The organism is Gaoshiqia sp. US2 (assembly GCF_059705485.1).
In genome coordinates, this window is the sequence record NZ_AP048550.1 from 2825469 (window position 1) to 2883139 (window position 57671).

General features: G+C 45.3%; 39 protein-coding genes (2 of these 39 cut by a window edge). 16 read left to right on the top strand and 23 right to left on the bottom strand.

Annotated features, from left to right (window positions below; translation table 11 throughout):
• From AC6H3C_RS11285 to AC6H3C_RS11340, 12 genes are all read right to left on the bottom strand, one after another.
• Positions 1 to 652, bottom strand: the 5' portion of a protein-coding gene (locus AC6H3C_RS11285) for a PhzF family phenazine biosynthesis protein (protein ID WP_497520884.1). 131 nt of this gene lie to the left of the window's left edge; 652 of the gene's 783 nt are visible here — the first part of the coding sequence; it begins with the start codon at positions 650 to 652; its stop codon lies off the left edge, out of view.
• A 3-nt stretch (positions 653 to 655) separates the two neighbouring features.
• Complete coding sequence (locus AC6H3C_RS11290) at positions 656 to 3076, bottom strand: TonB-dependent receptor (protein ID WP_497520885.1); 2421 nt, start codon at positions 3074 to 3076, stop codon at positions 656 to 658.
• A 112-nt stretch (positions 3077 to 3188) separates the two neighbouring features.
• A complete protein-coding gene (locus tag AC6H3C_RS11295; protein ID WP_497520886.1) occupies positions 3189 to 5486 on the bottom strand; it encodes a family 43 glycosylhydrolase in 2298 nt (765 codons plus the stop codon).
• 81 nt (positions 5487 to 5567) lie between these two features.
• Positions 5568 to 6830 (bottom strand): pectinesterase, encoded by a 1263-nt coding sequence (locus AC6H3C_RS11300; protein ID WP_497520887.1) that lies wholly within the window; start codon positions 6828 to 6830, stop codon positions 5568 to 5570.
• 55 nt (positions 6831 to 6885) lie between these two features.
• Positions 6886 to 7836 carry a hypothetical protein gene (locus tag AC6H3C_RS11305; protein ID WP_497520888.1) on the bottom strand — a complete coding sequence of 317 codons (951 nt, stop codon included), beginning with the start codon at positions 7834 to 7836 and terminating at the stop codon, positions 6886 to 6888.
• 230 nt (positions 7837 to 8066) lie between these two features.
• Positions 8067 to 9464 (bottom strand): IS1380 family transposase, encoded by a 1398-nt coding sequence (locus AC6H3C_RS11310; protein WP_497515887.1) that lies wholly within the window; start codon positions 9462 to 9464, stop codon positions 8067 to 8069.
• Between the two features lie 75 nt (positions 9465 to 9539).
• Positions 9540 to 10229 carry a pectate lyase gene (locus AC6H3C_RS11315; protein ID WP_497520889.1) on the bottom strand — a complete coding sequence of 230 codons (690 nt, stop codon included), beginning with the start codon at positions 10227 to 10229 and terminating at the stop codon, positions 9540 to 9542.
• A gap of 46 nt (positions 10230 to 10275) precedes the next feature.
• Positions 10276 to 10914 (bottom strand): LamG domain-containing protein, encoded by a 639-nt coding sequence (locus AC6H3C_RS11320; protein WP_497520891.1) that lies wholly within the window; start codon positions 10912 to 10914, stop codon positions 10276 to 10278.
• A 175-nt stretch (positions 10915 to 11089) separates the two neighbouring features.
• Positions 11090 to 13153 (bottom strand): RagB/SusD family nutrient uptake outer membrane protein, encoded by a 2064-nt coding sequence (locus AC6H3C_RS11325; protein WP_497520893.1) that lies wholly within the window; start codon positions 13151 to 13153, stop codon positions 11090 to 11092.
• 36 nt (positions 13154 to 13189) lie between these two features.
• Positions 13190 to 16771: a SusC/RagA family TonB-linked outer membrane protein gene (locus AC6H3C_RS11330; RefSeq protein ID WP_497520895.1), complete on the bottom strand. Its 3582-nt coding sequence runs from the start codon at positions 16769 to 16771 to the stop codon at positions 13190 to 13192.
• Positions 16772 to 16911: 140 nt separating this feature from the next.
• Positions 16912 to 18105 carry a FecR family protein gene (locus AC6H3C_RS11335; RefSeq protein ID WP_497520896.1) on the bottom strand — a complete coding sequence of 398 codons (1194 nt, stop codon included), beginning with the start codon at positions 18103 to 18105 and terminating at the stop codon, positions 16912 to 16914.
• Between the two features lie 10 nt (positions 18106 to 18115).
• Positions 18116 to 18772 (bottom strand): RNA polymerase sigma factor, encoded by a 657-nt coding sequence (locus AC6H3C_RS11340; RefSeq protein ID WP_497520898.1) that lies wholly within the window; start codon positions 18770 to 18772, stop codon positions 18116 to 18118.
• Between the two features lie 140 nt (positions 18773 to 18912).
• Here AC6H3C_RS11340 and AC6H3C_RS11345 point away from each other — a divergent pair, with 140 nt between their 5' ends.
• Positions 18913 to 19332, top strand: coding sequence for a hypothetical protein (locus tag AC6H3C_RS11345; protein ID WP_497520900.1), 420 nt, complete (start codon positions 18913 to 18915; stop codon positions 19330 to 19332).
• On the opposite strand, the gene AC6H3C_RS11350 is transcribed toward AC6H3C_RS11345, so the two are convergent.
• Both AC6H3C_RS11350 and AC6H3C_RS11355 read right to left on the bottom strand, forming a co-directional pair.
• A complete protein-coding gene (locus AC6H3C_RS11350; RefSeq protein WP_497520901.1) occupies positions 19329 to 19988 on the bottom strand; it encodes a YkgJ family cysteine cluster protein in 660 nt (219 codons plus the stop codon). The two genes, AC6H3C_RS11345 and AC6H3C_RS11350, sit on opposite strands and share 4 nt — an antisense overlap.
• 129 nt (positions 19989 to 20117) lie before the next feature.
• On the bottom strand, positions 20118 to 21119 hold the full coding sequence (locus tag AC6H3C_RS11355; RefSeq protein ID WP_497520903.1) for a hypothetical protein: 1002 nt from the start codon (positions 21117 to 21119) through the stop codon (positions 20118 to 20120).
• A gap of 599 nt (positions 21120 to 21718) precedes the next feature.
• Between AC6H3C_RS11355 and AC6H3C_RS11360 the strand changes: the two genes are divergently transcribed.
• Positions 21719 to 22663, top strand: a complete 945-nt coding sequence (locus AC6H3C_RS11360; RefSeq protein WP_497520904.1) for a glycosyltransferase family 2 protein — start codon at positions 21719 to 21721, stop codon at positions 22661 to 22663.
• On the opposite strand, the gene AC6H3C_RS11365 is transcribed toward AC6H3C_RS11360, so the two are convergent.
• Positions 22664 to 26911, bottom strand: a complete 4248-nt coding sequence (locus AC6H3C_RS11365) for an AsmA family protein (RefSeq protein WP_497520906.1) — start codon at positions 26909 to 26911, stop codon at positions 22664 to 22666. It abuts the gene before it with no gap.
• 99 nt (positions 26912 to 27010) lie between these two features.
• Between AC6H3C_RS11365 and AC6H3C_RS11370 the strand changes: the two genes are divergently transcribed.
• On the top strand, positions 27011 to 27244 hold the full coding sequence (locus tag AC6H3C_RS11370) for a ThuA domain-containing protein (RefSeq protein WP_497520908.1): 234 nt from the start codon (positions 27011 to 27013) through the stop codon (positions 27242 to 27244).
• A gap of 186 nt (positions 27245 to 27430) precedes the next feature.
• Positions 27431 to 27901, top strand: a complete 471-nt coding sequence (locus AC6H3C_RS11375; protein ID WP_497520910.1) for a c-type cytochrome — start codon at positions 27431 to 27433, stop codon at positions 27899 to 27901.
• 70 nt (positions 27902 to 27971) lie between these two features.
• On the opposite strand, the gene AC6H3C_RS11380 is transcribed toward AC6H3C_RS11375, so the two are convergent.
• Complete coding sequence (locus AC6H3C_RS11380) at positions 27972 to 28670, bottom strand: SIMPL domain-containing protein (RefSeq protein WP_497520912.1); 699 nt, start codon at positions 28668 to 28670, stop codon at positions 27972 to 27974.
• Between the two features lie 127 nt (positions 28671 to 28797).
• On the opposite strand from AC6H3C_RS11380, the gene AC6H3C_RS11385 reads away from it, so the two are divergent.
• Positions 28798 to 31635, top strand: coding sequence for a PD-(D/E)XK nuclease family protein (locus AC6H3C_RS11385; protein ID WP_497520913.1), 2838 nt, complete (start codon positions 28798 to 28800; stop codon positions 31633 to 31635).
• On the opposite strand, the gene trmD is transcribed toward AC6H3C_RS11385, so the two are convergent.
• Positions 31632 to 32315, bottom strand: a complete 684-nt coding sequence (trmD, locus tag AC6H3C_RS11390; RefSeq protein WP_497520914.1) for a tRNA (guanosine(37)-N1)-methyltransferase TrmD — start codon at positions 32313 to 32315, stop codon at positions 31632 to 31634. The genes AC6H3C_RS11385 and trmD overlap by 4 nt on opposite strands.
• A 245-nt stretch (positions 32316 to 32560) precedes the next feature.
• Here trmD and AC6H3C_RS11395 point away from each other — a divergent pair, with 245 nt between their 5' ends.
• From AC6H3C_RS11395 to AC6H3C_RS11415, 5 genes are all read left to right on the top strand, one after another.
• On the top strand, positions 32561 to 32998 hold the full coding sequence (locus AC6H3C_RS11395) for an Hsp20/alpha crystallin family protein (RefSeq protein ID WP_497520916.1): 438 nt from the start codon (positions 32561 to 32563) through the stop codon (positions 32996 to 32998).
• A gap of 186 nt (positions 32999 to 33184) precedes the next feature.
• Complete coding sequence (locus AC6H3C_RS11400) at positions 33185 to 35557, top strand: DUF349 domain-containing protein (protein WP_497520917.1); 2373 nt, start codon at positions 33185 to 33187, stop codon at positions 35555 to 35557.
• A 187-nt stretch (positions 35558 to 35744) separates the two neighbouring features.
• On the top strand, positions 35745 to 37346 hold the full coding sequence (gene pyrG / locus AC6H3C_RS11405; RefSeq protein WP_497520918.1) for a CTP synthase: 1602 nt from the start codon (positions 35745 to 35747) through the stop codon (positions 37344 to 37346).
• A gap of 25 nt (positions 37347 to 37371) precedes the next feature.
• The gene (gene yidC, locus AC6H3C_RS11410; protein ID WP_497520920.1) at positions 37372 to 39291 is read left to right on the top strand and encodes a membrane protein insertase YidC; all 1920 of its coding nucleotides are present in this window, start codon (positions 37372 to 37374) and stop codon (positions 39289 to 39291) included.
• A 151-nt stretch (positions 39292 to 39442) separates the two neighbouring features.
• Complete coding sequence (locus AC6H3C_RS11415) at positions 39443 to 41083, top strand: DUF8614 domain-containing protein (protein WP_497520921.1); 1641 nt, start codon at positions 39443 to 39445, stop codon at positions 41081 to 41083.
• A 126-nt stretch (positions 41084 to 41209) separates the two neighbouring features.
• Here the strand turns inward: AC6H3C_RS11415 and AC6H3C_RS11420 are convergent, their stop codons facing one another.
• The 3 genes from AC6H3C_RS11420 to AC6H3C_RS11430 all read right to left on the bottom strand — a co-directional run bounded on the left by AC6H3C_RS11420 (position 41210) and on the right by AC6H3C_RS11430 (position 43440).
• Entirely contained in the window at positions 41210 to 41944 is a 735-nt protein-coding gene (locus AC6H3C_RS11420) for a peroxiredoxin (RefSeq protein ID WP_497520922.1), read from the bottom strand.
• 309 nt (positions 41945 to 42253) lie between these two features.
• Positions 42254 to 42802 carry a hypothetical protein gene (locus AC6H3C_RS11425; protein ID WP_497520923.1) on the bottom strand — a complete coding sequence of 183 codons (549 nt, stop codon included), beginning with the start codon at positions 42800 to 42802 and terminating at the stop codon, positions 42254 to 42256.
• A gap of 56 nt (positions 42803 to 42858) precedes the next feature.
• Positions 42859 to 43440, bottom strand: coding sequence for a hypothetical protein (locus AC6H3C_RS11430; RefSeq protein WP_497520924.1), 582 nt, complete (start codon positions 43438 to 43440; stop codon positions 42859 to 42861).
• 268 nt (positions 43441 to 43708) lie between these two features.
• On the opposite strand from AC6H3C_RS11430, the gene purB reads away from it, so the two are divergent.
• From purB to AC6H3C_RS11445, 3 genes are all read left to right on the top strand, one after another.
• Positions 43709 to 45055 (top strand): adenylosuccinate lyase, encoded by a 1347-nt coding sequence (gene purB / locus AC6H3C_RS11435; RefSeq protein WP_497520926.1) that lies wholly within the window; start codon positions 43709 to 43711, stop codon positions 45053 to 45055.
• 73 nt (positions 45056 to 45128) lie between these two features.
• The gene (locus AC6H3C_RS11440) at positions 45129 to 46952 is read left to right on the top strand and encodes an ABC transporter ATP-binding protein (protein WP_497520928.1); all 1824 of its coding nucleotides are present in this window, start codon (positions 45129 to 45131) and stop codon (positions 46950 to 46952) included.
• Between the two features lie 74 nt (positions 46953 to 47026).
• Positions 47027 to 47851 carry an alpha/beta hydrolase gene (locus AC6H3C_RS11445; protein ID WP_497520929.1) on the top strand — a complete coding sequence of 275 codons (825 nt, stop codon included), beginning with the start codon at positions 47027 to 47029 and terminating at the stop codon, positions 47849 to 47851.
• A gap of 5 nt (positions 47852 to 47856) precedes the next feature.
• Here AC6H3C_RS11445 and AC6H3C_RS11450 read toward each other — a convergent pair whose 3' ends face one another.
• From AC6H3C_RS11450 to AC6H3C_RS11460, 3 genes are all read right to left on the bottom strand, one after another.
• The gene (locus AC6H3C_RS11450; RefSeq protein WP_497520931.1) at positions 47857 to 49149 is read right to left on the bottom strand and encodes a glycosyltransferase; all 1293 of its coding nucleotides are present in this window, start codon (positions 49147 to 49149) and stop codon (positions 47857 to 47859) included.
• A 250-nt stretch (positions 49150 to 49399) separates the two neighbouring features.
• Entirely contained in the window at positions 49400 to 49621 is a 222-nt protein-coding gene (locus AC6H3C_RS11455) for a hypothetical protein (protein WP_497520932.1), read from the bottom strand.
• 257 nt (positions 49622 to 49878) lie between these two features.
• Positions 49879 to 50610: a (Fe-S)-binding protein gene (locus AC6H3C_RS11460; protein ID WP_497520934.1), complete on the bottom strand. Its 732-nt coding sequence runs from the start codon at positions 50608 to 50610 to the stop codon at positions 49879 to 49881.
• A 620-nt stretch (positions 50611 to 51230) separates the two neighbouring features.
• Between AC6H3C_RS11460 and AC6H3C_RS11465 the strand changes: the two genes are divergently transcribed.
• The 3 genes in view from AC6H3C_RS11465 to AC6H3C_RS11475 are tightly spaced (at most 44 nt apart) and all read left to right on the top strand, a layout consistent with a single transcriptional unit that may run on beyond the window.
• Complete coding sequence (locus AC6H3C_RS11465) at positions 51231 to 52607, top strand: DUF4992 family lipoprotein (RefSeq protein WP_497520936.1); 1377 nt, start codon at positions 51231 to 51233, stop codon at positions 52605 to 52607.
• Between the two features lie 44 nt (positions 52608 to 52651).
• Complete coding sequence (locus AC6H3C_RS11470; RefSeq protein WP_497520937.1) at positions 52652 to 56032, top strand: SusC/RagA family TonB-linked outer membrane protein; 3381 nt, start codon at positions 52652 to 52654, stop codon at positions 56030 to 56032.
• A gap of 11 nt (positions 56033 to 56043) precedes the next feature.
• Positions 56044 to 57671, top strand: the 5' portion of a protein-coding gene (locus tag AC6H3C_RS11475) for a RagB/SusD family nutrient uptake outer membrane protein (RefSeq protein ID WP_497520939.1). Its footprint extends 508 nt past the window's final position; only the first 1628 of its 2136 coding nucleotides appear in the window; its start codon is at positions 56044 to 56046; its stop codon lies off the right edge, out of view.

The following is a 57671-nucleotide window of genomic DNA, read 5'->3' on the forward strand; positions in this document are numbered from 1 at the left end:
TTCGTTTTGCCCAGTAGGGAGTGAGCGTGGTGTGAGCCGATCCGGTTACGGGATCTTCGTTCACGCCAACCTTGGGGGCAAAAAAGCGGCTTACAAAGTCAACTTCATCGCCCGGCGCCGTAACAATGATCCCCCGTATATCAGCCTTGGCCAAAATGGCGAAGTCGGGATTCATCTCCCTGATTTCTTTCTCTGACGAATAAACAAAAAGATAGTCGCTTCTTCCTTTAAAACAGGCTTCGGGTAATTTTTTCAACGCTTTGATGATCAGGTTGGGAACATCAACCGGCGACAGCTTGTCGGCCGGGAAATTAAGCTGCAGTAAATCGCCTGTTTTTTTTACATGCAGTAATCCGCTCTTACTTCCAAAAGCAATTTCATCGTATGGATATGCCGCTTCTTCGAAAATGACATGGGCAGTTGCCAGGGTGGCGTGCCCGCACAGCTTTACCTCGGCCTTGGGGGTGAACCAGCGGATTTCGAAACCCGATTGCGTTGGAACAAAAAAGGCGGTTTCGGGCAAATTATTTTCCATCGCAATGGCCTGCATCAATTGGTCGTCCAGCCAATTTTCCAAGGGTACCACGGCAGCCGGATTTCCTTTAAATAGTTTCTCGGCAAAGGCGTCAACCTGAAATAGGGGCAGTTTCATTGTTTAAAATTTAACAGTTAGTTTGAGGTTTATTTTCCGGTCAGTAAGATAGTTGGGGACTGCAAACATGTCGCCGTAATTACTGCTCACCCAAAAATAAGAAACCGTATTGTTAATTCCCAACAGATTTAGTATTTCAAGGGTCAGCCACATATCGTTTACTGAGCTCAGGATATTTTTGTTTCGGAATTGACTTTCCGGACCAATCAACACTTTGGAGAGCCCCAGGTCGATACGGCGGTAAGGCGGCATGCGAAAAACGTCCTGATAACGTTGCGAGTTGGGAGGTCCGGTTGGCAGACGCGATCCGTAAAAGGCGGCCAGGTGCAGGCTGTATGACGGGTTTCCGGGAAGGTAATCCTGAAAAAACAGACTGATGTTCAGAAACTGGTCGGTTGGCCGCGGAATCAGGCCGTGCCCGTCGCCCCGAATATCTTCACGGGTTTGCAGCAGTGAAATACCGGCCCACGATTCGATACCGCTGACAAATTCGCCGTTTACTTTCAGGTCGAGGCCGGCAGCGTAACCTGTTGCCTGTTGGTCGGCGAGGTAACGGATTTGCACATTCTCAACCTGATAGGGGACTAAATGAGAAAAGTATTTGTAATACAGCTCCGAACTTAGCTTGAAAGGCCGGTCCCAGGCCCTGAAGATGTAATCGGCACCCAGTACAATTTGTTGTGAATTCTGCGCTTTCGTATCGGGGTAAACGTTCCCGTTACGGTCTTTCAACTCTTTGAAAAAAGCAGGCTGCCGGTAGCTTCCGCCCGACAGGCGAAAAACAAACCGCGACTCCCATTCGGGAAAGTAACTGATGGAAAACCGCGGACTTACCAGCCATTCATCCGAATAATCCCAATAACCGGCGCGGACTCCGGCTGTCAGGTATAACTCGCCGGCAGTTAGCGGAACCTGGTAAGTATCCTGAAGGTAAGCGGAGGCCCGGATGGAATTCATGTGATTGTTGGTGTGCACGGTCCGGTAAAGCTGAATGTCGCTGCCGGAGTAGGGCAGCGAATAGCCTGCCGAGTCGCGCATTTCCCATTCGTGTATTTTGTCGGTAATTTTTTCCGATCGAAAATCGATTCCCCAGTTAAGCAGATGTTTATCCGAATTGAAGGCGCCTTTATGGGCCACGCTGACCACGCGGGCGTTGAGTTTGTTGCGGGCGTGGTTTAAAAAGCTGCCGATGCCGATGTTTAATACGCTGTCGCCGAACTGCCCCGAGGCCAAATCGCGCTCCAGTTCGTTCAGGTAATATTTGCCTAAAATATCGTAACTGACTTCTTCTTCGGTTTCAAAAACCGAGGAGATTAGTTTCAGGCTTAACTGGCTGTTTGGATGAAAGTTGGCCGAAAGCGCCCCCAGTTGGGTCATAAACTTGTCTTTTTCCTGACCGGAAAAATAAATTTTTGTTTGCAGCGGCTGGCTCCAGGTGCCGAAGGTTGTTTCGCGGGTTTTGGGTACAAAATGATAGTCGTTCCGGGCCAGGTTACCGAGAAACGACAGATCGAAACTGCTTGAAATGCGGTAGCTGACATAAGCCTGAATATCGGTAAAACGGGGGTCGTATTCTCCTGACTCGTCCAGGCTGTTTAGCAGGTACGAATTGGTTTTGTAACGAAGCCCGCCGATATAGCTTAACCTGTTGTTTTTGCTGTTGTCTTCAACATGAACCGAACCGCCCAGCATACTGGCCGATACGGAACCTCCGAACCCGGTGGGGCGGCGGTATTTGATGTCGAGTACCGAAGCCGTTTTATCGCCGTATTTGGCATCGAACCCGCCGGCCGAAAAACTGACCGACGAAACCAGGTCGGGATTGATAAAACTGAGCCCTTCCTGTTGGCCGGCCCTGACCAAGAAAGGGCGGTAAATTTCAATGTCATTCACGTACACGAGGTTTTCGTCGAAATTTCCGCCGCGCACCGAGTATTGCGAGCTTAACTCGTTGTTTGACGATACGCCGGGCAGGGTTTTCAGAAGCGCCTCAATGCTGCCTGCGCCGGCATTGGGCAGCTTACTGGCCAAATGAGGGTCAATTTGCGCGATGTTTGTCTGTCCTTTCCGCTGCTGATCAATTCTGACCTCCTCAATTTTCCTGGTATCTTCCAAAAGCGTCACGTTTAATTCAATCCGTTGTTCTTCTTCTGCCAAAATTTCTTTTTCGAAGCTTACATAACCCACGACAGAAAAGACCAGGGTGATTTTACGTTTCGCCGGGATACGGAGCAGGTAATTTCCTTTTTGATCGGATACGGTTCCCAGTGGAAATCCTTTGATGGAAATATTGGACAGATCAATGACCTGGCCATTTGCGCCGGTTACTTTACCGTAAACAGTTGCATTGTTACTTTGTCCGAAGGAATACTCAGTAAACTGAACGATTAAAAACAGGAAAAGGAACCGGATAACTACGCGCATGCCCACTCGATACTAATTTAGGATTTAACTGTTTTGCCATCGTTTAATTGTGCAATTTACATGAATTTTGCAAAAGGAAAGCCTTAAGAAACAGCAAACCTTGTTGTGCCGGTTACAGTTTGTTGTAAACAAAATTGGCGAACGTAGCCTTTCCCTCGCCAAAAGCATACACGCCAGCCCGCAGACTGAGGAATTCGCCAAACACGTTGTGGTTGAATCCGGTGGCATCAACGCTGCGTTCTACCCGGTTCCAGTCGGAGCCATTGGCGCTGTAGTAAAAGCTGATTTCATTTTCATCATCCAGAATACGCAGGAAGCCGTGGTTGCCCAACTCGTTCTTTACCCTGATTTTGGCGCTTTTCTGGTTAAATACGGTAAACTGGTCCTTGTTTACGGCAATGCGCATGTTGCCTTTTTCGTTGTAAAACAGGCATAAACCAGCCGTAACATCATCCTCAATCGTATATTCTACCATCACTTCGTAATGCCGGTCGGACGAGTTAACCAGCAGGGGAGAGCTTTCATCAAACGATTTTCCTTTGGCCCGGAGCGTCAGCCTGCCATCTTCCACAGTCACGCGTTCGGGTTCGTAAAGTTTGAAGAATTGCCATTGCAGCCCCAATTCAGTGCCTTCGAAATTATCCGACAGGGCTGTTCTGTTTTCTGATGGTTTTCCGGCCGGTTTGCGAATTAAATCCTCACTTTTTACATCCTCCGGAACCCGAAACCATTGGTCGGAAGTCCATTCAATGGGCAGCATCAGCGTTTGGCGTCCCAGCGTATGAAAGCCCTTTTCGTAACCGTGGTACATGATCCACCAGTTGCCGTCAACATCGTCTACCAGCGTGCCGTGGCCCTGGCTCCACCAGCGTTCGTTACGGCTTTCGGTATGAACAACCGGGTTGTAGGGCGAATTTTCAAACGGGCCGTAAGGCGATGTTGAGCGGGCTGAAACCACCATGTGCGATGTAGCCGGCCCTGCAGTGCCTCCTTCGGCAACAATCAGATGGAAATAGCCGTCCTTCACGGTTGATTTGGGCGATTCGAGGCAGAAACACTCGGTACTCCATTCTTTTGGGAATTCCCATCCTTCGTAATTGAATACCGGTTCTTCCTCGGTTGCCAATCCGTCTTCGGTAAGTTTCACGATATAACCTTTCGACAGGTACAAATAGCGGTTTCCATCGTGGTCCGCCACGTGGCCGGGGTCGATAAATCCGGGCAGTTTCAGGTCGATCGGATCGGACCAGGGGCCTTCGGGCGACATGGCTGTGACTACCCAGTTGGTGCCCCCTGCCGGAAAATAAATGTAATACCGGTTGTTGTGCCTGATCAAATCCGGCGCCCAAACCGAACCCACATACTGATGCAGGGCATGGACCTTCAGTTTATTGCCGGCTGTTTCAACCGTAATCCGGCAGTCGGGGCGGTAGCACGAGGCCGACACCGGATCGCTGATTGGCGTTGCGCTGCCGTTTTCATATTTCATCAACAGGAAGTCGATGGCATCGCCGTATCTGGTGGTTCGGATTAAGCGCAGGGCATAGCCGGTCATCTTCTCAATATCCATTTTGATGCCGATGTCCATATATTGCGCCCTGGCGCTGGAGAATCCCTGTCCGGCTGTTTTGGAAGGCACAGCAGTGAAACTGATTTTCATATCGCCAAACTGATCACCAACGGGCATGTAGTGCAGTCGCGCCCCTTTGGTGGCTTGCACCAGACCCGTATCTTGTGCCGCGCCATCAACACCCGGTCCGTAGTACCAGGGATCGCGGCTGTTGTCGGCTTCCCAATACCATTCGTGCGTATCGGTCGGAGCATAACTGTCGAGTACCCAGAACCCCGGCAAAACTTCCGGTTGATATGCTGTTGACATATTTTCCAGGTTGGGAATGAAAATACGGGGGTTTTGATTAACATCCTCCGGAGTAATAGTCGTGGTGTAAATGGTCTTTTCTGCATTTCCCGGATGGCAACGCAGATGTTTGGGTGAAACACGGGCCATGATGTAATAGCCAATGTCACCGGCAGATAGCTGATAGGCTTTCAGGGGTTTATTAAGTCGGGATACCGCGATTTCAATGGGATCTGTGCCCTGTGCATTGCGGCAGCGGTACCAGCTGATCTGCGATTGGTCGTCGTAAAGCATATCCAGCGTATAATTTACCGTCAGATGGCCCTTTATATCCTTGCTGATCACTGGTTCTTCAAGAAAAGCCGGAGCGGGTAAGAATGAGGGAGCAACGGTGAGGGTTGCTGCCGACTCCAAACCGGCATCTGTTGCCGCGATAATGACGACTTCTTTCGTTTCATCCTGGTTGTTGATTGGAATGACCTGACAAGTGCCGTCCTCCTGAACTTCCAGTTTTACCAGATCTTTGTACTCCGGGGGCAGCGACCAGTTCATGTTTTCGCCTTCCAACCCGAAGTTTCCAAAGCGATACGCTGTGGCGGTAAGGAGCAGGCTATCTTTGCCTGTTTCGAGCTTTTACCGTGTTGGATTCACCTGCAACATGGTTGGGAGCGAACTGTAGTTTTTGCCGCTTTCAACTTCTGCTTTTTTGATCAGCTTTTTGACGTTCATCGGGTCCCAATCGTCATCACCCCGTAACAGGTTCCATGTGTTGTAAATGAGTTTGTCATTGTACCTGATACGGTAGGCATTCAGAACCTCCTTTCCATGCATGTTGATGGTTACAAAGGCATTATCCCTGTCCATGAACACAGAATCGCCGTTTAGGCTAACCTGATACTGGTAATACCTCGCTTCGGTTGCAGGAAGGTCGCGCCAGCCCAGGTAGTCAACCAAATCTCCCTGAAATCGCGTATCTACAAGCGTTACCGGGCCTGGACCTTTTACCAGGTATTGTGGGCCGCGGGTGAATACCCGAATGTCGCTGTTCAGGAAAACCGCTCCGGTGCCAACCGTGTGGCCGAACGGTTTGCTGCTGTAAAAGTCGAACGTACAGTTGAGGTAAACGGCCGAGCCATTCAGCGCATCATCGGTCGATTCGAAGTGGCAACGCTCGAACAACGTGCGTTTGCTTCCCCAAAAGGGACCGGTGTTAAGGCGGCTGATGAAGTTGCAATTTCGGGCCAGCACTTTGTCGCCGTTTGAAAAAGCCAGCTGTCCCTGTACGATGGCAGAACTGCGTTTTTCCCGGTTCAGCTTAGGATTGAGCGGGTAGTTTAAATCGATGTTGCAATAGTTTCCAAAGGTGATGTTTTCAGCTGTCAACCCGTCGCCATTAAAATTGAAGCTGGTGAAGTTGCCCCTGGAGCCAATCGTCTGCCCGCGGTTAGCCGCCATAATCACGTGGTACGGATTGTCCGACAGACCATAAAATTTCAGCCATTGGCAGTCGATTTCAAGTCCGAAAGGCGTTCCTTGTCCTTCTTTGGGCAAGCGGATTTCCGGATCATCCGGATCGTCAATCCAGTATACCCAAGGTGCGATGTATAGCACCATCGGAGATTCTTCCGTTCCATCCGTGAGGTGTTTGGCCGCTTCGTTTACCGAATTATAAACGAACGGATGGCTGGCAGCTTCTTCATCGCTTAGTTGTCCGTCAATAAAAAAGGCTTTAGGCCCCAGTCGTATCTTTTCACCCCGATAGGTAATGGATGAACCTTCGAATACCAGATTTTGGTACAATTCTCCCCGTTGTACCTGTGCAAAAGAGGGCAGGTACCCTGTAACCAAGATGGCCAGGTTGAGGATCAGGTATTTTTTTAATCGGTTTGCATTCATGCGAGGGTATTTTATTTCAATTAAACACGATGTCTTTCCGGTATCATCAATTTCATCAGAGAGGCTGTTCTGTTGACCGTCCCGCTTTTTTTTCTTTGAGATAATTGATCAGCATGTGCATATTCCGGATGTATACACCCGTTGAGATGTATTCCTGGTCGGTGGTGTCGCGGTAGGGCGATGTATCGGTTTCATCGCCTACATTTACCGAACTGAATTGGTCGGTCATTTCCTGATTCTTTCCGTTGCCGGTGTAAGGATTGCTGATCATGGCATGTTTGGCCAGCCAGCGATTTTGTTGGTCGAGGGAGCTGATTATTTGGCGGATCATTTCCTCGTTTGCCGGAAAGTCAAACCTGAACCGGTTCAGATCATAAAATTTCTGGGGTGTTCCCGGCTGTTCAAATTTTCCGGGCTTGATGGGCGAATCTTTGGTCGCTTCTTCCGGTGAAAGAGCAGCTATCTGTTCGTATTCTTCTTTTAATTCCTGTAACGGTACCCGGCATTTTCCATAGTAATGCGAGAGCAGGCGCTGGTAGTCTTCGTTGGTAAAATAATAGCCGTAAGCAACGTTCGATCCTTTCCGGTGGACATACAGGGGTTTGTTGGTTTTTGTATCTACAAAAGTGGGGTGGGTACGTTCGCCTTCCGCCTGATCGGCCGGGAGCGCTGTTTCTTCGAGCCAGCGAATGGCGTCGGGTGCCCGGGACAGAAAACGCTTGTCGCCGGTGTACCGGTAAAACTTCAGCAAGAGACGGGCATTTTCGCAGGTGGTGGAGGGAAGAAAAGCAGCCGGTTCGTAGGTGCGGGCGCTGGCTGCCTCCAGGTCCATGTTCAGTTGTTGGCCCCAGGCGCCGCAACCGTCCTGCGAGAGCAAATAAAAGTTCATCCCTCGTTTGATGGGGTCGAGAAAACGTTCTTGTCCCAGGGTCAGGTAACACTGAATAAGAAAGTTGATATTTTCCCAGGTCACATCGTCGTTAAACGTGTAGCCTGAATAATTCATAAACTTTAAAAAGGTGAATATTTGATTTTTTCAGCCGTGGGATTTAATAACCCATATGCTGAAAAGAAAATTTGTTGTCTGCGATTGTTTTCGATTGGTCATTTTAGAGGTTGGCCTGTTTAGTTTTAGACCAAAAATTGTGTGTATTTTCTTCACAGAACATAGGTATTTTATCTTGTGCTTTGCAAGTGCCTGATTAATATGTATTTTTGAATATAGTTGGGTTGTTGCTAACGGCGCAACTGTCCGATTTCGAGGAAGTAATTCTCAAGCAGTTTGGCTTGCGGGCATGAAGCTGGAAATTCCACTTTTATTTTTGTCTTCATTTGTCTAACCTGGGCAGCAATTTTAATGAACCTTTCACGTAATGTCTTCATCGTAACAGCTGCCAACCCCTTTGTTTTTAGCATGTTCTCCTGCAACGAGTGCATCAGCACATAAGCGGCTGAATGCAAGAATAACCTGAACTGATTGGCATAAAAGCTATTGCACGACATCCGGCCTGATTGCAGGTAGTTTTTGTGGTCTTTGATATTGAGTTCCATCCTGCCCCGTCCGCAGTACCCTTGTTCGTAAAGTGCCTTTGTCCGGTATTCCCAAAGGTCGGTTACAATAAAACGAATATTGGATCCTTTGCTTGTCACTTCGATTTTAACAATCACGCGTTGCTGGTTTTCCCAACTACCCGCTTTGTAGCCAAATGAGTGATAACGCTTTATGGGTTTGGCATATCTGGCAAATTCATTTTCGCAACTCTTTACAAGAGTTTCAACACTCGAATTCAATACGCTGTTTCCGGTCAAGCCAGTTATAAAATGGATATTGGGTTGTCCAACGCACCAGTCCATCAACTCTTTGCTGCAAAAGTGGCTGTCGCCCCGAACAATGATCACCGTATTTTTCCACGATTTGCGCAAATGGGCAACAAGCCTTTTGAGTATCCCAAAAACATTGGCACTTTTGCTGCGCCTGCCTGGTTTGAGTATGGTGGTAATCAGTTTTCCCGACAAGCCTTCATAAATGTGAAGGGGCATGTAGCAATACTCTCCGTAATAGTTATTGAACAGGGTTAACTGCTGCCCCCCGTGGGTATCAATGTTGGTGTCATCGCAATCGATAATAATCACAGGAGGTTCCGAAGGGTAGGATTCAATAAACTTATTGGCAAAGGCATACGCGATGTTGTACAGTTCACTGGCTCTTGGGGTGTTCTCAAAACGGGTCATAGTTGATTGAGATGCCAAGGCATTCCCTGTCATGGGCAAACGTCCAACACTCATTTTCAGGATCGTGTCATCGCGCAAGGTATTGCAATCATTGGCATCTTCATATCCAGCAACAATCTGATATACCCGCTGTGCAGCAATCTCTTCCAAAGAGTGGTCAACATAGCTTTGATGCCGGGTGTCCTCAATACAAGTAACCAGCGACTTGATGATGCCAATCCGGCTCTCGATATCTTTGACCAACAGCAAACCACCATCTGAAGAAATCTCAGATGCAGTAAAACTTACCTCAATACGCTTATTGTCAATTGGTTGTAAATCGAAGAGTTTTCCCTGGCAAATTGCAACGTCTGTTTGCTTGTCCAGAGTTTTTTCGGTAATTTTATTTTCTGAAGAGCTCATGGAAATACGGTTGTAAGACGCTGTAAGATAGTAATTTATCTTTAATTTTCGTGAGCTTTTCTTCGTTTTTGTGAATTATTCAGGGTAGAATGAGGAATAATCCGGATGGCCATTTTTGCCAAAATCGTAACGCAGCGGGTAGCGTTGCGGCCAGCCTCCAAGCTGGTACTGGCTTTCGAGGATGAAGTCGATAGCCTTGTCGAGTGCAGGTTTGTAGGCCGGGTCCATTTTCTCAAGGTACATGCGCAATAGAAAACGGGCCGCATCGGAGGTAATGTCGTCGTCGAAGGTGGAGTTGCCGTAATAGTGTTGAAATTCTTCGAGCCGCCAGCCGTTTTTACCAATGGTGTTGTACCACTCTTTCAGGGAGCGGTCGCCGGCAAAGTCGATCATGTAGTTCCAGCCTCCTTCGTAGCTTTGTCCCCAGATGACGGCGGCGGCAGCTTTTTGGGCGGCCTGGTAGTAGTAGTCGTTTCCGGTAACATGATAAGCTTCCAGAAACAGGTGCCCCATGCTGATGGTACCCGGATGTTGCAGCCAGATCATGGTTTTGTAGGCTTCCATTTCGCCCCATTGACGCGAGAAATCGGGCAGATAATACCACAGGTAGCCGCCGTTTGTGCTTACCGTTTCAACCATAAACCGGGTGGCCCGGAGCATGGTTTCTTCTATTTCGCGGGTGATGTCTTTTTTAGGGGCCGACAGGCATACGGAGGATGCAAAAAAGACGAGGATAAAAAAAGTGCAGATTTTAGTTCTTTTCATCTTGGTTAGCTTGGTTGATTGTTGTTTGTGGGTATGAAGGTTTGTTTTAAAAGTATAGAAAATCTTCGGGTTTCAGCGCCTGTGGACTAATTCTCACCTGATAAATGGCCCCTTTAAACCAGGACCGTTTGTTTAGCCTGACCCCAAAGGAGGTTTGTCCGGTGTTGATGGGGCTAATGCTGACCGAGGCTTCCAGTTCCTTTTCTTTGTTGATGTAGGTAGATAACTTCCCGTTATCGACCACCAAAGCAGCATGGTACCACTGGTCGGGCGGATGGAGTCGGGTGGAGTCGATCAGTGCCATTTTTTCGGTTCCGCTTTGCAGGTAGGCATCAAAATACCAATGGGTAGCCGTGCTGCGCGTTTCCAGCAGTACGCGGTCGCCGTTTGCTTCGCCGCAGTGAAAAAATCGTTGTTCAAAGTTTCCCCGGCTGTCGGGGCGGAAAATGACTTCGATGGTAAATTGGGTTAGCTCTTTCAGGGGCATTTCATCCAGAAAAATGCCGTCATCCTGACCATCGAAACAAACGGCTTTCCCGTAGGGGGAATCAACCAACCGGGGTAAGCCGGTAATTTCGGAATAAGATTTTGATTCCAGTGTCTTTGCCGGAAAAAATTCAATTGTTTGCGAACGGGTAATGAGCGACGAAGTTAACATTAGCAGCAATAGTACAGTGGTTTTCATTTGTTAGGTTTTTTAGGATAAAGGTAATCAGCATTTCGGAGAGCTTGGTTTTAAAAACAAAGAAAGAGGCCATCCAGGTGGACGGCCTCTTTCTTATTCATTATAAAACGTTAACTGATTCCTGAAAATATTCAAGCTGTTTGCCTAACTCTTTTTCAATAATCAGACCTTATTCTTACTGATTGGGCAATCCGTAGCCATTTTTTACCTTACCTTTCGATTGGTCAATTACCGTCAGGGGCATCGCGTGATAATAACGAGGCGCACTGGTTTCACGGTCTACTACGCCATCGAGAATAGCAGCATTTAACATCGCTTTGGCATTGGCATCACTCCAAATCCGGATACCCCAATTTACTCTGGTATATCCGTCAGCTTGCAAGGCTGCGGCTTCGGCACCGTTGGGATCAATGTAGTTATACAAGCCTTTAATCGCCAGGTTTTTGGCCGGGAAATTCGCATGGGCTGTAGCTCCCCATTCGTAGATACCGCGCCAACCCGGGTAGAGCGCCGGATCATTTTCGTTGGTAGCTTCTTGTGTGACGACAGCAGTACTACTGCCATTTATCTGAACAAATTTAGTCCAAACATAATTGGAAAAAGTCCTTCCGCTTGGGAAGGTATAGTATCCGTTTGCTTCAAGGCCTGCCAGCATAGCTGCCATTTCCTGGCGAACTGCAATGGCTCTTTCATTGAACTTACCCGAACGGATCATGTCCCAACGAATATCGCCTTCGCCCAATAATTCCAATTTGCGCTCATTATAAATGGCATTCAACAGGGCTTCGCCCGTGAGGCCCGAAATGTTTTTGCTGGTATTGCCAAACGCCCGTTCACGAATTTGGTTTACCAACGAAATCGCTCCGGCATTATCGGTTCCCAGAATTGCTTTGGCCTCGGCAAGCATCAGCATTGCATCAGCCATCCGCATGATGACGTAGTTTATACCTGTCGTACGGTTTCCTGCGTTCGGATATGCCGGTACATCTCCTCTGTTTTTGTCCCATTTATTGATACTAGGGCCACCGCCTCCAATACGGGTACCTACGCCGAGCGGAATCAGGTTTTCCTGTCCGGTTGCCGCGTTGCTTCCGGTTACCACCATACTCACGTCACGACGTTTGTCGCCGGGTTCGTAAGCATTATAGAAAAACGAAGGAATGATACGGATGGCGGCAAAAGTATTTAAGACACTCATCACGGAACTGTTTGAACCGGGGCGTCCCATGCTGTATCCATATTCAGCGTTTCCAACGCCGGCAACAGTTCCTATTTCAAAGAGCGATTCGGAACTTACGCGTCTCGAGTTAACCTCTTGGAAATGCTTTTGGAACGGATTGTTGGCTGCCCGGCTGTCTGATGTAATCAGTGTTGCTGTTCCTTTGTGGGTATTCACAGCCGCATTCAGGTATTGCTCGGCGATTCTGATGTAATCCAAATAATCCGTGCGGCGTGCGTAAACGCAGGTTCCGTCATTGGAACCCTTTTCCTCAAATTGCACAGCGCCGTACAATCCGGACACATCTGTACGAATGGTTTGCCATGAACCCGCGTGAAGCGCGATCTCGCCAATCAGCGCATTGGCATAAGTGCGGCTAATTCGTTCAGCCGTAATTCCTCCTTGTCCCAGGGTGTACATTTTACTTTCTACTGCTTTGAGTTCTTCAAGAATCGTATCGATAATCTTGAAACGTGAAGTCAGCTCGTACTCTTCCACATATTTGTTTTCATAACCAAAGGGAACATCGCCAAAATGGCGCACGAGTTCCCAGGCGCAAAATGCCCATAAAGTTTTAGCTTCACCATAAAGATGTGTCCATTCGGTAGGCTCGCTACCTGTAAGCTCAGTCTGATATTCTCCTTTTTCCTTTATTAAATCGGCAATACGGGCAGCGCGTGCAAGTGTAATGTTCAAACTATTATACAGACCGGCACTTGCATTTATTGTGGTAGCAGTGGGTTGCAAGCGGGCAATTACATTGTTTGCCGTAGGAAACTCACTCATATATTCAGCATCAGATCCCAGAGGGTCTTGCCAGTTGTAGTTTCCGCCGTGTGCTGCATTTTGGCGATATTCGGCATAAGCCCACGATAGCGCTTTAAAGGCTTCATTGGGGTTCGACATAACAAAGTTGTCGTCGGATTGTCCTGCATTCGATACATCCAGATAGTCGCTGCACCCGGGAAACATGAACGGCAACAGCGCCAGGCATATATATAGTATTATTTTTTTCATCATTGCTATTCTTTAAAGATTATTATTCAATTACACAATTTAGAAAGTAGCATTTAATCCAATTACAAACTGACGGGCGCGGGGATAGGTTCCCCAGTCAAGCCCGGGAGTCGGATAACGGGCGTTGTTCATGTTTTCATTCGTATTTACTTCAGGGTCAAGTCCCGAATACCCCGACAGGGTAAATACATTGTAGATGGATCCGTATGCGCGGATGTTGCTTATTTTAGCCTTGCTGAGCAGCTGTTTTGGTAAGGTATAGCCTAAGGTCAGCGTATTGAGGCGAAGGTATGAACCGTCTTCAATACCGACTTCGGAAACATAGCCTTGTTGCAGATAGGTCGACGGCAAGGTTGCGTTTACGTTGGCCGCATTCAACTGTTCGGGAGTGGTCAGGCGTGCCAGGTTCCCATTTTGAATTTCGAAAAGTGTGTAGGAGTTATTCACGATATCCAATTTATTTCCGTACAGACCACCACCTTTGTTACCGTTATAGAGCGTTGCTAATTTATTGGCGTTGTAAATATCGTTCCCGTAACTCCAGTTAAAATACAAGGCAAGATCGAAGTTTTTGTAACTGGCGTTGACGTTGAACCCACCCGTATGTTTCGCATTCATGTTACCGATTTCGACATAATCTTTGTCGTCAATCACACCGTCTTCGAAAGCATCTACAAATTTTGGTAAGCCCGGATAAGCCTGTTGCTCACCGGGAACCAGGCCTCCGCGATAGGAAACAAATGCTTTTGAAAGATCGGCAACGTCATCTTTCAGCGTGTACATACCCGTTGCAGCATCGAAATTGAAATCGTCCGGAGTATAATATCCTTTACCATCTATCTTATAGCCCATGACGATACCAACGGGTTTGCCAACCTGCAACGCATAGTCGGCATTCGGAATTCCCGATTGCAGAAACTGAGTTCCGTAAGCGCTTTGAAGTCCTTCTGAAAGCTTGTCGATATTACCCCTGTTGAAGTTGATGTTGGCGCCTGCCGTAATGTTCCAGTCCTGGTTCTTAAACAGCACGCCATTCAGAGAGACTTCAACACCCTTGTTGCTGGTTTGACCTATGTTGGCGTAACTGGTTGTAAACCCGGTGATCGATGGAATGTCGGTCAGCATCAGCAAGTCTGTTGTGGTATTTTTGTAAACGTCGATCGTACCCCACAACCGTCTGTTATAGAGCGTAAAGTCAAGACCGATATTGCGTGTTATGGTGGTTTCCCATTTTAAATCGCGGTTTGCCATTTGGCTGGAAGCCAGGTCGTATGAAGGCTGAAGTTCATTGCCTAAGCCGTACTGCCAGCGTGGGTCACTTTCGGAAGTCCACAATTGCGACCACTGGTCGGCGCTAATGGCATCATTTCCTACTTCACCATATGAAACGCGAAGTTTTAAATCGTCGAGCCAATAGGTGTCTTTCAAAAACGATTCTTCCGAAACACGCCATGCAACAGAAGCAGCAGGGAAGTACCCCCAACGGTGTTCAGGAGAGAAGTTCGAAGAGCCGTCGGCACGGAAGGTGGCGGTAAACATGTACTTGTCGAGGAGCGAATAGTTTGCCCGGCCGAAATAAGATTGAATACGGCTTGGCGTAGAAACTCCCGAAGAAATTAATAGGTCTGAACCGTATTGTGAGATCATGGCAAATGCATTTGCCTTGGTAAAATTATTCGGAAATTTTCTGCCGGAAATACGCATGTTCGATCCTCCTGAGTCCGCTATTTCCTGTCCAGCCAGCAGGTTAATCCGGTGAATCTGGTTCAGGGTCATTTCATAACCCAGGGTGTTCGTCCAACGTAACGACCAACCTTCGTTCTTTCTGAGATCTGCGTCACCTGCCCATTTATGGCTTCCATCGCCATTCAGGTAGTTTTCCTCGTTAAAGCTGGCAGGTGTAGGTCCTCTCCATATTTTATTTTGCGTATAATCGCGGGTCAGGGTCAATTCCGTGCGATATTTCAAGCCTTTTATCATTTCCCAGTTCACACCGGCTGTGCCGCGAAGTGATTGTCTCAACGTCAGGTTCTCACGATCTTTGATAACTTTTACGGGGTCGTACATATCGTCAAAGACAAAAGACTCCTCGCCCAAAGAAGCATCGCCCAGAAAAGACAAATCGCCTTTTATATCTTCTATCGCGATCGGACGGAAACGGTACGACCCGGAGAGCGCAGAACCATACCCATTGGTGGTACTTTCGTTACCCATGGTTTCCCGATCTGTATAACGTACGTCCAGGTTGAAGTCCAGTTTTTTGTTTATTTTTTGGTCTAATTTGAAAGATGCCGTAGCTCTTTTGGAATAGGAGTTCAGCTTCATGCCGTCTTCGTCCATGTAGTTAACTGTGAAAATGACCTTTGTCTTGTCTGTTCCCCCTGTAATGGTCAGGTCGTGGTTGTGCGAGAATGAACTGTTATACACCTCCTTTTGCAGGTTGTATGGCGACACATTTTTATAAGCATCAATACCGGCAGAGTTACTGCCCGTGTAGGCTCCTATGCCAAATAATTGTTGAAACGGAGTGGTATAAGTTGTGCCGAAATAGACATCAAGAAGTCCCCATCTGTTTACCAGGTAATCGTATGGGTCAAAAGTATCAAGATATCCGGTGGGGGTATTGAATTTTGCATACCCGTTATAGCTCACTGTCGCCTGGCCCTCCTTGCCTCTTTTGGTCGTAACAAGGATAACCCCGTTTGCTCCGCGTGCGCCGAAAATAGCCGTAGAAGAAGCATCCTTAAGCACGTCGATGCTTTCCACCAGATCAGCCGGAATATCGCTGATGTTGCCGGGTATTCCGTCAATCAAAACAAGCGGGTCGTTGCTTTGGGAGATAGAACCACCCCCACGCACGCGAATCGAAATATTCGCATCAGGACGTCCGTCCTGAGACATGATGTTCACGCCGGGAAGTCGTCCCTGAAGCGCTTGTGCCACGTTGGCAACAGGAATGGCAGCTAATTGCTCTCCGGATACTGAAGCAACTGATCCGGTCACGTCTCGTTTCTTCATGGTACCATACCCAATCGCGACCACTTCTTCTAATCCAATGGTTTCTTCCTGCAACGTAACGTTGATTTGAGCGCGACCACTAATCGCAGTTTCTGCCAGTTTCATTCCGACAAACGAAAATTGCAGGGTGGCATCGGCCGGTACGTTGCTCAGGGAGTATTTACCATCCAAATCGGTAATGGTCCCGTTGCTGGTACCTTTTACCACGACAGTGGCCCCGGGGATGGGTTCACCGCTTTCTCCCCGTACAACACCGGTTACGGTTACATTCTGTTGCATCGCTGTTACTGTCCGGCTGCTATTGACGTTGCTTTTTAAAATAATTTGCCGGTCGACAACTTCGTAAGTGATTGCGGCTTGTTCGGCCAATTGGTTAAGAATATGGTCCAACGCCTGGCCTTCCGACTCGATGGTCACTTTTTGACCTTTCATGAACACTTCATCCTGGTACAAAAAGTAATAATTCGTCTGATCCTCAATTAACTGGATTACGTCCCGAACCGGAACATTTTTCAGTTTCACATTCAAGGATGTGTTTTGGGAGAAGGTATTTCCCCAACTGGCTATAAAAACCAGACATGAAAATAAGAAAGTTAGTTTCATTTTTCTTAGAATTAATCTGTAACCCTTTACTGCGAAAGGGTCACCCATTCGTGATTTTTTCATAAGTTTGTCATGTTTTAATTATTATACAAGTAATTAATCGTATCTGGCTGGTCTGTGATCGCAACACAGGCCGGCTTTTATTTAATCAAATATTTACCTTCTTCTGTTTTCGTAATTTGAATATTGGTGGTTGTTGCCAATATTCGCAATACATCGTCTTTTTCCGGCTGTAAGGCCAGTTTCCCGGTGATTTTTCTCTTTTCCAGGTTTGAGCTGTTGTAGCTCACCTGAATGTCGTAATAGCGTTCGAGTTTTTCAATAACCTTGTGAAGTTCAACGCTTTCGAAATTTAAAAAGCCGTTGTGCCACGAGGTGTAATTTTCTGCCTTCACTTGTTTTTTTTCCATGTTGGCATGGTCTTTATCGTAACACAGAATATCATTGGGTTGCAACGTGTGTTTGTTATTCAGCAACCGGAACGTATTTTCGGATATATGAACTTTTCCTTCCACAAGGACCACTTCAATTTTTTTATCTGTGGCGTAGGCTGAAACGTTGAAGGCTGTCCCGACTGCTTCTATTTGTATATCAGTCGTTTTTACGAGGAACGGTTTATCGGGATTGTGCTTTACCTGGAAATAGCCTTCTCCTACCAAAAACACGTCGCGGTGTTTCTTTTCAAAGGTATGAGGAAAAAGTAGACGCGAGCCGGCGTTGATGTGGGCCACGGTACCATCGGGTAGGGTAAGGGCCGAATTCTTTCCGTATGGAACAATGATCTGATTGATTCCTGGTTTGCCTGACTTTGTTACTACCGGAATGGTATCGGTCTGGTTGATCACGACAGCGCCATTGCTCAGGTAATCGATCTGGGAGTGTTTTTCGCGCAAGATGATGTGGTTGCCGTCAGCCAGAATTAACCGGGCATGTCGTCCGTTAAAAACGGAAACATTGGCCATTTGTGCACTGATTTCGCGAATGGTGTTTTGGTATTGATACTGCGTAAATAAGGTTCCCATGCCAAAAAACAACAGCGCCATAGCTGCATATTTCAGCGTGTTTAGAAAAAACTTACGGATTTTAACCGAATTTCTGCGTTGGCTTATTTTTTCGTAGACTCCAGGAAGGAGAGAGTTTATTTCATGTTGAGAAACAGGTTTTCCGGTTGATTTTAAGTGGATCAGGATCAATCGGGCTGTTTCGATATCGTCATGTTCTTCCGGATCATGTTCTTCCAGGTATTTTTCCCAATACCGTTGGTTTTGTTCGTCGGGCGAAAGGACGCGGCGCACAAAATTGTCGTTTTCGAAATATGCGAAAAATTTATCCATTGGAAGACCGTTACTTTTGTAAGGTCCCGGGCAGGCAAAAATATGGACAGTTTTTATCGGATTTTTTCAAAAAAATTAAAAGGAAATTGCTAAGTATTTTTGTGTCAATGGTTTCCCGGAGTGTTTTTATGGCCCGGTAAATTTGCTTTCGCGACGATTCGACACCGATTTTCAGAACTTTTGCTATTTCGGGATAGTCCAGCTCTTCTTCAAACTTCAGGTAAATAATTTCTTTTTGCTTTGGTGAAAGTTCTGCAATGGCCGCTTGCAGTTTTTGTTGAATTTCTATGGATAATTCTTTTTCAATCAGGTAGTCCTGAATATTGTATTCCGTTGAGAATTCCAGTTCGTCATCGTTTCCGTCAATCATTTGGAATTGCCATTTTTTGCGGTGGTTGATTTTCTTCAGTAAGTTGTGTTTCAGTGCAGTAAATAAATAGGGTTTCAGGTTTTTAATCTGCTTTCCCAAACGGTCGCGTTTCAGGTATAAATCGACAAACACCTCCTGAACGGCATCGCCAACAAGTTCGTTGTCGATATTAAACTTATGGCCATACTTTAATAAGCTTCCTGCATAGTGCTCATAGATGGCTGAAAACGACCGGTCGTCACCTGCAAGAAAAGATTGCCAAAGAAGTTCAGTTGGAAGTTGCTTGATCTCACCCATTAACCATTACCTATTTTTTTGCAAAGATAAGAATCGATTTAAATCATGAAATTTATCCGGTTAAATATCGTGTCAGTTTGACGTGATCTGGGATTTATTGAAAGGGATTTCATAAATTTATTCCTTCAAATACAGGCTTTATGGAACGCAGGGACTATTTAATCGACCAAATCCATCAACTGGGGCTTTTTATCGCCAAACTGATTGACCGTTTGCAAAAGAAAAAAGAACAGGGAGCGGAAGACCAATTGTTTACCGAGGCAACTGATGCCATTTGTGTTCAGTTTGGGTGGGATATGGAAGAACTGTTGTTTCTGGACGATCGCAGTTTTATCGGGCTGATGGATGAGAATTTGCTGACCAACGAGCATTTTGAACGAATGGCCGAAGTATTTGAGCTGTTAGGCGATCATGCCCTGGAACACGAAACCCTGCTACGAAAAGAACTGTACCTGCAAAAAGCCTTGTTGCTGCTGAATTATGTGGAGCATAAAAGCCACACCTATTCGATGGAAAGGCGGGATCGTATTGTTCAGCTGGAATCGAAATTAAAGGTTTAAAGGTTACTGCCTGATGTTAAAATAGCTTCCAGTCCTTCTTCGAGGCGAAATTCTTTCACAAAAATGCCTTCTTCCTTCAGGGCAGCCATAAAACCTTCGTTCATCATTTTTCCGGCCAACAACGGAAAGTCGAGCAAAGCGGGGAAACTCGCGGGATTATTTGGGTTTTGATAAAATTCACGACAACTGCCAACATCCATCGAAAGATAAATCCGGCAGGCCATCGGGCGCGCCGCGTAAGCCGAGCAGGCTCCGTCTTTCAGTAAGGGACAGGGGCTTTTATAACTGAGCATTTTTTCTTCGTCCAGCGCGCCGGTGATCTTGTTTTTATTGGTTGCATGACGCACAACTTCCGTTTGCTCTTCGGGGCTGAAATGGTTTTTCAGGTAATTTCCGAGGTAGTGTATTTCGTATGAATTGGCAAATACGGCCTGATGACAGCACCAGGCACATCCTTTTTTGCAATCAACGGTTACCTGTTGCCTTTGGGCCAGGGCAAGCAGCGAATTAAGCAGTTCGTCTACTGCTTTGTACATAGCGCCTATGTTTTGCAGAAATGCCGTTTCGTTTTTTATTTCCGCCACAGCTTGCTTGCCTAACCGGTAGCCGTCTTTGTAAAAAACCTGCCCATGCTCCGAAATCCCGCTTTTGCCCATACGATCGATCTGTTTGATTTAGAAATTGAAAGTAGTAAAATTATTGGCAGAATAACAAAATAAAAAAAAGCAACGGGCACAAAACCCGTTACTTTCACGCAATCGTCTGTTTTTTAGTAAGTCCTGATATTATTCTGTATAATCGTCATCAGTACAGTGATTCTCGTTAATCCAGTCGCCAAGCCATCCGGCAGCAGCTGCCACGTTGCCGTAAGTAAGAATGTCCTGAGCGGTTTGGTTTGGCAGGTTTGCCGGAGATAATTTGCCAACGGTGGCCAGCCAGTTTTCAACGATGGCTACTTTTTCCAGAACCAGGGCGTCAGTTACACCCGACAATTTAATGGCAGCAACCTGGGTAAAGCCTTTTTTGGAGTCTTTGATACCACCGGCGTTAGATGTATTCCAGATCGCGCGTCCTTCGGCTTCGGTATATGTAAAACCGCCGATGGTAACGGTTTCAACCGGCCATGCGTGAGGCGAAGCAAAGAAGAAGCCCTGAGAAAAAGAACATTGCAACTCTCCGTCTTTACAACCGATACCTTGAATGTTAAATTCGCAACAGCCAGTATTGGCGCCCGATTTAAAGTAGCCTTTTACCATCGATGTACCCCAGTGACCTGAGAGTACCAGTTTGTACAGCGATGGCACATCGCCACTGGTACCGTAATCGTATTTCACCATCGGGTCAAGCGTGCAGGCGCTCATCGAAGGATCCGGTTTTACTTCCGGAGTCGGGAGTATTTCTACCCATTCGCCCAATGAATAATCGAAATAGTAAGCAGCCAGAACGTCTGACCAGTTGTTTTCCAGGTTTAATGCAGGATCTTCACATCCGGCGGCTGAGAATCCCCAATGTGAGAGGTTTTGCAAGGTTCCGTTTTTACCGTTGCCCGGGTTCGGATTGATGATGGTCCATACAAACTCGGTTGAACCGGCGTTATGGGTGACATTCAGGTCGACCAGGTAATCGGCACAACTTGATGTGGCTGGCGGAGTCGGTTTTCCTTTTTCTTTTTCAAGGCCGGCAACGCCGTCGATCAATTTTTCGGGTTTCTGACATCCGACAAAGGCGAAGGAAACCACTGCAAGGGAAAGTACAGTTTTTACAATAAAAGAATTCAAATTTTTCATGGTATTTAAAGTTAAGTGAATATCCATATTTATGTGATACAAGTTACGTCATTTAACGGCTGTTTCAGGCAGTTTGTTCTTATGCTAAACCGGCAAAGCAGCCTGTTTTGGGTTTTGGTTTTTCAAATGTGGTTTTTGGCCGATCAAATACCTGACTTGGCTTATCAAAAAAAACGGGGAATGCCCGTATTCCGGGGTATTCGCATATATTGCTGATATTTATGACGATAAAAAACTTCCGGATTTTTGTTGGATCAGAAGGTGAATTTATAGTCATCACAAAAAATCTCAACCTTATCCAGCTTATTCAGGATGTGATCGGGATATACAAAATAAGGTAAATAAGGTTGGGTGGAATGAGGCCAGACAGGCTACCAAGGCGGATCAGGAGTATAAGGTTTCAGGTGATCAGAACCATGACTTTGATCCGTCGGCTGATGAATCATGTGATGTCGAATTCAGAATATTTTTTTAAAAGCGATTTCCCTGGTGATTTCATTGAAAAAGAATGTTTTCTAAATACCTTTTTATAAATTCGCAGCCGGTATAAAGCCGCTGAATCTTGACTAAACGAATTAAAACAATCATAAGTGAAGCGTATGAAGGAATTAAGTCTGGTTATTTGTGTGTATAACGAGGAGTTTAACATTAAACCCTTAAGTGAACAAATTAAAGCCGCCCTGCCGGCTTACGATTTTGAGGCTATTTTTGTTGACGACGGTTCAACCGACCGAACCCGCGAAGAAATCCGGGCTATTGACGACGAGCGGTTTATTTTGGTGGAACTGAAACGGAATTACGGACAAAGTTCGGCCTTGCAGGCAGGGATCGACCAGGCGACCGGAAGCTATGTTGCTTTGCTCGACGGCGACCTGCAGAACGACCCGGCTGATATTCCCATGATGTTGAAAATCTGCCGGGAAGGAGAATGGGATATGGTTGCCGGCATTCGTTCGAACCGTAAAGACGGGGCCTTTTTGCGTAAGATACCAAGTAAAATAGCCAATTATATTATTCGCGAATCCACAGGTATCAAAATGAAAGACCTGGGTTGTACCCTGAAAATCTTCACCAACGAAGCCATAAAATCCATTCATATTTACGGGGAGTTACACCGGTTTATCCCGGCGCTGCTGGTACTCGAAGGTTCTACCCGGCTGACACAGGTTGATGTTAACCACCGCGCACGCGAGTTTGGTAAATCAAAATACAACCTTAGCCGGACAACGCGCGTATTTAACGACTTGTTGCTGATGCTGTTTTTCAAAAAATATATGCAACGGCCGATGCACTTTTTCGGCGGCCTGGGGATAATAACTTTGGGACTGGGCTTTTTGATTAACCTGTATTTATTGATTCTGAAACTTTTTGGACAGGATATCTGGGGAAAACCATTATTGATTTTGGGATTGCTTCTGGTCGTAGCCGGCCTTCAATTTATCACAATGGGACTGGTAGCCGAAATGCAGATGCGTACTTATTACGAGTCGCAGCACAAAACGCCTTACCGGATACGGAAAGTCAGCCCGACAAAGGGAGCATAGTTATTCTTCTTTCTCGTCTTTGATGCGAAAGGTGTTTTTTGCCCCGCTGAAAACCGATTTCCACCAGTAGTTGATGATCGATCGTTGTTTATCCCGCTCAAAATAAATATCATCAGGAAGCAGGATGCGCGTTCGTGGGTTTTTCGATTTCAGCATCAGACTGTTGGCCATGAAACTGGCAAACTTGGCTTCTTTGGTGTCGCCGTCTTTTTGTTCCAGGATAGAAACTTTCAGGTCGTCGTATGCAAACCGGAGTTTTCCGCTTGCTTTGTCTTCATCGGCACTAAACTCAAAATCAAAACGGTTTACCTGCCCCGAACGGACTAAAATCAGTGCGTTATTTTCGGTGATCGGGTTAAGCATTCGCATGTCGAAAGGCGACAACCTGCCCGATACGTGGAACCTGTGCCTGTCTGAATTCATGTTGAACGTCATGTTTACCTTCAACTCACTCTCGTTCATCAGCCAGGCCGAAGCATCGAACTTCACCTCCGGTCGGGTGTTGATGAGGTAGGGCAGGTTGGTAAACGGGTAAATTTTTCCGTTTAGCTTACCAAACTTGACCAGACCCGGCTCGGGCATGTTTTCCAATTGTTCGGCATAGGAGATATCGGAATTCAGCAGCTTTACCGTATCAAAGTAAAATGGCAGCTCAAACTCCCGGATGAGTTGCTGCGGCATGGGTGGGCGTTGCTTTTCATTAAATTCTTTTCGCTTGTCTCGGTAAATATTTACCTGGGCGCTGTTGATCAGGACTTGATTGCCGGTAAATTCTTTTTTGTCGAACCAGCGGTCGATATCGATTCCGGTGAAATCGATCCGGTCGATCTTTCCCGAGTAATAGTCTGTCTGGAAAGGGATGATTTTTTGATAGTCGTCTTTGGAATACCTCGGTTTTATTTCGATTCCGGAAAAACTCATCCGGTTGTCATTTCCGCTGTACGAGATTTTGTCAATCACGAAGTCGTACCATCGTTTCTGATCAGTAAAGCGGTGGTCTCTTTTTACGATGCTCAATGTTTTTGCGCCAAACGGTTTTTCTGACAGGGCGCTGTCCAGGCTGAATTGATCAAGGGAAATATCGACATGCCGGTGAGTGATTTTTTCTTTTTTTGTACGGATGTAAAAACCGGCGTCTTCAACAATCACCTTTTCGGCCGACAATTCATCCATCACCTGTTGCAGATCGGCCGGTAGTTTCAGATAAAACGGATTACCATCTTGCTCATTATCGGTTATGTTTAGTTTGAATACAGGTTTCGTCATCTGGATGAGCTCTGCATGAAACCGGTTGTCCTGAAAGGCATCAACCGGATCCAGTTGCTCGAAACGCAATACCGGCATTTGTATGGCCGAAATGGTGCGGTCGTCGCCGGCTCCGGTCGACTGAATATCTAAATTTGTAAAGCTAAGTTGCTTCTTTGCTGATGAATAATTTATGGTTTCCACGCCTATCGTATAGGGGATTTTTTCCGGTGTCAGCATTAATTCCGACAGGCTTGTTTCGATATTGGCAGAGGTGAATCTGGCGGTTTTAATATTTTCAGGACGTTTCAGACTGGCTCGTTCAATCGAAAAATTGAGGTTCGAACCGGCGATCTGCGTTTGATTAAACCGGTCGGTATTGTAAATCTTCAGTTTTCCGTTTGTCACTGCCACTTTTCGGATGGTTAGTTCTTTCATTTCTTCGGGAAGCGGAACGGTGAGGTCTTTGAAGTTAAATTTTCCGGATGGCTTCCCGTTGCGGTAAATTTCGATAGTTGGCGAATCGATCTGTAAATCACGTACCTGGAGTACCTGGTTGAAATAGACCTGCTCCGGGTTTACGCCGTTCAGTTTTACTTTTGGAATGTTCACCTGGATGTGCCAGGGCATGCTGTTGAAGTCGGCGCTGGCAATGTCGGGGTAGAGAAGAGCATTTGAAATCGTCACAGTCGAATCCTTCGAGCCTAGGCTGATTTCTTTGGCCCTCAGGTAATGTACATTGTCTGACAGTTTAAACAGGTGGTCCATGATGCGTAGTTCAAACTGATCGGCGAAAAATAACCTGTTTTTTTTCAGTTCGTTGTCGTTAAGTACAAAATGATCCAGCTTTACGCTAAACTTGTTGGTCAGGTCGATGGTTTTTCCTTTCCGGCTGTGGTTTACAAAACGGATAGCTCCATTGGTCACGTTAATTTTGCCGATCTCGATGTGTTCAATGTAGTTGTTTAGCAGTTCATAAAGCTCTTCCGGATTAAATTCTTTGTCCGACTTTTTCAACCGGGCAAAAATTTCGTAATAGATTTCCGGATTGATGATGGATATGTTGTTGATATTGAGTTTTTTCTCGAAAAACGCGTGGTGAATGTCGGTATTTCGCAAATAAACCGAAGGAATTTTTATCCGGTAGCGTTCACTTCGGTTAAGTTGTTTGAGTGTTGTTTCGGGGTTGTCGCTGGTTTCGGGGTAAAGATGAAGGCCGTTTATGGTGACCAGCTTTTGCAGACTTGATGCTTCCAGACGAGCAATTTCCAGTTTGTGGAGCTGGTCGGCCAATTTCATCTGATAATCGCGAAAACTTAATTCGAGGTTGGTTGCATAAAAAAGTTTGTCTGTCCGGCGGGCGCTGACCGAATCCAGTGAAAAATCAGTCAGACGGAAGTTGAAAGATGCTTCAATATGACCGGAGTCCTGTTGGTTTCGCAGGTCCGAAATTTGAAAATGTCCCTGATCAATGACAATCACACTGGCATAAATCCCTTTGATGTAGTCGCCAATGAAATGATAGAGCAGGCTTGTATGATCTCTGTTTTTTCCGGCGGCATCGCGAAATTGCAGAATACTTACCTCGGGCTTAAACGCCGAGATTTCCTGCAAAGGCATTTCGCGGTGATGAAACAAGCGGGCCAGATCGACCGAAAGGAAACGAATGCTGTCGCAGCTTAAGCTGACTGTTGCGGGTAATTCTTTGCGTTCGTCGGACGGGATCAGTTGGAGACTTTCGGCTTTGATCAGCTTTTCAGCGTTTGAGGCGGTGATATTTTTTGCTTCGAAACGGTGTACTTTGTCATTCAACCGCAGTTGGTACGATCCGACTGCCAGTACAAAATTGTCGGAATAAAGGATTTTGTCCTCGCGCAGGTACGCGGTGGAATCCAGCTCAAAATTCTCGCCCTCAACCCGGACGTTTGTAAATTCCTGGAATAAATTTTCATCGGCTGTTCTTGATTCAAACCGTAATTTCCTGCTTTCCAGGATCAGGTGGGCAATGGTAATCCGGCAGAAATCGTCTTTAAACAACTGGTAAAGATCAAAATCGCTGATTTTACGCAGATTTAACCCGTCGGCATATCGCGGAGGTTTAACCCGGATATTTGCCTGCAAAAGGTGTAGCGAGTCAACTTTCAAACTGTCTCCTTCAATAATCGATCGCAGGTTCCCCGACTTCAACCTGATTTCAGGCACTTCAATCCAGTACCGCGTTTTCAGGTCGTTGGATTCCCGGATGGGGGAGAGGCTGATGTTTTGTCCACGGATTGTTTTGTTTTGAATGGAATAAATGAGTTCATCAACGTGCAGTGCATGAAGCTGATCACCCATAATCCGGTTGTAATCCTGTATTTGAAAATAGATTTCTTCGGCCCGGAACAATTCCTGGCCTTGGGATAGAATGGATTGGTCGAGGTAAAAACCTTCGACCACGATGTTAAAATCGCTGATCGAATTAAATACCGTACTGTCGGCCACTTGTGTGTAATGGTTTGCTTTTGCCTGCAGAAGTTTGATCTCGCCGATGGAGACCGATTTAAGCTGGTTGCCAAAAAAGGGTTCCAGTTTATCAAACAAATCATTTCGGTCAATCTCTTCAGCAGACAGGCTGTCAGCGCTGTGGAGTTCAAATTCAGGTTCGCGTATACTGATTCGCTGAATGATCAGTTCCTGGTCGAAAAGAAACGAACTTCCCGATATGCCGATGACCTTTATTTCTTTTGCCGAGAAATAATAATGTTTCCCCTCGCTTTTTAAAGGAACCAGTTCCAGCGCATCGATGCTGATGCTACGGCTCCAGATGTTTGTGCGGATACCTGAAAACGACAGGGAATATTCCTGGTTGGTCGCATTCAGGACGTAGTTGTTGACCCTTTGGCGGATGATACTTTTTGAATAGATGGACAAATATCCGGCGCAACCAGCCAGCAAAAGAAAAATTGCCACTGATAACCAGCGGATTAATTTCCTTCTTTTTGATTGTCTGATCCTGAACATAGCCGGATGGTTAAGGTGACTAAGGTATGATTAAAACAGCTATAAAAATTGCTAAAAAAGTTGCTTCTTCAAAGTAAAAGAAAGTAATTCCACATAAAAATGATACATTTTGTTTTGTTTGATGAAGTTTACGGCAACTTGATGACCTTACCTTCGGTTAAACCCTTGCTGCAAACTACACATCCGGGAAGCGCGCCGTTTATTGCCTGGGAAAACAACTATGAGGCGTCAACCATCATTTACATTCAACCCGGCCACGACCACCAAAGCTATCGCGATGAAAATTTTCGCAGGTTAATTAAACAAGCCATCTTTTACCTGGCGGCGAAATAAGTTCCCTGGCTAACCCCGCTTGTTCGGTATGGGCTTGAAATCCTTTTCAACGAAGGAAATAGTCATTACGTGGAAGGTCATATCCTGTTTTTTTTGAACAAAAACTGACCTAACCGGTTTTTTATGGCGTGATTGATCTGCTTCATGGAGAAAATCATACGGAAAGAAAACAGAAAGTAGATTCAGATGAAACGACAGATTCTTTTGATATTCGTAGTACTAACGGTGTTAAATTTCAGTTGCGGTGATTCGGAAAAAACTGAAAAACCGCAGGCGCTCGACACATCGGAACTGGCTGAAAAAAGCGAAGAAATCTCGGGAATGCCGGCGAAAAGCGGGTCGCATCCGGGACAGAAAGTGTATAACCAGCATTGCAAAACCTGTCACCAGGCCGATGGTTCGGGTGTTTATAGCGTATTTCCGCCGTTGACGCCAAATAAGTACGTTGAAGATAAACAGCAGTTTATCAAGCTGATGTTGCATGGCATGACCGGCAAGATTAAGATTGACGGGGTAGAGTACAATAACATCATGGTGCCCCACGATCACCTGAGCGATCAGGAGTTGGCTGATGTGATTTCGTATGTGCGCTCCAGTTTTGGTAATCAGCTCGGCCCGGTAAGCAAAGAAGAAGTGGCAACCGTCCGTAACAAGTAAATAACCGGACAGTTGCCACCTCGGGTAATCAAAGGATTCTGCTAAACGGCAGATTTTGCAACGGCTGTGATTATTTTATCGCGAACCGGGCAAAAACCTTATAATTCAGCTTAATTTTTTGGAAGGATATTTCTTCTTCCGTTTCTACGGCGGCTTCATCAAGCGCAAAGCTTGCCATGGCGGTTTTACGTACAAAAGGTTGAATATAACTTTCTCGTTCCTGTAAAAACAGGGGATGACCAACTTCCTCGTCAATAGCCCCCAACAGGTACTCTGCTTTCTCTCGGGCATTTTTTACAGCCAGAATCTTGACCTCTTTTTTCAGTTTCTCCATCTGGCTGTGGTCTACCCGACTCACGGCGGCATTGAGCGCCTCTACCTCGTCCAGAATATTCATAAGCCCGGTTAGTTCACCGGTCGATGCCACCTTCATGACATAGGATTTAGATGAAAGCACATCTTTTTTCTTCCTTTTAATTGTGATGAAATCGGCATTGGCGTCTGCCAGCGACAGGTTGTCAAGCCTGAAATTGTTTTTCTGGAGCAACTGTTTCAGCGTTTTCTCCAGTTTGTCCAGCTCTGTTTTTTCTTTCCCGTCGTAACGTTCCTTCAGGGTAAACTGCAAATAGATTTCATCCGGTTCAATTTCCATTTCATGCTCGCCGGTTACTTCGATGTAGGGTGTCGACTCGATCGGGTTAATCGGGTGTTGAGCGATGGCAAAATTGCTGAATATCAGCGCTGTCAGTAGTAAATAAATTGTTTTCATGCTTGCTTCGTTTAAATTGTTTGTTTGAAGTGTGACTTATCTGTATTGAATTTTTATGTCCGGTTGTTCATTTTTTCTGTTCTGCTGAGCTAAAATTAAGTATTATCTTTAACAAAAATATCAATTCATGAATCCATTTTTGCAACAAGTTGCCGGTTTTCTTTACCGGGAACATGGTGAGTCGCTCAATCGCCTTTCGGTTGTTTTTCCAAGCCGCCGCTCAGGTGTTTTTTTTAACGCTTATTTGAATGACCTGGTTGAACGGCCTGTGCTTGCCCCCGGGGTGATGACCATCAACGAACTCGTTTCACAGTTGTCGGGTTTGCAAATATCAGACCAAATCAGTCTGATATTGCGATTGCACCAGATTTACCGGGACGAAACCGGTCATTTAGAGGATCTTAATGATTTTTATTTTTGGGGCGAAATTCTTCTGAATGATTTTAACGATGTCGACAAATACCTGCTGGATGCTGATGATCTGTTCCGGAATATAGCCGATTTAAAAGAAATTGAAAGCCGGTTTGAGTACCTGAGCCCCGAACAACAGCAGGCGATTGAGTTATTCTGGGGTAATTTGGGTAAGGCTGGAGCCTCGGTAAACCGCGAGAAATTTTTAAAAATATGGAATAAGCTGGCTCTGATTTATCATCGTTTCAGGAAAGAACTGCTGGCCGGACAACAGGGATACAGCGGATTGGTTTACCGCGATCTGGTTGAAAAATTACAGACACAACCGGACCTGATTGCCGGCTTGGACCGGCATGTTTTTATTGGTTTTAACGCGTTGAACAGCTGCGAGAACAAATTGTTCCGACTTTTTAAAGCGGCGGGTAAAGGCGATTTTTTCTGGGATTATGATGCTGCCTTTGTAAACGATCCGGCCCACGAAGCCGGCTTGTTCATACGAAAAAACCTGGTGGAGTTTCCGGCGCCTGACGATTTTATACCCGATGAAGAAATGGCATCGCCGAAAAAGGTTAAGTTGGTTTCGGTTCCCGGACAGGTAGCGCAGGCGCAGATTGTCAACCAAAAACAATTTCTGAGCGAGCCGGGCGGTGAGATTCGATTTGATGAGGCTGCTTTGGTGCTGGCTGATGAAAACCTGTTGGTACCGGTCGTTTCGGCAGCCGGTTCCCGTTTCAGCAGCATTAACATCACCATGGGATATCCCTTGCAAAATACGCCGGTTTACAGTTTGATTTACAGTTTGATCGATTTGCAAAAGAATTTTCGTAAGGTAGATGGCGACGACGGAATCTATTTTCGTCCGGTACTGGCGGTATTAAATCACCAGTTAATTGCCGGTTCAACGCGAACAAAACTTGTTCGCGAAATTCATCAGCAAAACAAAATTTATGTCCGGGTCGCTGATTTGAGAAAGGATGACTTGTTGGAGCTAATCTTTAGCCGTCAGGAAAACTGGCGTGGCTGTGTGGTTTATTTTATGGAAATCGTGAAAAAGCTGGCTGTCAGTTTTCCGCAGCGCGACGATGGCCCTGCCAGGCTCGAACCGGAGTATTTATACCAGGTATTTTTAGCTGTTCAACGCCTGGCCGGTACCCTTGGCTCGTTATACGCCGACACCATATCGTTGTCGCTTTTTTACCGGATTCTGCTGCAACACCTGCAACGCATCAACATTCCTTTCGAAGGAGAGCCGCTCTCCGGATTACAGGTGATGGGTGTGCTCGAAACCCGGAATCTTGATTTTAAAAAACTGGTTCTATTCTCTGTGAACGAAGGAAAATTGCCCAAAACCTCGGCCGTTCATTCGTTTATACCCTACAATCTGCGTAAGGCCTTTGGTTTGCCGGCATACGAAGAACAGGATGCGATGTACTCGTATTATTTCTACCGGCTCCTTCACCGGGCCGAAGAAGTTGTCCTGGTGTATGATTCTTCAGGCGACGGGATGAATACCGGCGAAATGAGCCGGTACTTGTTTCAGTTGTTGTACGATTCGGGCGTGAAGCCTGAATTTTATCAGCTTGATTTCGATTTCAAAGCGTCCGGCTCCGAGCCAATCACGGTTCAGGGAACTAAAATACACCAGCAACGCTTGTTGGCCCAATATGCAGAAAAGCGGCTGAGTCCGAGCGCACTCAATACTTACCTGGATTGCAAACTAAAGTTTTATTTCAGGCATGTGGCGAATATCCGGGAAGCCGATGAACTGACGGAAGACGTGGACCCGCGTTTGTTCGGGAACTTGTTTCATCACGCGGCTGAGTTGATTTATTCGGCATTTAAAGGAAAAGAAGTGAGCCGCGAAAACCTGCAGGCGGTGGTAACCGATAAAAATAAAATCGGAAAAGCCATTCATTCGGCCTTTGCCCGCGAATATTATAAGGACAAAGATTTGAAGGATGTGAAAATCACGGGCAAAAACAGGCTGATTGCCGGTAATTTGCAAACTTACCTGGAACGTATGCTGGAAAATGACCAGGCTTTCACCCCGTTCACGGTGCTGGATCTGGAAGGCGACTACGAAGCTGAATTCAGGTTAAATGCAGATGGCGGGGAACATTCCATTAAACTGGGAGGCATCGTCGACCGGATTGATCGTGTCCGGGGTGGAGTTCGCATTATCGATTACAAAACCGGTCGTAATCTGGCGCTTCGGTTTAATGAATTTGCTGATTTTTATAACCGGAAAAATAAGAACCGTCCCAAGGAAATTTTTCAAACCCTGGTATATTCCGAAATATTCAGGCGCAGCACGGGCGAACAATCCATCTGGCCAATCATTTATAAGATCGACCAATTCTTCGATGAAGATTTCGACCCTTCGGTAAAGCAAAGTGGAAATGCCGTTAATTACAGCGAACTTGCAGCTGGTTTTGCGGCAAGCCTGGATGAATTATTACATGAAATTTTCAGCCCGGATAACCGGTATGATCAAACAGACGACAGCCAGAAATGTCAATCCTGTCCGTATAATTTGATATGCCGCAGGTCCTAATCGTGTCTTTCCAGTAAATCGGGACGAAGCTGCCGGGTGCGTTCGTATGCCTGGCGCTCTTTCCATTCGTTTACCTGCTTGTCGTTCCCGCTGAGCAAGATCTCGGGAACTTTCCATCCTTTGTAGTCGGCAGGGCGCGTGTAAACCGGCGGGCTGAGCAAATTGTCCTGGAACGAGTCGGTCAGTGCGGAGGTTTCATCCGACATGGCGCCCGGAATCAGCCGAACAACGCTGTCGGCAATAACCGCGGCGGCAAGTTCTCCTCCGGTAAGTACGTAATCACCGATCGAAATCTCGCGGGTAATCAGATGGTCGCGTACACGCTGATCAACCCCCTTGTAATGACCGCACAGGATGATGATATTATTACAAAGAGACAGCTGATTGGCAGTGCGTTGTCCGAATAATTCGCCATCAGGACTGGTATAAATAATCTCATCGTATTCGCGCTGAGCCTTCAGGTGTTCAATGGCTGCCTCGATGGGTTGGATGGTCATCACCATGCCTGCGCCTCCGCTGAAGGCGTAATCATCTGTTTTCCGGTGTTTGTCAGTCGAAAAATCGCGAATGTTGTGAACATGTATTTCTGCCAAACCTTTGTCCCGGGCCCGTTTCAGGATGGAATGGTTAAACGGGCTTTCAAGCAACTCGGGCACTACCGTGAGAATATCGATACGCATACCATTTTTTTTGCAAAAGTAACAACATTTGCCGGATTCGCGAGGGGCTTTTTCTGAAGATAAGATATGCTGAAAAGTGTATAAGATGACAATGTGGCTTGAGTTAAATTGTAAATGCGGAAATAATGACATGAAAACAAGCTATTTTTTGGGGGATAAGTCAGAAAATGAGGTCTGGAACAGAACTTGGACAAACTAAACCGAAACAAAGAAAAACAATTAAAAATTTACAGGAGGAAATAAGAATGAAACTAGTAAAAATGAACCCGGTTTATCATGTTAATGCCGTTGATCGTTTGCTGAATGATTTTTTCAGCCAGAATTACCAGACCGATCGTTTAGAAAGAAAGGAGTTGACAAATCAACCCGCAACCAACCTCTATGATCACGACGATCATGTTGCGATTGAGTTATCTGTTCCCGGTTATGAAAAAGAACAGATAAAAATTTCAGTCGAAAAAGATCTGTTAATCATTAAAGGTGAAGTGGCAAACGAAGAAAATCAGAATGCAACATACGCACGTGTAGAATATCGACCTGCTAATTTTGAAAAGAAATTCAAATTGTCGGAAAAGCTCGATCCGGAAAAAATAAACGCCGGTTTTAAAAACGGAATTCTAAAAGTTTCTGTTTCCAAAAAAGAAGAAGAAGTAACGCAAAAGCGGCAAATTGAAATTGCATAAAGTCATTTTAAAGGTTTAGGGAGATAAGCTGTTTTCGGAAGGGAACAGCTTATTTTTTTGTTTATTACGTGTGTTTTGCAGAATTATTCGTTGTTTTGCTTGAGTATTCGTGCCGAAAATTATATTTTCGTAACTTAGTGAACTTAAATCTCTGGAAATTACCCGGTAATTTAAATATATTGTCACATGGAACCTAAAGATCTGAAAAACTCAAATGATGAGTTAAATGTAACACCGGAAAAAAACGATGTTGCTGCTACGTCCGCAGAAAGCCAAGCGCTGAGTCCTGAACCTGAAAATACTTCCGAAGCGGATTTTGTACCGGAGGTTTCTGAACCGGTTTCCGGTGAGGAAGGTGAACATGCCGGGGAAGAAATTCAAGCTATTGCAGAAACGGCAGAAGTAAGTGCCGGGATTGAAGCAGCTCCGGATGCAGTTGATGAACCCGTGCAGGCTTCTGAAACAGAGCCTGTGCCGGAAGTTTCTGAACCGAATGCCAGGCAGGAAGATGGACATGCCGGGGCAGAAATTAGCGCGGTGGCAGAGCCGGAAGAAGTAAGTGCCGGGCTTGAAGCAGTTCAGGATGCAGTTGAAGAACCTGTGCAGACATCTGAAACAGAGCCTGTGCCGGAAGTTTCTGAATCGCTTTCCGGGCCGGAGGATGAGCATGCCGTAGAAGAAATTAGCGCGGTGGCAGAGCAGGCAGAAGCAAGCGCCGGGACAAAAGATGCCGGAGACGCGGTTGATAAGCCGGAGCATTTGACAGAACCGGACGAAGAAGACGAATTGGATGAAGAAACGGCCAAAACCGTTATAGCTAAAGGAAAGATCGATTACTCCGGGTATTCGGAAGTCGAACTGATCAACGCGTTACGGGCTTTGATAACATCGCCAACCGACCAAGATATCAAAGAGGAAGTTGACCGGATAAAAATCAATTTCTATAAAATTCATAAGGCCAACCTGGATGTTGAAAAGGCCGCGTTTTTGGAAGCTGGCGGCGACGAAAGTGAATTTGTTTCGGCCAATGCACCTTATGAAGAAGATTTAAAAAACCTGTTAAAGGATTTTCGTCAGCTGAAGAACGAACACGGAAAGCAGATGGACGAAGAAAAAGACCAGAATCTTCAGATTAAGTACGACATCATCGAGGAAATAAAATCATTGGTTAACCGGAAGGAATCAATCAATAAAACATTCCAGGAATTCAGGGATTTGCAGCAGAAGTGGAGAGACACGGGCCTGGTTCCGCAATCAAAACTGAAAGACCTTTGGGAAACCTACCATCACCATGTCGAAAACTTCTACGACTACATCAAAATAAATAAAGAACTGCGCGACCTTGATCTGAAAAAGAACATGGAAGCCAAAATTGGTCTGTGCGAAAAGGCCGAGGAATTATTGGTCGAACCATCCGTGATTAAAGCGTTCAACATTTTGCAGAAATATCACGAACAATGGCGCGAAATAGGACCGGTTCCGCGTGATAAGAAGGATGAGTTGTGGGAACGCTTTAAAGCAGCCACTTCCATCATTAATAAGAAACACCAGGAATATTTTGAAGACCGGAAGGACGATCAAAAGAAAAACCTCGACGCTAAAACAGCTTTATGCGAAAAAGCGGAAGAAATTGCCGGCGCTGAATTGCTGAGTCATAAAGACTGGGACGATAAATCGCGGGAGTTGATCGAGCTGCAGAAGGTTTGGCGAACAATCGGCTTTGCGCCCAAAAAAGACAATAACCGCATTTACGACCGTTTTCGCAGCGCCTGTGATCAGTTTTTTGATGCCAAACGCGAATTTTATGCGCAAAACAAAGAACTTCAGCAAAATAACCTGCAAATGAAAGCTGATTTGTGTGTGCAGGCCGAATCGCTGAAAGACAGTGCCGATTGGAAAAAAGCAACCGACGAATTTATCCGCATTCAGAAAAAATGGAAGGAAATTGGTCCGGTGCCGCGCAAACAGTCAGACCTGATCTGGAAACGATTCCGTGCAGCCTGTGATTATTTCTTCGAACAGAAATCAATTCATTTTTCTTCGGTCGATCACGAACAGGTTGAAAATCTAAGACTTAAAAAATCGTTGATTAAGGAGATCAAGGATTACGTCCTGACGAAAGATGAGGATGCTGACCTGGAGCAAATGAGAGATTTTCAGCGGCGGTGGACCGAGATCGGGCATGTTCCGTTTAAAGACAAAGATAAAATCCAGAATGAGTTTCGCGATGCCATTAACATTCATTTTGACCACCTGAAAATTGACGATCAGAAACGTAATCTGCTGAAATTCAAAAACAAGATGTCGAATTTTTCGGTTACATCCAAAGGGCAAAATAAAATGCGCTTCGAACGTGATAAATACGTGTCCAAGTTGAAGCAGATGGAAAGCGATCTGGCCTTGCTGAATAATAACATCGGTTTCTTTGCCAATACCAAAAATGCGGAATCGCTGATTGATGATGTGACCAAAAAAATACAGAGCACACAGGAGAAAATTGAGTTTCTGAAAGAAAAAATCCGCATCATTGACGAAATGGACGATGAGGATTATGATTAGTCGTAAAAATGACTACTGATTTTAAACGGATATAACTGAATAAATTAGCAGGATGGTTTCGGGCTCTGGCTTGAAACCATCTGTTTTTTGTCGGATATAAAATGCTAAACCTGTGAAATTATTGAAGCGTAATAATTTTTTATTGCTTAACTTTGGGCGTTTTTAGAAACATTAAAATTTTACGATTTTGTCAGCAACCAAGTACATCTTTGTAACCGGAGGTGTGACCTCCTCCTTAGGTAAGGGAATATTAGCGGCGTCATTAGCTAAGTTACTGCAATCCAGAGGTTATTCCGTGACTATTCAGAAACTCGACCCGTATATCAATGTCGATCCGGGTACACTTAACCCCTATGAACACGGGGAGTGTTACGTGACCGAAGACGGAGCCGAAACCGATTTGGATTTGGGCCATTACGAACGTTTTCTGAATGTTCCCACCTCCCAGGCAAACAATGTGACAACCGGGCGGATTTACCAGTCGGTGATTAACAAAGAACGTCGCGGCGATTATTTGGGCAAGACTGTGCAAATCATTCCTCACATTACCGACGAAATCAAGCGGAAGATAAAGTTTCTGGGAACGAAAAAAGATTACGACATCGTGGTTACTGAGATTGGCGGTACGGTTGGCGACATCGAATCGTTACCTTACATCGAGGCTGTTCGTCAGTTGAAATGGGAACTGGGCTCAAGCGCATTGGTCATCCATCTGACCCTGGTGCCTTTCCTGGCTGCTTCGGGCGAACTGAAAACCAAACCAACCCAGCATTCGGTTAAGATGTTGCTCGAAAACGGGGTACAACCCGATGTACTGGTTTTGCGTACCGAACACGACCTGGGCTTCAGTATCCGGAAAAAAGTGGCGCTTTTTTGCAATGTCGATATCGATTCGGTCGTCCAATCCATCGATGTGTCGACCATTTATGAGGTGCCAAACAAAATGCTGGAACAGAAGCTGGACATTACGGTCCTCAAAAAACTGAAATTGCCTTATAAAAACGAACCCAGGCTGGATGACTGGAATGAGTTCCTGAAAAAACATAAAAATCCGGAAGCTATTGTAAATATTGGTTTAGTCGGGAAGTATGTTGAGTTGCAGGATGCCTACAAATCGATTGCCGAGGCTCTGATTCATGCAGGCGCCGAAAACCGGGTGAAGGTTAACCTGAAATGGATTCATTCCGAAAAAATTACCAAAAAGAATGTCGAGTCTGAACTGGCCGGTTTAGGCGGTGTGATTGTTGCCCCGGGTTTTGGGCATCGCGGAATTGAAGGCAAGATACTCGCGACCAAATATGTCAGGGAAAACAATATTCCTTTTTTGGGGATATGCCTGGGAATGCAAATCGCAGTCATCGAATTTGCCCGGAATATCCTCGGTCTAAACGGAGCCGATTCAACCGAGATGAACGAAAAATCGCCCTATCCGGTGATCGACCTGATGGAAGAGCAAAAAGGGATTACCGAAAAAGGCGGAACCATGCGGTTGGGGGCTTATACCTGCGACATTACCGACAAAAAGTCGAATCTTTATAAGGCATACGGTAAAACCGAAATCAGGGAACGCCACCGTCACCGTTACGAATTTAATAATCATTACCTGGATAGCTTTAAGAATGCCGGAATGGTTCCGGTTGGCCTTAACCCGGACACGAATCTGGTTGAAGTTATTGAAATTCCGAAACACAAATGGTTTGTCGGGGTTCAGTATCACCCGGAATACAGTAGCACGGTGCTGAGTCCGCATCCTTTGTTTGTCGCCTTTGTGAAGGCAGCTATGAGTTAATTTTCGAAAAAAAAACAGATTTTTTATGGATAAAAATACGATTGCCGGGATTGTGCTGATTTTTGCCATCCTGATTGGTTTTAGTTACCTGAATAAGCCATCGCAGGAGGAGATTGAGGCGGCCAGACGACGGCAGGATTCAATTAGCCAGGTGGAAAGCCTGCGTAAACAACAGGCAGAAACTCAACTTCAGGTAATGGCCGAACAACAGGAGGAGGCCCTTACGGCTGATACCGCTGCAGCGAGTTCACAGCTGACCGATCGCTACGGGGCATTTGCCGAAGCTGCTTTTGGTGAAGAGAAGTTCATCACCCTCGAGAATAACCTCATGAAGGTGACCGTGTCGACCAAAGGCGGGAAAATTTATTCCGTCGAACTGAAGAATTATCAAACATACGATTCCTTACCCTTATTCCTTTTTGATGGCCCCGGCAATTTATTCGGGCTGAATTTTTTCTCGCAAAACCGAAGGATCAGAACCGATGACCTGTACTTTATTCCATCATCAACCCAGGAAGTTTTAAACGTATCAGGCCCCGACGTCAGAAAAGGGAAAGAGGGAAATTTGGGTTATAACGAGGAACACGGTGGAAGCAGCCAATCATTAAGCATGAAATTGCCAGCCGGAGAGAACCGCTACCTGGAGTACCGGTATGAGTTGGCTCATAATTCATACATGCTTGGATTTAAAGTGAATACGGTTGGCCTGAATTCCCTGGTATCTTCCAATACCAATTACCTGAATTTTAACTGGGCTTTCCCGGCTCCCCGCCTCGAACGGAAATCACAGTACGGTGAAGACCGCTATACGTCGGTCAATTATAAGTATTTTGACGATGAGGTGGATAAACTGACTCCGGCAAAATCGAGCGAGGAAACCTTAAAAACCAAGGTGAAATGGATTAGCTTTAAACAACTTTTCTTTAGCTCAACCCTGATTGCTGATGACGCTTTTCCAACAGCCGATATTAAATTCAATTATACCGAGGAGAGCGAAACACATGTTGGCGATTTTTATGCCGATATTGCTTTTCCATACGAAAACCTTCCGGCACAAACCTACGGCATGCAGTTGTACTTTGGGCCAAACCATTATCATACCCTGAAACAATATGACCTGGATCTTGACCGGCTGGTGAACCTGGGTTATTCGATCTTACGCCCGGTAAACCGCTATCTGATCATCCCGGTTTTTAACATGCTCCGAAACCGGATTAACAACTTTGGTGTCATCATTTTATTACTGACCCTGTTCATCAAGCTGATCTTATTCCCGTTCACCTATAAATCATACATTTCGCAGGCTAAAATGCGCTCGCTGAAGCCGGAGATGGACGAAATTAGCGAGAAGTTCGGAAAAGATAAACCCATGGAAAAACAGCAGGCGGTGATGGCTTTGTATAAAAAAGTGGGCGTAAGCCCGATGGGCGGCTGTTTACCGATGTTGCTGCAAATGCCGATTTTGTTTGCTATGTTCTTTTTCTTCCCGACTTCGATTGAATTACGTCAGGAAAGCTTTTTGTGGGCAAAGGACCTGTCATCATACGATTCGATCCTGAATCTGCCGTTTACCATTCCGTTTTATGGCGATCATGTGAGTTTGTTCTGCTTGTTGATGACCATTACGACCATCATTTCAACCAAACTCAGTCAGCAGGCAACCAGCAGTCAAACCATGCCGGGTATGCAAACCATGATGTATATGATGCCGGTTATGTTCCTGTTTATTCTGAACAGTTATCCTTCGGGCCTGAGTTATTATTATTTTCTGGCCAACCTGATCACGATCGGGCAGATGTACCTGTTCCGGGTGTTGATTGACGAAGAAAAAATCAGGACCCAGTTGTACGCTGCCAAAAAGAAAGGCGGCCCGGTTCAAAAGTCAAAGTTCCAGCAACGTCTCGAAAAAATGGCGAAAGAGCGGGGAGTTCAATTGCCGAAATAGATAAAAACAAGATATCTGTGAAAATGCTGCCTTTTGGCAGCATTTTTTGTATCTTTTCGTATTTAACTTTAGGACGCCGATGAAAACATTGAATGAGATTGGAGATTTTTACTTCGAATGATAACCTTATTGATCCTGAAAATATACCATCATGAAGAATTTATTTATTTTATTGATCGCGGGAGCAGGGATGATATTCACTTCCTGTACCGGGACGCCGAAAGAAAAAGAAACTGAAAAAACTGAAATTGACATGAAAGCTGAGGCATTTGCCCCGTTTAAACTGACAACCGATTTGAGTGTTCTCTCCGAAAACGAAAAAAATATGTTGCCGCTTTTGTTTGAGACAGCCAAAATTATGGACAACATTTTCTGGCAGGAGGCTTATGGCGACAAAAACGAAATTTTGGCAAAGGCAAACAGCCCGTCCATGGAGAAGTTTATTCAGATTAATTACGGACCCTGGGAGCGCTTGAACGGAAACCGGCCTTTTGTGGAGGGCTACGGCGAAAAGCCCGCCGGAGCCGGATTTTATCCGGCCGATATGACCAAAGAAGAATTTGAAGCCTGGGATGAACCAACAAAAAACAGTCTGTATACCCTCATTCAGCGCGATGAAAATGGCAAACTGGCGGCAATACCGTACCATATCGCCTTCAGGGAGCAGATTGAAACGGCAGCCGGCTATATCAGGCAGGCAGCAGGTTTAGCCGAAGATCCCGGTCTGAAAAAGTACCTGGAACTTCGTGCAGAGGCATTGTTGACGGACGACTATTTTGCCAGCGATGTGGCCTGGATGGAGATGAAAAACAACACGATCGATTTTATCGTGGGTCCAATTGAAAATTACGAAGATCAGCTGTTTGGTTATAAGGCGGCCCATGAGGCTTTTATTCTGATAAAAGACAAAGACTGGAGCCGTAAACTTGAAAAATACGCTGCTTTGCTGCCCGATTTGCAAAAAGCCTTGCCTTGTGCCGTGCCGTATAAAAATGAAATGCCCGGATCAGACTCGGACATGAACGTTTACGATGCTGTTTTTTATGCCGGCGACTGTAATGCCGGAAGCAAAACCATTGCCATTAACCTGCCGAATGATGAGCAGGTGAGGGAAACAAAAGGCAGCCGGAAATTACAGCTGAAAAATTCGATGCAGGCCAAATTCGATCAAATTCTGATCCCGATTTCAGAATTACTGATTGCTGAAGATCAGCGTTCTCACGTGAAGTTTGATGCCTTTTTTGAAAATACCATGTTTCATGAAGTGGCACATGGTTTGGGCCTGGGCAAAACAATCGGAGGGAGCCAGACAGTCAGGGAAGCCCTGAAAGAAGCCTATACGTCGATTGAAGAAGGAAAAGCCGATATTTTGGGTTTGTGGTGTGTGTACGAACTAAACCGCATGGGCGAACTGACCGATAAAGACCTGATGGATAACTTTGTTACGTTTATGGCCGGTATTTTTCGTTCGGTGCGGTTTGGGGCAGCCAGCGCTCATGGTAAAGCCAATATGATCCGCTTTTACTATTTCCAGGAGAAAGGCGCGTTTGAACGCGACCAGGTTACCGGAACTTACCGGGTCGATTTTGAAAAAATGAAACAGGCCATGTTTGATCTGTCTGATTTGGTCCTAACGATCCAGGGAGACGGCGATTATGCCAAAGCGAAGCAGATGATCGACGAGTCGGGTTACATTCGTGAAGAACTGCAAAAAGACCTCGACCGGATTGGCGAGGCAGGTATTCCTGTAGATATTGTTTTTGAACAAGGAGCTGAAATGCTTGGAATATAATTCAGGCCTGGTATTAACGGGAAGATCCGATTGATTCACTAAAGAACCAATCGGATTTCTTTTTGAAGGGGGAAAGGCAGGTATCGTTATAAACCCGGCTTCTTTACTCAGCCGGATGAACATCAGTTATTCTGCTTTTCTGAACCACAGCCGGTTGCCTACACTGTAATATTTGTTGCTTTCCTGCAAATCGGTTAATTGTCCATCGTTGCTGTCGTTGTGCCTGTACGGTAAATGCGGTACGATAAGATCTTCGCCTTTATTCCAGTTTGCCGGGGTGTAAACAGTCTCTGCCATCGCTGCTTGCAAGGCAATCACGGTACGTTCAATTTCTTTCATATTCCGGCCAACTTCGGTTGGATAAAAATTGATTGAACGGATGATATTGTCGGGGCTGATAATGTAAACACCCCTGATGTCTCTGCTGGTACTTGTTGGGCTGTGGAGCATGCCATATTTCCGCGAAACCTGCATCGACTGATCATCAATCAGCGGGAAGTAGATCTTTTGTGCCCCGCGCCCTTTGTAGTCCAACTCTTCCAGATGAGCTTTCCACATGTTGTGTTGTTCCAGGTTATCTACCGAAATGACGGCCAGTTTCACACCCAAATCCGCGAATGCTTGCTGCATGTAGGCTAGTTCGAGTAATTCTGATGTACATACCGGCGTGAAATCTTTGGGATGACTCATCATCACTTTCCAGTTTTTACCGTAATCGTCCGGAAAGTTTAAGGTTCCGTTTGTTGTTTCCGCTGTAAACACCGGAGCTTTTGCTCCAATCAGAGGGATTTGCCCGCTTTGGCTGTAACCAACTCCTGCGAAAAAAATCAGCACGAAGGATAACAAGAATAATTTTCTCATAAAATAATTTTAAATATTGCATACTTCTTCTAAAATGAATCCATGAGATTCATACAGAGCGATTTAATCCGCTCATCAGAGAGATGTCGTTGAAGTTTACAATAGTGGCCCTACCTCTTATTGCATCACCCGCAATGACATGTAAAGAATTTTGGAAAAAAGACCTCACGATTATTACTAAGCCCTAAAAAATATAAGAATCCTGTTCTCATTTTCCCTCGGTGCGAATTAACCACTTAAAAGGGGCCTAAGTCAATAGGTAATTTCCATACCTAAAGGTGTTTTATTCTTTTTTTACTGAAAAAAGGCTTATCCGGTCGCGAAGAACTGTTCGATGCATTTTAGAATACCTTTCCCGCGTTCAAGTTTTTTTACAGGTGGCAGTCCGGTTAACTGTCGTACCCGGTTAACTTCGGTAAGCGAAACCGGAAGATCCGGATGGTTAATTTTCAGGATCAGGGCTGTTTTTAGGGTCGAACCTTTAACGCGGACGGTAAAATTTCCTGTTCGTGCCGGGTGAATATGAATATATCTTCCAGGCTCAATTCCTTCGCGTACAATCCATTCCGAATGATCGTCCAGTTGGATGTGCTGATAGCCCGGTGTGGCGTTCACCCAGGTTCTGAATTTGTCGGGATGAAAAAGTTTATTGTTTTTCAGAAAGCAAATTATTTGATTTTCAATTGCTTCAGGAGATAACTGGCCGGTGTAAATATCGATGTAGTTATGACACAACGGGTCAAGCATTTCGGCCAGTTCATCTACCGAAACGATGGTCAGTAAAGTCAGGATATAATTCCGGTGATGCTTGAAAGCATTGAACTTTACAGGCAGAGAGATATCATTCAAGCCGGTCATAACAAAAACTTTCTGCAAAGTTACGAATGGAATGCGTTCCGGTTTGCTGCCAATGATCAGAAGCTGTAGCCGATGCCAAATTTCAACCCGTCTTCAACCAGGTGTTGCTGGTAACTTTCTTTATTGAAGGCAATAACGGCATGGTTTTTTAGAAAGGCGTTTACAAAGAAATTCAGATGTTTGATATTTATTTTTCCGCCCAACCCAAACCCAAAGCCAATCCCGGTTTGGCTGTCGATGCTTTGTTCGGGCAGCTTGATGTCGAAATCGACCAGTAAACCGCCATTGACAAAAAAATATTTTAGAAAGCTGAGGTTGCCGTAAGCCGGAATGGTTAACAGTTCGGCCGTAGTTTGTCTGGCTGTAAGATCAATTTCCGGATTTGGCGCCGGGGTAATTTCTATTTTGTTTCTGGAATATTCCAGCCCGGTTTCGAACCAGAGGGAAGAAACAAGCGCTTTTTGGTAGTTCAGCCCGAGCAGGAAAGAGCCTTTGCCGTGGTAACCGGCAGCGCCATCCAGTTCATTTGTCCGGTACACGTCGTTGTTCGCGTATCCGTAAACCACGGCTAATTTGTGATTTTGAGAGAAGGAAACAGTGCTGATTAAAAGCAACAGAATCAGTGCGGTTAGTTTCATTTGGTTTGATTTTTAAGGGATGATTTGTGTTTTACTCATAATGTGTTATGCAAAAATGATGATAAATTTACAAAATATATCGCATCCATTAAAATCTGTTTTTTGCTTGGAACAGTAAATTTGAATTTTTTCTGAAGGAGATCGCAGGAACAGAAAAAATTTGCTTATTCCTGGACGAGGAGCGCCGATCCGGGTACCGATTCCAGGCTGACGGGGCCGGCAATCTTTAATGATTTTTGTTACCTTTACCGCGTGAAAAATTAAAAATATGGAACTGAATCTACTCACCGCGATTACTCCTATTGATGGCCGTTACCGGTCGAAGGTCGAAAACCTGCAATTGTATTTTTCAGAATATGCGCTGATTAAATACCGGGTTTATGTTGAGGTCGAATATTTTATCGCCTTGTGTGAGCTTCCCCTGCCGCAGTTGGCCGGTTTCGACAACAGTTTGTTTGCCCGCCTACGCCGGTTGGTGGAAAGCTTTTCTGTAGCCGATGCACAGCGTGTGAAAGACATTGAGAAGGTAACCAATCACGATGTAAAAGCCGTAGAGTATTTTCTGAAGGAGGAATTTGACAAGCTGGGCATTCAGGTGTATAAAGAGTTTATTCATTTTGGACTGACCTCGCAGGATATTAACAATACGGCCGTTCCCCGGTCGATACACGATGCGCTGGATTATGAATATTTCCCGGCGATAAACGATTTGACCGATAAGCTGGACGAGTTGGCCGAAGAATGGAAAACGATACCGATGCTGGCCAAAACGCATGGTCAGCCGGCTTCGCCAACAAACTTAGGGAAAGAAATCCGTGTTTTCTCCGAACGGATTAAAAAACAACTGGAGCAGCTGAAAGGAATTCAATGCGATGCCAAATTCGGTGGCGCAACCGGGAACTTCAACGCGCACCAGATCGCTTACCCCGAAATCAGCTGGAAAGCTTTTGGTAACCATTTCCTGAAAAAATACCTGGGGCTCGAACGAGCGCAATATACCACCCAGATTGCTAATTACGATAACCACGCGGCTATTTTTGATGCCCTGAAACGTGTGAATACCATTCTGATCGATCTCGACCGCGACATGTGGACATACATTTCGATGGAATATTTCAAGCAAAAAATCAAAGCAGGAGAGGTGGGGTCGTCGGCGATGCCGCACAAAGTAAACCCGATTGATTTTGAGAACTCGGAAGGAAACCTGGGGATCGCTAACGCCTTGTTTGAACACCTGGCCGTAAAACTTCCGGTTTCGCGTTTGCAGCGCGACCTGACCGACTCAACGGTTCTGCGTACCATCGGGATGCCCATTGCACACACGCTGATTGCGGTTCATTCAACCATGCGGGGGCTGGATAAATTGTTGCTGAACCGCGATGCGATTGACGCCGACCTCGACGCCAACTGGCCCGTAGTTGCCGAAGCCATCCAGACAATCCTGCGGCGCGAAGCTTACCCGAATCCATACGAAGCCCTGCGCAACCTGACACGCGTTAACCGGAAGATTGATCAGCAGGTCATCCACGAATTTATTGATACCCTCGACATCAGCGATGCCCTGAAAAAGGAGTTGAAAAAAATTACGCCACACAATTATACCGGCATCTTTTAATTTTAATTAACGCATTGTTTGATGACCGAATCGGGGTGGTTGTCATTCTGAAAAAAATGGCATATAAACAATCATGAAAGATTTAATCAAACTGTTACGGAGATTTTTACCTCCATATAAAGGGAAAGTTGTTCTAAACTTTGTGTTTAACCTGCTGGCAGCTGTTTTTGGGGCTTTTTCGTTTGGCTTGTTGTCGCCGGTGTTGGGTATTTTGTTTGGTACCGAAGAAGGAGTCACCGAACTTTTGCCCTTCGAGATGTCGGTCAAAGTCATTTTAAATAACCTCTCGTATTTTATTACCTGGGTAATAAACCAGTTCGGACAATCTACGGCCCTGATTTACATCGGGATGTTCATTATCCTGATGGTGTTGCTGAAAGTGGGTTTCACCTATCTGGCCAGTTATATGATGATTGGCATCCGTAATGGTGTAGTCCGGGATATCCGGGGCAGGATCTACCGCAAAATGTTGTCTCTACCCTTGGGATTTTTCAACGATGAGCGGAAAGGCGATATTATGGCGCGTATGACCAGCGATGTGCAGGAAATAGAAAATTCGGTGATGAACTCGCTGGATATGCTGTTTAAAAATCCGATTCTGATTCTGATCTCGCTTACTTACATGGTTTATACCAGCTGGTCGCTGACAATTTTTGTTTTCATCATGTTACCCGTAACCGGTTTTTTGATCGGCAGAGTTGGGAAAAGCCTGAAACGGCAATCGCGAAAAGGGCAAAACAAACAAGGTGAAATTCTTTCAATTATTGATGAAGATATTTCGGGTTTAAGGGTGATTAAGGCGTTTACTGCCGAGAAGAAGGCAATTGAGCGGTTCGACCGCGAGAATGAAAACTACCGCCTGATTATGAACAAGCTGATGAGCCGTTATTTTCTGGCCCATCCAATGAGCGAGTTCCTGGGAACAGCCGTGATTGTGATCGTGTTGTGGTACGGAGGAAACCTCATTCTGTCGGGTGACGCGGGAGCGCTTAGCCCGCAACAGTTTATTGTTTACCTGGTGTTTTTCTATAATATCATCAACCCGGCAAAGGCTTTTTCAACCGCTTTGTACAGCGTGGAGAAAGGACTGGCGTCGATGGAACGAATTGACCGGATTTTGGGGCAGGAGAACTGGATAAAGGATAAAGCCGACGCTGTTTCAAAAACCGAATTTACCGGATCGATTGACTACCGGAACGTGAGTTTCAGTTATGCTTCCGAAAAAGTGCTTGATCAGATCAACCTCCGTATTCGTAAGGGGCAAACCGTTGCTTTTGTCGGGAAATCGGGTTCGGGAAAAACAACGCTCGTTGACTTAATGCCACGTTTCTGGGATGTGACCGGCGGCGGAATCTATCTCGACGACATTGATATCCGCGATATTAAGCTGCACGATTTACGCAGCCTGATGGGGAATGTGAACCAGGAACCGATTTTGTTTAATGATACGTTTTTCAATAACATTGCTTTTGGCGTTAACGATGTGACTGAAGAAGAGGTGGTGAATGCGGCAAAAATTGCAAACGCCCATGAATTTATTATGGCAACCGAAAACGGTTATCAGACCAATATCGGCGACCGGGGCGATAAACTTTCGGGCGGGCAAAAGCAACGGGTCTCGATTGCCCGGGCCATTCTGAAAAATCCGCCGATCCTGATTCTTGATGAAGCAACTTCCGCGTTGGATACCGAGTCGGAAAAGCTGGTGCAGCAGGCCTTGGAAAACCTGATGAAAAACCGGACATCGCTGGTTATCGCGCATCGCCTGTCTACCATAAAAAATGCCGACCTGATCTGTGTTCTTCATGAAGGTAAAATTGTGGAAACGGGGACTCACGAGGAGTTAATTGCCCGCGAAGGTCACTATTATAAACTGCATAAGATGCAGGTGTTTTAGCCCGTTTAAAAGGAGGCCAAACCGCCTTCTGATTTTTTTATTATTTTCACCCGAATAAACAACGAATAGGCAATATGAAACAAATCCGGTTTATTTTGAGTTTTGTTCTTTTCTCAATCATCACCTTGTTTTCTTCGCAAGGGCAGAACGCGAATTCTTATAAAACGGAAAAGGACCTGCTGTACCGGAGTGGCGAACTCACGGATTATATGCAGGAACGTTGCCGGCTCGATCTGTATTATCCTGACAATAAACCGGGTTATACAACCGTGATTTGGTTTCACGGGGGAGGTATTACCGGCGGAGAAAAATTTATCCCCGAACAATGGAAGAACAAAGGGATTGCTGTTGTTGCTGTTAACTACCGGCTGGGGCCTACGGTGAAATGTCCTGAATATATTGAAGATGCCGCGGCAGCAGTGGCCTGGGTGTTTAATCATATCGAAGAATTTGGCGGCGCGAAAGAACGGATTGTGATATCCGGTCATTCGGCCGGCGGTTACTTAGGCAGTATGGTGGTCATGGATAAACGTTACCTGGCTGCTTATCAGCTCGATGCAGACCGGGTTGTGGCTTTGATTCCGTTCAGCGGGCATACCATCACGCATTTCCTGATTCGTTCGGAACGGGGGATGGCGGGAACTCAGCCCTTGATTGACGAATTTGCCCCGCTATATTTTGTGCGTCCCGATGCGCCGCCCTTGTATCTGATTACCGGCGACCGCGAGTTGGAGATGCTCGGTCGATACGAAGAGAATGCTTACATGTATCGGATGATGAAAGTGGCCGGACACCGGGAGACCCATTTGTTCGAGCTCGACGGATTTGATCACGGAGGCATGGCGGTTCCCGGCTTTGATTTGGCACTCAGAATATTAAAGAAGCTAAAGTTAAACTGACCGGTTTAGGATGATAACAGGAGTTGTTGGTAAAGCTGCTCAATCTTTTTGGCCGCCTTTTCCCACCGGATGGTCGAGACTTCTTTTTTACCCTCATTTTTCATCGTGCTGAAAAGCGCCGGGTAGGATAATATGCCGTGGATGGCATCGGACATGGCCTGTACATCCCAGAAATCGACTTTAATGGCATGTTTCAGCACTTCGGATACGCCCGATTGCTTTGAAATGATGGTGGGCACGCCGCATTGCATGGCTTCCAGCGGGCAAATGCCAAAAGGTTCCGAAACGGATGGCATCACAAAGACATCCGAAAGACGAAGCATCCGGTGAACATCCTTTCCTTTTAAAAATCCGGTAAAGAGAAACTTGTTGCCTAATCCGGTCCGGGCCGCTTTTTTTATCATTTCCGGGAGAAGATCGCCGCTGCCGGCCATAATAAACCGCACATGATTCATCTTTTCGAGGACCAGCTCGGCAACCCGGATGAAATATTCAGGTCCCTTTTGCAGGGTAATCCGTCCCAGGAAGGTCACAATTTTTTCCCGATTGCTTTTCAGCTTTTCGGGGTCAGTTACCGGCTCATCAAATTCTACACCGTTGTGTACCGTACTGATTTTGGAGGGTGAAATGTCGTATTTTTCGATCACCATTTCCCGTGTCCGGTTACTGACACAGATGATGTAATCGGCTGCATCCATGCCTTCTTTTTCGATTTGATACACCCGGGGGTTTACGTTGCCCCCGCTGCGGTCAAAATCGGTAGCATGTACATGAATCACCAGGGGTTTACCGGAGACTTTCTTGGCAAGTATGCCGGATGGAAAGGTTAACCAGTCGTGCGCGTGGATCAGATCAAATTGTGTTTGTGTGGCCAGGTGTTCGGCGACAACCGAAAAATTGTGGATTTCATTAAACAGGTTGGGTCCGTAATTTCCGGTAAAATTTATTTGTGATACGATTTGCCGATCCGATTTGATCCCGATTTCTTCAACCGAAGCAGGAGCGCGTTTATGGTACTCTTCCGGGTTGGCGTAGGGGACAAGGCCCGACTCAATACTAAAACATTCAACCGGGAGCAATAATTTTTCCGGACGGATTTTGCTCTTCAATAAATCAAGCTGATTGGCGCCGCGCAGTTGAATGCTGTTTTCGATTTCGTTGCCATGTACTTTGGGAATGACAAAAGTAATGTCGACATTAGCCAGGGAAGACAAGCTTTTTGTCAGTCCGTAGCAGGCTGTTCCCAAGCCCCCGGAAATATTTGGCGGAAATTCCCATCCAAACATGAGTACATTCATGCGATTGCCTGTTTCTGTTTTAAGAGTCCTGTTTAATGTAATTAGAGACAAATCCGCTGTTTGCTCTGTCGGTAACAGTTCGTATCAACCGCCTTCCGAACGGTCCCGTTGATTTTTCGGTAAACTGGTAAAAAGTGATTAAGCGCAGTCCACTTCGTGTTCTGGCTTACATTTATCCATCCTGACGATAATAGCAGGTAGATAATAAATCATGTTGCCTGCACAACATCCGATCTGTCGGGTAGGTGTTTCAAAAAAGAAAAGGCTTAGAATCTGTCCCGGCAAACTGTTTTTTTGCCTTTTCTTCGGAAACTTGCCAGTCAACAATGTAACCAAAGGAATCGCCCGTACAGTGAATTCCTTTGTTGTCGGCGTATGGCTTATGTTGCTTCTTATTGCCTGTGCGTAAATAGTGGATGTGGTGTAAACTTACAGGAAAGTCATATTTACTCCTGGTGTCCTGTGTTTTCATGGTAAATGCCTTTATCAATATTTCTGTCTGTCCGAAATTTTTATTTCTGCCCAAGTGGCAGCCAATTAAAAATCACATTTTTCACATTCCTGATTGTCAGGATTTTAAAAAGAAGAGAAAAAGAGCGCTTGTTTTATATGTTGTCCGCATGTCTGGACTAAGAAATACGAAATAGGAATGTAAAAGTTTGTTAATAATCCTTAATCTTTTTTTCGGCTGTCGGTTGCAGGGTTTATCCGGCGGTGAAAATGCTGTGTTTATGGTAGCTCCCATCCGCTTGCCAGGATATCTGCAATATGAATCGGTTTAATGGGGAGTTTTTGTTTTTTTATGTAGCCTTCAATATTCATCAGGCACGAAGATTCGGTAGAGATGATGTATTCGGCGCCTGTTTTTAATGCATTTTCAACTTTCTGTTCAGTCATCGCCGACGAAATGGATGTAAACTTGGCCGCGAAGGTCCCGCCAAAACCACAACAGGTTTCGGTATCTTCCATTTCTATCAGTTCCAGCCCTTTTACCTTCGAGAGCAGCAGGCGTGGCTCGCGTTGGATACCATATTCCCGCAGGGCCGAACAGGCATCGTGGTAACAAACCTTATGGGGAAAGCTGGCCCCGAAATCGGTAAAGTTGATTTTGTTTACCAGGAAATCAGTCAGCTCATACAGCCTGCTTTTTAACCTGATGTGGGATTCGTATTCCAGGTCTTCTTTTTTAATCAGGTCTGAATAATAATTTTTTATAAAGCCCGTGCACGATGCCGACGGACTCACAATGAGGTGTTCACCATGAAAATCAGCAACAAATTTCGTTGCCAGTTTTTTTGTCTGCTCCCAATAACCGCTGTTATAGGCCGGTTGTCCGCAACAGGTCTGCTCGGGATTATAATCGGCTTGTATTCCTGCTTTTTTCAGCAGTTTAATGACATTAAAAGCGGTGTTTGGATAAAGCTGATCGATGAAACATGGTATAAATAAGTCGACTCTCATGACTAAAGCAAAATTTGGCTAAAGATAATCGGAATTCCGCTTAGGAAAAAACAATACACCGGTCACTTTAATTTTTTTTGCAGAACGGTTCTTATACATGAACCTGTCTTATCCCCACACCCGTTAACGCAGACAGAATGATGAACACGAAGACGTGAATTCTTTAGATGGCATGTGCAGAGAGCAGAGGGCAATTACCGAATGACCGGAGGCCGGAGAAAGTCGCAGTCTTACTTTGCCGCTCAGAAACTTTATTTAACGCCGGGACTTTGCAACGGTCTATCGTTTTATTCTGCCTCCGCCATTAATTTACGGTGATCGGGTAATCAAAACTTCCTGTCTTAAAAACGATTACATGATTGCAGATTCGTAAAGTTGTTAAAAGTTTTAAAATAAGTTGCATATATTAATGTAAACGATTACATTTACACACTACTTTGACGTTGTGATAACGTTTACATTATTTAATTAAGTCACTCTGCTTTTTGTGGAGTATAGTTAGCAACTAATTAAAACCAGAACTTATGAATGACAACAATTTTAGGTCGACTTTTAAAGGAAAAAGGACATGCTTAAAATTCAACTCTTCAAATTTTCGAAGGGGTCTAAACCTTTTGACGTTGAAGACTGGTATTTTAAGTCTGATAACCGTTGTGTTGGTTTTCAGCTCTTGTGTCCAGGGATTTGATGATGAATGGACTTTTACTTCGGACGTTGAAAACACGACTTTGGAATCACCCAAAGCAGAAACGGTTGTTTTTACTCCAAGTGCAAACGGTAGGTCTCTTCGGATAGACTGGTCGGTAGTTCATGGTGCCGGAGGTTATCAGTTCTCATTGTACATTGTTGATGATCCGGATAATCCGGTGGTTGTTGGAGTTGAGAATGAAATTATTGATAGATGTTACATCACCCGTGACTTGCTGCCGGATACAAAGTATAAAGTTGTTCTGAAAACGATGGGAAACGAAAAGTACAACAATCAGGCAGCAACCTCAGCCACAGAAGTGAATTACAGTACACTATTGCCGGCAACGCTGATTCCTGATGGTATCGATTTGTATCAATATTTTATTGATAATCCTATTGTGGATAATGGAGAAGAGATCGGATTTGAATTGGAAGCCGGCGGAAATTATACTGTTTCTGCTGAGATTAATTTTGGCAAAGCAAATGTGACGCTTCGCGGTGACAAAATCGAACGCGCTTCTGTTGTAATGAGCGCGGGTATAAAATCGCAGGGCGGTGGTTCAAAAATTAAGTTTATCAATTTTGATTGTGCCGGTATTCCTGCCAGCAGTGCGTTTTATGGTTTTACCGATATTCCGGAAGGGAATGTTCTGGTTAACGATGCAGTAAAAGTGACAAATCCGGTTGTTTTTCTTTCCTGTAATTTTTCCGCATTACCAGCGCCGTTGTATTGGGACAACGGTAAGAATTATGCAGTTCAAACTTTATTAATCGAAGATTGTCTTGCTGAAATGACCAATAATGGGCGTGTCATCTGGAACTCTGCATCCCGGGGATCACTCAAGGATTTTGAGATAACTAACAGTACCTTTTATAAAAACAATGCGGGGACCGATTTCTGGATGCAATTGTCAACCGGTTCGCGGATAGTTGCATTTGGTTGGGTCGAAGGTAATTTCACATACGCCAACTGTACTTTTTATGGCTTTGATCGCATGCACAACTCAAATCAGTATGCACAGGCATATATAAAAACTACTGTCCAGAATTGTTTGTTCCTCGATATGCTTCGCGATCAAACAGCCCGTTATATTCTTCCTGGTAGCCGTTTGTACAGCGAACCGGCTATCAAGTTTGGTAATAACACGTACTGGCGAGTTGGTGCAGTCGAAAATTATGGTTCTTACGATAAGAGCGGAACAACACTGGATGAAGATCCGCTTTGTGTCAATCCGGCAGGCGGAGACTTTACATTGGGTAATCAAACTACGGTTTCAAGAGCTATCGGTGATCCGCGTTGGTTTTAGTGCCGGTAATAAAATAAAAGTTGAACGAATTTTAATCTGATAAAATGAATAATACGAATAGGCTGGAACAAAATCACAATACCTTTGAGGTTTTGTCGGGTGCAGTTGTTTTGCGCTCAGCTAAGTACACCATATTACTTCTTTTTCTGAGTATTTCTCTGACTTTTTTTTACGGAAACCAGGCTCAGGCCCAGGCTCAGAAATCAAAAATGTATGAAGGGGTAGTCGTTGAAGAGAACGGTCAACCCATTGTCGGAGCAACTGTTGCCGTAGTTGGAACCAACATCGGCGCAATTACCGGTAGCGACGGAAAGTTTGCTATTGCTGTTCCCGTTGATAAAGAAGTTGAAATTTCATTTGTTGGCTATGTTAATCAAAAAATCAAAGATCTCAGCAACACCCGAATTGTATTGAAAGAAGACCTGCTGAATTTGGACGAGGTAGTCGTCGTGGGATACTCTTCGCAGAAGAAAGCGCATTTGACCGGGGCCGTTGCGACTGTTCCGATGGATGACATTGCGGATCTTTCATCGACCGGTTTAGCGACTGCTTTGAGCGGTCTCGTCAATGGATTGAGTGTTAGCGGGGGAGATGGCCGGCCCGGTGAAAATGCACGGCTAACTATTCGTCAATCCAATGTAAGTTCTTCGTTGTCGTCAGTTTCCGGCTTTGTTCCTGATTCAGGTCCACTTTATGTCATTGACGGCTTCATTTCAACTGAAGAAAACTTCAATAATCTCGATGCTTCAATGGTCGAGAGTATTTCTGTTTTGAAAGATGCTGCGGCTGCAGTTTACGGGGCACGTTCGGCAAACGGGGTTATTCTTGTAACTACTAAACGGGGAGAAAGAGGGAAACCGAAAATCTCTTACAGCGGTCAGTATGGTTTAACCGATGAAGTTTCGCGTGCAAAAATGCTCGATTCATATAACTATGGAAAAATCTGGAATGCGGTTCGTGCTGCTGATCCCCGGGATGAATGGGATCCTTTACGCGATTTGTTTCAGGCAGATGAACTGCAGGCCATGAGAGGGCTTAATTATGATTTGCTGGATAGAGAATGGCGGGCGGCATTAACGCAACGGCACAGCGTAAATATCTCGGGAGCTTCTGAGGGAGCAAATTATTTTGGAGGTATTTCTTATTACAATCAGGATGGCAATATGGGAAATATTGACTACGAGCGGTGGAATTACCGTGCCGGTGTCGATCTCAAAATCACAGACTGGGTAAAAACTTCGTTACAGGTATCGGGAGATTATGGTAGCGAAAGCAAAGCCTACAGCAAGGTAGGAGGCTCCAATAACGAACGGGATTACAATTCGTTATTAGCACGTCCAAGATATATTCCGGAATATGTAAATGGCTATCCTGTTGCACTCTACGGACCTTCTAATACGAAATTGAATGACACTCAGCTCTACCATTACGATGTTGGCCAGAACATGGGAGACCGTTCAGAATCAATGCCTCAAAATATGACGATTAATACTTCACTGGAGTATGATTTTGGTTGGAACAAAATGCTTAAAGGATTGAAACTGAGATATACTTATTCAAAGAGTATCAGTACAAATAAAACCAACCAAAAAGCAACTGCTTACGATATTTACTGGTTGTCGCAGCGTTCCGGAAGCGGAGAGCATCTTTATACCGGGAGCGATTTAAATCTCGATGAAAGTAATTTTCAGAAAGTTATAGTAACCAATGGAAATGCGTTAACACGTTCGACCAGTCGGGGAGACAGGTATCAAATGAACTTTGTGGCCTCCTACAACCGCAGTTTTGGACTACACGACATAAGCGGCTTGTTTACGATAGAAAAATCAGAGTCAGAGGCAGAAGATTTGGAAGGCAGCGTGACATCTCCGTATACATTTACTAACGGGCAATCCAATTCGGCTACCGGTATTCACACAACATCGTTTGGACGGTCCGAATCTGGTAACCTTTCGTATATAGGAAGGGCTAATTATGCCTATGCTGATAAGTATTTGCTGGAATTTTTGATACGTTCGGATGCTTCCACCAAATTTGCACCTGAAAATTACTGGGGAACTTTCTATTCGGTGTCAGGAGGTTGGGTTGCAACGGAAGAGAGCTGGTTTAAAGAAAATGTGAAATTTGTTGATTATTTTAAACTGCGTGGATCATTCGGTCTTACGGGAAGGGACAATATTAAACCCTGGTTCTGGACACCTGTATATAATCTGGACAAAGATAAAGGTGCAATTTTTGGAACCGACGGAGTAAATACTGCTGCAGGCCCTCATATAAGTATCCCTGATCAGTCACCGAATCGCGATGCACATTGGGATAAAAGTTACAAAGCCAATGCCGGTATCGATCTGGCAACGCTGAAAAGTCGTTTGTCTGCCAATATCGACGCTTATTATGAATGGAACAGGGATGTTTTCGTAACTCGTTCGGCGAATGTTCCATGGACAATCGGAACAAGACCGTCTGCTGAAAATTACGGAGAGATTGATGTTTGGGGAGCTGAATTGGCAATAACCTGGAAGGATAAGATAGGTAAGGATTTCAAATACAGCATCGGAGTAAACACCGGGTACACCGACAACAAAGTTCTTAAAATGCCTTGGAAAGCTCTTATTCCCATTGATGAGTTGCAGCCTGGACAGCGTCAGGACGTAGGAACATGGGGATACAATTCTGTCGGGATGTTTCGTAGCTATCAGGAAATAGAAGAGTATTTTGACAAATACAGTATTACAAATTATCTTGGGAAATCCAAAGATGGGGTTCATCCCGGGATGTTGATTTACGAGGACGTGCGCGGCTCGCAAAATGCAGATGGCTCCTATCAGGGACCGGATGGAAAAATCGATGTAAACGATGTTGTTCAGCTATCTAAGCGAAGTAACAATCCTTACGGATTTACCATGAACTTGAAGGCAGAGTACAAAAGTTTCTCTTTAAGTGCACAATTGAATGCAAGTTGGGGTGGTTACACTCTTATTCCTAAAACTGCAAGATCAATTTCAAATATGGTTTCAAGCGGTTCGGGATATCAGGTGATGGAGTACACGAATCTTGCTTCTTTCTGGGCCGACAACATGTTTGTTTATGAAGACGTGGTGGACAATGAGGGAGTAGTTGTTGCAGCTGCCAATCGCGATGCGAAATACCCGAACCTGCGGCATAGCGTTAATGATGTAAATTCGACGTTTTGGAGGATAAGCGGCACGCGTGTTACACTGCGTAATGTAACAATGGCTTACTCTATTCCCCGGACACTTGTAAAGAAATTGGGTGTAGAATCGTGTCGTTTAAATCTGACTGCCCAAAATTTGCTTAGCTTGTACAATCCGTATCCCGATAAATTTATTGATCCCCTTGCCGGCTCGTACGGAAGCTACCCTAATTTGAGAAAAGTTACACTTGGTGTTAATGTTTCATTCTAAATGATGAGAAAATGAATATAAAAGCATATATAACTTATTTGGGGACTATTTTTTTAGTTACCATATTGTTAAGTGGATGTAGTGATCAGTTTTTGCAGGATAAAAAAGATTATACGAACACGACCGATGATGTTTTCAACTATTACAGTGGGGCGTTGGGGCGGATTAATAACATTTATACGTTAATGCTGCCTGAGTCGACTTCGGGAATTACTTACGAGCGCCCGAGCGCCGGAACTGCGGACGATCACTCTAAATCTACCGAAGAGTATGCCGGTTTGTCGAGGTATGTGGATCCGGAAGTAGTAATAGCAAGTTCAGATTTGCCAAGTTACTGGGGTGATGAGAATAAAACATCAAGAAGTACATACGGACGAATTCGCAACTGTAATGATGCGATTCGTGGCATTACAAACAGCTCACTTTCGCAGGAAGAAAAGGAAGAACTGTTAGGGCAAGCTTACTTTTTCAGAGCCTGGATGTACTTTCACCTGGTAAAATTGTATGGTGGTGTTCCATTAGTTAAGGAAGTGCAGAATCCGGTAGCCGGCGACGATGACGGGGCAGATTTGATTGTTCCCCGTTCGACAACCAAAGAGTGTATCGATTTTATATGCAGTGACTTGGCGATTGCCGCTAAATACTTACCGGTGCGTTGGGGTGCAGGAAATTATGGAAGAGTAACAGCCGGAACAGCGTTGGCCCTCCAGGGACGCGTCCGTTTGTTATATGCCAGTCCGCTCTTTAATCGTGCTGATGATCAGAATCGCTGGACACTGGCTTACCAGTCAAACAAAAATGCATTGGATACGCTGACGATGGGCGGATTTGGTTTGGCCTATGCTGATAATCCAGGTGTAAATGCTTCTAACTGGGCAAAGATGTTTTCTGATTATGAAAGTCCGGAAGCCGTTTTTGTGACACTTTATAATAAAATAGTCGATGATGGGGGTAGCACTAATCCTTATAAAAACAATGGCTGGGAAAATTCTATTCGCCCAAAAAATACCGGAGCAGGTAACGGAAAAAATGCTACTGCAAATATGGTCGATTTGTTTCCAATGGCTGACGGTATGAAACCCGGACAGTCAGAGACATATCCATATTCTAAAAATCTTTTTATGCTGAACCGTGATCCCCGTTTTTACCAAACGTTTGCATTTCCCGGCGTACGGTGGACATTTGACGGAGATCCAACTTCAAGGGGAGCTGATTACCCATATACAGGAATGAATTACGTATTGTGGAATTATGCCTGGTATCAGGACACCGAGAAAAAAGATGATGCTGGGCAAAAGGGTTTTGCTGCCGATGGATTGGGAACAGATTATCAGGGCGTGTATATCCGTAAACGTACCGATGATCGGGACATCAACAGTAATCCGTTGTATGATTACCGTATTGATAAAGGAACTTCCCCGTTTGGTGGTTCTGCCGCTCCATATATGGAGATCCGTTATGCTGAGGTGCTACTTAACTTTGCGGAAGCTGCTTGTGGCGCTAACAAACTTGGTGAAGCAGTTCAGGCTTTGCAGCAGATTCGTGCCCGTGTAGGTTATACTGCTGACAATAATTATGGATTGGATGCTGACCTAGCCGGTGATCGGGCAAAACTTTTCTCTGCAATTTTATATGAACG

Coding starts and splice junctions, on each gene's coding strand:
- AC6H3C_RS11315 (WP_497520889.1), bottom strand. CDS start 10,229: ATGAAAAGAACTAAAATCTGCACTTTTTTTATCCTCGTCTTTTTTGCA.
- AC6H3C_RS11380 (WP_497520912.1), bottom strand. CDS start 28,670: ATGAAAACAATTTATTTACTACTGACAGCGCTGATATTCAGCAATTTT.
- AC6H3C_RS11425 (WP_497520923.1), bottom strand. CDS start 42,802: ATGACCGGCTTGAATGATATCTCTCTGCCTGTAAAGTTCAATGCTTTC.
- AC6H3C_RS11450 (WP_497520931.1), bottom strand. CDS start 49,149: ATGAATGTACTCATGTTTGGATGGGAATTTCCGCCAAATATTTCCGGG.
- AC6H3C_RS11470 (WP_497520937.1), top strand. CDS start 52,652: ATGAATAATACGAATAGGCTGGAACAAAATCACAATACCTTTGAGGTT.
- AC6H3C_RS11320 (WP_497520891.1), bottom strand. CDS start 10,914: ATGAAAACCACTGTACTATTGCTGCTAATGTTAACTTCGTCGCTCATT.
- AC6H3C_RS11430 (WP_497520924.1), bottom strand. CDS start 43,440: ATGAAACTAACCGCACTGATTCTGTTGCTTTTAATCAGCACTGTTTCC.
- AC6H3C_RS11310 (WP_497515887.1), bottom strand. CDS start 9,464: ATGAGCTCTTCAGAAAATAAAATTACCGAAAAAACTCTGGACAAGCAA.
- AC6H3C_RS11370 (WP_497520908.1), top strand. CDS start 27,011: ATGATACATTTTGTTTTGTTTGATGAAGTTTACGGCAACTTGATGACC.
- AC6H3C_RS11335 (WP_497520896.1), bottom strand. CDS start 18,105: ATGGATAAATTTTTCGCATATTTCGAAAACGACAATTTTGTGCGCCGC.
- AC6H3C_RS11365 (WP_497520906.1), bottom strand. CDS start 26,911: ATGTTCAGGATCAGACAATCAAAAAGAAGGAAATTAATCCGCTGGTTA.
- AC6H3C_RS11360 (WP_497520904.1), top strand. CDS start 21,719: ATGAAGGAATTAAGTCTGGTTATTTGTGTGTATAACGAGGAGTTTAAC.
- trmD (WP_497520914.1), bottom strand. CDS start 32,315: ATGCGTATCGATATTCTCACGGTAGTGCCCGAGTTGCTTGAAAGCCCG.
- purB (WP_497520926.1), top strand. CDS start 43,709: ATGGAACTGAATCTACTCACCGCGATTACTCCTATTGATGGCCGTTAC.
- AC6H3C_RS11355 (WP_497520903.1), bottom strand. CDS start 21,119: ATGAAAAATTTGAATTCTTTTATTGTAAAAACTGTACTTTCCCTTGCA.
- AC6H3C_RS11295 (WP_497520886.1), bottom strand. CDS start 5,486: ATGAACTGGTCGCTGCCCCCGGAGTACAAAGATCTGGTAAAACTGGAA.
- AC6H3C_RS11325 (WP_497520893.1), bottom strand. CDS start 13,153: ATGATGAAAAAAATAATACTATATATATGCCTGGCGCTGTTGCCGTTC.
- AC6H3C_RS11415 (WP_497520921.1), top strand. CDS start 39,443: ATGAAGAATTTATTTATTTTATTGATCGCGGGAGCAGGGATGATATTC.
- AC6H3C_RS11290 (WP_497520885.1), bottom strand. CDS start 3,076: ATGCGCGTAGTTATCCGGTTCCTTTTCCTGTTTTTAATCGTTCAGTTT.
- AC6H3C_RS11300 (WP_497520887.1), bottom strand. CDS start 6,830: ATGAATGCAAACCGATTAAAAAAATACCTGATCCTCAACCTGGCCATC.
- AC6H3C_RS11350 (WP_497520901.1), bottom strand. CDS start 19,988: ATGGGCAAAAGCGGGATTTCGGAGCATGGGCAGGTTTTTTACAAAGAC.
- AC6H3C_RS11305 (WP_497520888.1), bottom strand. CDS start 7,836: ATGAATTATTCAGGCTACACGTTTAACGACGATGTGACCTGGGAAAAT.
- AC6H3C_RS11440 (WP_497520928.1), top strand. CDS start 45,129: ATGAAAGATTTAATCAAACTGTTACGGAGATTTTTACCTCCATATAAA.
- AC6H3C_RS11460 (WP_497520934.1), bottom strand. CDS start 50,610: ATGAGAGTCGACTTATTTATACCATGTTTCATCGATCAGCTTTATCCA.
- AC6H3C_RS11385 (WP_497520913.1), top strand. CDS start 28,798: ATGAATCCATTTTTGCAACAAGTTGCCGGTTTTCTTTACCGGGAACAT.
- AC6H3C_RS11345 (WP_497520900.1), top strand. CDS start 18,913: ATGGAACGCAGGGACTATTTAATCGACCAAATCCATCAACTGGGGCTT.
- AC6H3C_RS11375 (WP_497520910.1), top strand. CDS start 27,431: ATGAAACGACAGATTCTTTTGATATTCGTAGTACTAACGGTGTTAAAT.
- AC6H3C_RS11445 (WP_497520929.1), top strand. CDS start 47,027: ATGAAACAAATCCGGTTTATTTTGAGTTTTGTTCTTTTCTCAATCATC.
- yidC (WP_497520920.1), top strand. CDS start 37,372: ATGGATAAAAATACGATTGCCGGGATTGTGCTGATTTTTGCCATCCTG.
- AC6H3C_RS11420 (WP_497520922.1), bottom strand. CDS start 41,944: ATGAGAAAATTATTCTTGTTATCCTTCGTGCTGATTTTTTTCGCAGGA.
- AC6H3C_RS11340 (WP_497520898.1), bottom strand. CDS start 18,772: ATGGGTGAGATCAAGCAACTTCCAACTGAACTTCTTTGGCAATCTTTT.
- AC6H3C_RS11395 (WP_497520916.1), top strand. CDS start 32,561: ATGAAACTAGTAAAAATGAACCCGGTTTATCATGTTAATGCCGTTGAT.
- AC6H3C_RS11400 (WP_497520917.1), top strand. CDS start 33,185: ATGGAACCTAAAGATCTGAAAAACTCAAATGATGAGTTAAATGTAACA.
- AC6H3C_RS11330 (WP_497520895.1), bottom strand. CDS start 16,771: ATGAAACTAACTTTCTTATTTTCATGTCTGGTTTTTATAGCCAGTTGG.
- AC6H3C_RS11455 (WP_497520932.1), bottom strand. CDS start 49,621: ATGAAAACACAGGACACCAGGAGTAAATATGACTTTCCTGTAAGTTTA.